56 protein-coding genes (1 of these 56 running past the window's edge) are annotated in these 57,671 nt (G+C 58.6%); 27 read left to right on the top strand and 29 right to left on the bottom strand.

Annotated elements, in window-relative coordinates:
- Positions 1–1,218: the 3' portion of a DUF2235 domain-containing protein gene (locus tag VF673_RS12355; RefSeq protein ID WP_440292177.1), read on the top strand. The gene continues 72 nt to the left of window position 1, outside the view; the window shows 1,218 of its 1,290 coding nt (coding positions 73–1,290); its start codon lies beyond the left edge, outside the window; it ends in the stop codon at positions 1,216–1,218.
- On the opposite strand, the gene VF673_RS12350 is transcribed toward VF673_RS12355, so the two are convergent.
- The 21 genes from VF673_RS12350 to VF673_RS12250 all read right to left on the bottom strand — a co-directional run bounded on the left by VF673_RS12350 (position 1,178) and on the right by VF673_RS12250 (position 24,852).
- A complete protein-coding gene (locus tag VF673_RS12350; RefSeq protein WP_440292176.1) occupies positions 1,178–1,408 on the bottom strand; it encodes a hypothetical protein in 231 nt (76 codons plus the stop codon). The genes VF673_RS12355 and VF673_RS12350 overlap by 41 nt on opposite strands.
- Before the next feature lie 165 nt (positions 1,409–1,573).
- Positions 1,574–2,839: an AAA family ATPase gene (locus tag VF673_RS12345; protein WP_440292175.1), complete on the bottom strand. Its 1,266-nt coding sequence runs from the start codon at positions 2,837–2,839 to the stop codon at positions 1,574–1,576.
- Positions 2,840–3,360: 521 nt separating this feature from the next.
- The gene (locus VF673_RS12340) at positions 3,361–5,433 is read right to left on the bottom strand and encodes a polysaccharide biosynthesis protein (RefSeq protein ID WP_440292174.1); all 2,073 of its coding nucleotides are present in this window, start codon (positions 5,431–5,433) and stop codon (positions 3,361–3,363) included.
- A 275-nt stretch (positions 5,434–5,708) separates the two neighbouring features.
- The gene (locus VF673_RS12335; protein ID WP_440292173.1) at positions 5,709–6,893 is read right to left on the bottom strand and encodes a DegT/DnrJ/EryC1/StrS family aminotransferase; all 1,185 of its coding nucleotides are present in this window, start codon (positions 6,891–6,893) and stop codon (positions 5,709–5,711) included.
- Positions 6,894–6,908: 15 nt separating this feature from the next.
- Entirely contained in the window at positions 6,909–7,565 is a 657-nt protein-coding gene (locus tag VF673_RS12330) for an acetyltransferase (protein ID WP_440292172.1), read from the bottom strand.
- Complete coding sequence (locus VF673_RS12325; RefSeq protein ID WP_440292192.1) at positions 7,558–8,169, bottom strand: sugar transferase; 612 nt, start codon at positions 8,167–8,169, stop codon at positions 7,558–7,560. The genes VF673_RS12330 and VF673_RS12325 overlap by 8 nt, the downstream gene beginning before the upstream one ends.
- Entirely contained in the window at positions 8,169–9,338 is a 1,170-nt protein-coding gene (locus tag VF673_RS12320; RefSeq protein ID WP_440292171.1) for a glycosyltransferase family 4 protein, read from the bottom strand. Before VF673_RS12320 ends, VF673_RS12325 begins: the two co-directional genes overlap by 1 nt.
- A 14-nt stretch (positions 9,339–9,352) precedes the next feature.
- Positions 9,353–10,486: a non-hydrolyzing UDP-N-acetylglucosamine 2-epimerase gene (gene wecB / locus VF673_RS12315; protein WP_440292170.1), complete on the bottom strand. Its 1,134-nt coding sequence runs from the start codon at positions 10,484–10,486 to the stop codon at positions 9,353–9,355.
- Positions 10,487–10,500: 14 nt separating this feature from the next.
- Positions 10,501–11,619, bottom strand: a complete 1,119-nt coding sequence (gene wbjC / locus VF673_RS12310) for a UDP-2-acetamido-2,6-beta-L-arabino-hexul-4-ose reductase (RefSeq protein ID WP_440292169.1) — start codon at positions 11,617–11,619, stop codon at positions 10,501–10,503.
- A gap of 2 nt (positions 11,620–11,621) precedes the next feature.
- Entirely contained in the window at positions 11,622–12,659 is a 1,038-nt protein-coding gene (locus VF673_RS12305) for a polysaccharide biosynthesis protein (RefSeq protein WP_440292168.1), read from the bottom strand.
- A 1-nt stretch (position 12,660) separates the two neighbouring features.
- Positions 12,661–13,794, bottom strand: a complete 1,134-nt coding sequence (locus VF673_RS12300; RefSeq protein WP_440292167.1) for a hypothetical protein — start codon at positions 13,792–13,794, stop codon at positions 12,661–12,663.
- Positions 13,791–14,561 carry a glycosyltransferase family 2 protein gene (locus tag VF673_RS12295; protein WP_440292166.1) on the bottom strand — a complete coding sequence of 257 codons (771 nt, stop codon included), beginning with the start codon at positions 14,559–14,561 and terminating at the stop codon, positions 13,791–13,793. The genes VF673_RS12300 and VF673_RS12295 overlap by 4 nt, the downstream gene beginning before the upstream one ends.
- A 157-nt stretch (positions 14,562–14,718) precedes the next feature.
- On the bottom strand, positions 14,719–16,002 hold the full coding sequence (locus VF673_RS12290; protein WP_440292165.1) for a lipopolysaccharide biosynthesis protein: 1,284 nt from the start codon (positions 16,000–16,002) through the stop codon (positions 14,719–14,721).
- Positions 16,003–16,139: 137 nt separating this feature from the next.
- Positions 16,140–17,402: a nucleotide sugar dehydrogenase gene (locus VF673_RS12285; protein WP_440292164.1), complete on the bottom strand. Its 1,263-nt coding sequence runs from the start codon at positions 17,400–17,402 to the stop codon at positions 16,140–16,142.
- Positions 17,403–19,208 (bottom strand): tetratricopeptide repeat protein, encoded by a 1,806-nt coding sequence (locus tag VF673_RS12280; protein WP_440292163.1) that lies wholly within the window; start codon positions 19,206–19,208, stop codon positions 17,403–17,405.
- Between the two features lie 13 nt (positions 19,209–19,221).
- A complete protein-coding gene (locus VF673_RS12275) occupies positions 19,222–19,656 on the bottom strand; it encodes a hypothetical protein (protein ID WP_440292162.1) in 435 nt (144 codons plus the stop codon).
- Positions 19,657–19,664: 8 nt separating this feature from the next.
- A complete protein-coding gene (locus VF673_RS12270) occupies positions 19,665–20,126 on the bottom strand; it encodes a helix-turn-helix domain-containing protein (RefSeq protein WP_440292161.1) in 462 nt (153 codons plus the stop codon).
- A gap of 2 nt (positions 20,127–20,128) precedes the next feature.
- A complete protein-coding gene (locus VF673_RS12265) occupies positions 20,129–20,521 on the bottom strand; it encodes a hypothetical protein (RefSeq protein ID WP_440292160.1) in 393 nt (130 codons plus the stop codon).
- A gap of 194 nt (positions 20,522–20,715) precedes the next feature.
- The gene (gene glmS, locus VF673_RS12260) at positions 20,716–22,545 is read right to left on the bottom strand and encodes a glutamine--fructose-6-phosphate transaminase (isomerizing) (protein WP_440292159.1); all 1,830 of its coding nucleotides are present in this window, start codon (positions 22,543–22,545) and stop codon (positions 20,716–20,718) included.
- Between the two features lie 244 nt (positions 22,546–22,789).
- Positions 22,790–23,296, bottom strand: coding sequence for a transcription/translation regulatory transformer protein RfaH (gene rfaH / locus VF673_RS12255; protein WP_440292158.1), 507 nt, complete (start codon positions 23,294–23,296; stop codon positions 22,790–22,792).
- A gap of 155 nt (positions 23,297–23,451) precedes the next feature.
- Positions 23,452–24,852, bottom strand: coding sequence for an MBL fold metallo-hydrolase (locus tag VF673_RS12250; protein ID WP_440292157.1), 1,401 nt, complete (start codon positions 24,850–24,852; stop codon positions 23,452–23,454).
- Positions 24,853–25,069: 217 nt separating this feature from the next.
- Here VF673_RS12250 and VF673_RS12245 point away from each other — a divergent pair, with 217 nt between their 5' ends.
- From VF673_RS12245 to VF673_RS12210, 8 genes are all read left to right on the top strand, one after another.
- Positions 25,070–25,507 (top strand): low molecular weight protein-tyrosine-phosphatase, encoded by a 438-nt coding sequence (locus VF673_RS12245; RefSeq protein WP_440292156.1) that lies wholly within the window; start codon positions 25,070–25,072, stop codon positions 25,505–25,507.
- Between the two features lie 41 nt (positions 25,508–25,548).
- Positions 25,549–27,762, top strand: coding sequence for a polysaccharide biosynthesis tyrosine autokinase (locus VF673_RS12240; RefSeq protein WP_440292155.1), 2,214 nt, complete (start codon positions 25,549–25,551; stop codon positions 27,760–27,762).
- A 109-nt stretch (positions 27,763–27,871) separates the two neighbouring features.
- The gene (locus VF673_RS12235) at positions 27,872–28,117 is read left to right on the top strand and encodes a hypothetical protein (RefSeq protein WP_440292154.1); all 246 of its coding nucleotides are present in this window, start codon (positions 27,872–27,874) and stop codon (positions 28,115–28,117) included.
- Between the two features lie 86 nt (positions 28,118–28,203).
- Positions 28,204–29,313 carry a polysaccharide biosynthesis/export family protein gene (locus tag VF673_RS12230; RefSeq protein ID WP_440292153.1) on the top strand — a complete coding sequence of 370 codons (1,110 nt, stop codon included), beginning with the start codon at positions 28,204–28,206 and terminating at the stop codon, positions 29,311–29,313.
- 10 nt (positions 29,314–29,323) lie between these two features.
- The gene (locus tag VF673_RS12225; RefSeq protein WP_440292152.1) at positions 29,324–29,977 is read left to right on the top strand and encodes a YjbF family lipoprotein; all 654 of its coding nucleotides are present in this window, start codon (positions 29,324–29,326) and stop codon (positions 29,975–29,977) included.
- Positions 29,974–30,756 carry a capsule biosynthesis GfcC family protein gene (locus VF673_RS12220; RefSeq protein WP_440292151.1) on the top strand — a complete coding sequence of 261 codons (783 nt, stop codon included), beginning with the start codon at positions 29,974–29,976 and terminating at the stop codon, positions 30,754–30,756. Before VF673_RS12225 ends, VF673_RS12220 begins: the two co-directional genes overlap by 4 nt.
- A 46-nt stretch (positions 30,757–30,802) precedes the next feature.
- Complete coding sequence (locus VF673_RS12215) at positions 30,803–32,884, top strand: YjbH domain-containing protein (protein WP_440292191.1); 2,082 nt, start codon at positions 30,803–30,805, stop codon at positions 32,882–32,884.
- A gap of 19 nt (positions 32,885–32,903) precedes the next feature.
- On the top strand, positions 32,904–33,287 hold the full coding sequence (locus tag VF673_RS12210; RefSeq protein ID WP_440292150.1) for a VanZ family protein: 384 nt from the start codon (positions 32,904–32,906) through the stop codon (positions 33,285–33,287).
- Here VF673_RS12210 and VF673_RS12205 read toward each other — a convergent pair.
- Positions 33,265–34,548, bottom strand: a complete 1,284-nt coding sequence (locus VF673_RS12205) for an exopolysaccharide biosynthesis polyprenyl glycosylphosphotransferase (RefSeq protein WP_440292149.1) — start codon at positions 34,546–34,548, stop codon at positions 33,265–33,267. The genes VF673_RS12210 and VF673_RS12205 overlap by 23 nt on opposite strands.
- A 224-nt stretch (positions 34,549–34,772) precedes the next feature.
- On the opposite strand from VF673_RS12205, the gene VF673_RS12200 reads away from it, so the two are divergent.
- Positions 34,773–35,900 carry a mechanosensitive ion channel family protein gene (locus tag VF673_RS12200; RefSeq protein ID WP_440292148.1) on the top strand — a complete coding sequence of 376 codons (1,128 nt, stop codon included), beginning with the start codon at positions 34,773–34,775 and terminating at the stop codon, positions 35,898–35,900.
- A 69-nt stretch (positions 35,901–35,969) separates the two neighbouring features.
- Positions 35,970–36,419, top strand: a complete 450-nt coding sequence (locus tag VF673_RS12195) for an META domain-containing protein (protein WP_440292147.1) — start codon at positions 35,970–35,972, stop codon at positions 36,417–36,419.
- A gap of 358 nt (positions 36,420–36,777) precedes the next feature.
- Here the strand turns inward: VF673_RS12195 and VF673_RS12190 are convergent, their stop codons facing one another.
- Positions 36,778–37,398, bottom strand: a complete 621-nt coding sequence (locus tag VF673_RS12190; protein ID WP_440292146.1) for a LysE family transporter — start codon at positions 37,396–37,398, stop codon at positions 36,778–36,780.
- A gap of 214 nt (positions 37,399–37,612) precedes the next feature.
- On the opposite strand from VF673_RS12190, the gene VF673_RS12185 reads away from it, so the two are divergent.
- Both VF673_RS12185 and VF673_RS12180 read left to right on the top strand, forming a co-directional pair.
- Positions 37,613–38,140, top strand: a complete 528-nt coding sequence (locus tag VF673_RS12185) for an anti-virulence regulator CigR family protein (protein WP_440292145.1) — start codon at positions 37,613–37,615, stop codon at positions 38,138–38,140.
- 686 nt (positions 38,141–38,826) lie between these two features.
- Positions 38,827–39,981 carry an NnrS family protein gene (locus VF673_RS12180; RefSeq protein WP_440292144.1) on the top strand — a complete coding sequence of 385 codons (1,155 nt, stop codon included), beginning with the start codon at positions 38,827–38,829 and terminating at the stop codon, positions 39,979–39,981.
- Between the two features lie 263 nt (positions 39,982–40,244).
- Here the strand turns inward: VF673_RS12180 and VF673_RS12175 are convergent, their stop codons facing one another.
- Together VF673_RS12175 and VF673_RS12170 are read right to left on the bottom strand one after the other, a co-directional pair.
- Positions 40,245–40,688 (bottom strand): DUF2147 domain-containing protein, encoded by a 444-nt coding sequence (locus tag VF673_RS12175; protein ID WP_440292143.1) that lies wholly within the window; start codon positions 40,686–40,688, stop codon positions 40,245–40,247.
- A 79-nt stretch (positions 40,689–40,767) separates the two neighbouring features.
- Positions 40,768–41,091 carry an antibiotic biosynthesis monooxygenase family protein gene (locus tag VF673_RS12170; protein WP_273125821.1) on the bottom strand — a complete coding sequence of 108 codons (324 nt, stop codon included), beginning with the start codon at positions 41,089–41,091 and terminating at the stop codon, positions 40,768–40,770.
- A 131-nt stretch (positions 41,092–41,222) separates the two neighbouring features.
- Here VF673_RS12170 and VF673_RS12165 point away from each other — a divergent pair, with 131 nt between their 5' ends.
- The 13 genes from VF673_RS12165 to VF673_RS12105 all read left to right on the top strand — a co-directional run bounded on the left by VF673_RS12165 (position 41,223) and on the right by VF673_RS12105 (position 52,404).
- On the top strand, positions 41,223–41,465 hold the full coding sequence (locus VF673_RS12165) for a GlsB/YeaQ/YmgE family stress response membrane protein (protein ID WP_320331247.1): 243 nt from the start codon (positions 41,223–41,225) through the stop codon (positions 41,463–41,465).
- A 106-nt stretch (positions 41,466–41,571) separates the two neighbouring features.
- Positions 41,572–43,620 carry a methionine--tRNA ligase gene (gene metG, locus VF673_RS12160; protein ID WP_440292142.1) on the top strand — a complete coding sequence of 683 codons (2,049 nt, stop codon included), beginning with the start codon at positions 41,572–41,574 and terminating at the stop codon, positions 43,618–43,620.
- 42 nt (positions 43,621–43,662) lie between these two features.
- Positions 43,663–44,247, top strand: coding sequence for an electron transport complex subunit RsxA (gene rsxA, locus VF673_RS12155; RefSeq protein ID WP_440292141.1), 585 nt, complete (start codon positions 43,663–43,665; stop codon positions 44,245–44,247).
- A gap of 2 nt (positions 44,248–44,249) precedes the next feature.
- Positions 44,250–44,822, top strand: a complete 573-nt coding sequence (gene rsxB, locus VF673_RS12150; RefSeq protein WP_273125815.1) for an electron transport complex subunit RsxB — start codon at positions 44,250–44,252, stop codon at positions 44,820–44,822.
- Positions 44,822–46,552, top strand: a complete 1,731-nt coding sequence (gene rsxC / locus VF673_RS12145; protein ID WP_440292140.1) for an electron transport complex subunit RsxC — start codon at positions 44,822–44,824, stop codon at positions 46,550–46,552. The genes rsxB and rsxC overlap by 1 nt, the downstream gene beginning before the upstream one ends.
- Positions 46,552–47,631, top strand: a complete 1,080-nt coding sequence (gene rsxD / locus VF673_RS12140; protein WP_440292139.1) for an electron transport complex subunit RsxD — start codon at positions 46,552–46,554, stop codon at positions 47,629–47,631. The genes rsxC and rsxD overlap by 1 nt, the downstream gene beginning before the upstream one ends.
- Before the next feature lies 1 nt (position 47,632).
- Complete coding sequence (rsxG, locus tag VF673_RS12135; protein ID WP_440292138.1) at positions 47,633–48,286, top strand: electron transport complex subunit RsxG; 654 nt, start codon at positions 47,633–47,635, stop codon at positions 48,284–48,286.
- Entirely contained in the window at positions 48,279–48,995 is a 717-nt protein-coding gene (locus VF673_RS12130; protein WP_440292137.1) for an electron transport complex subunit E, read from the top strand. The genes rsxG and VF673_RS12130 overlap by 8 nt, the downstream gene beginning before the upstream one ends.
- Before the next feature lie 2 nt (positions 48,996–48,997).
- Complete coding sequence (gene nth, locus VF673_RS12125; RefSeq protein ID WP_090537214.1) at positions 48,998–49,633, top strand: endonuclease III; 636 nt, start codon at positions 48,998–49,000, stop codon at positions 49,631–49,633.
- A 109-nt stretch (positions 49,634–49,742) separates the two neighbouring features.
- Positions 49,743–49,925, top strand: coding sequence for a PA3496 family putative envelope integrity protein (locus VF673_RS12120; protein ID WP_090537216.1), 183 nt, complete (start codon positions 49,743–49,745; stop codon positions 49,923–49,925).
- Between the two features lie 106 nt (positions 49,926–50,031).
- On the top strand, positions 50,032–50,247 hold the full coding sequence (locus VF673_RS12115) for a DUF2061 domain-containing protein (RefSeq protein ID WP_440292136.1): 216 nt from the start codon (positions 50,032–50,034) through the stop codon (positions 50,245–50,247).
- Positions 50,248–50,338: 91 nt separating this feature from the next.
- Positions 50,339–51,634: a serine/threonine protein kinase gene (locus tag VF673_RS12110; protein WP_440292135.1), complete on the top strand. Its 1,296-nt coding sequence runs from the start codon at positions 50,339–50,341 to the stop codon at positions 51,632–51,634.
- Positions 51,631–52,404 carry an MlaA family lipoprotein gene (locus VF673_RS12105; RefSeq protein ID WP_440292134.1) on the top strand — a complete coding sequence of 258 codons (774 nt, stop codon included), beginning with the start codon at positions 51,631–51,633 and terminating at the stop codon, positions 52,402–52,404. Before VF673_RS12110 ends, VF673_RS12105 begins: the two co-directional genes overlap by 4 nt.
- Positions 52,405–52,907: 503 nt before the next feature.
- Here VF673_RS12105 and VF673_RS12100 read toward each other — a convergent pair.
- Positions 52,908–53,357, bottom strand: a complete 450-nt coding sequence (locus VF673_RS12100; RefSeq protein ID WP_440292133.1) for a YcgN family cysteine cluster protein — start codon at positions 53,355–53,357, stop codon at positions 52,908–52,910.
- Position 53,358: 1 nt separating this feature from the next.
- Positions 53,359–53,616 (bottom strand): glutaredoxin family protein, encoded by a 258-nt coding sequence (locus tag VF673_RS12095; protein WP_090537226.1) that lies wholly within the window; start codon positions 53,614–53,616, stop codon positions 53,359–53,361.
- A 126-nt stretch (positions 53,617–53,742) separates the two neighbouring features.
- Here VF673_RS12095 and VF673_RS12090 point away from each other — a divergent pair, with 126 nt between their 5' ends.
- Positions 53,743–55,074 carry a deoxyguanosinetriphosphate triphosphohydrolase gene (locus VF673_RS12090; RefSeq protein WP_320331236.1) on the top strand — a complete coding sequence of 444 codons (1,332 nt, stop codon included), beginning with the start codon at positions 53,743–53,745 and terminating at the stop codon, positions 55,072–55,074.
- 436 nt (positions 55,075–55,510) lie between these two features.
- Here VF673_RS12090 and gloA read toward each other — a convergent pair whose 3' ends face one another.
- Positions 55,511–55,903 carry a lactoylglutathione lyase gene (gene gloA / locus VF673_RS12085; RefSeq protein ID WP_090537230.1) on the bottom strand — a complete coding sequence of 131 codons (393 nt, stop codon included), beginning with the start codon at positions 55,901–55,903 and terminating at the stop codon, positions 55,511–55,513.
- A 92-nt stretch (positions 55,904–55,995) separates the two neighbouring features.
- Entirely contained in the window at positions 55,996–57,213 is a 1,218-nt protein-coding gene (locus VF673_RS12080; protein WP_090537232.1) for an argininosuccinate synthase, read from the bottom strand.
- Positions 57,214–57,671: the final 458 nt, after the last annotated feature.

Here is a 57,671-nt window from a genome sequence, read left to right as displayed (position 1 = left end):
GTCGTCAAATTGCTGCGCTCCATACCCTCAGTGGACAGCCGGGGCACCAGCCAGATCCTCTACTACGGCCGAGGTGTGGGTACCGGCAATGGAGAAAAGATCCGCGGCGGCTTCAGCGGGGCAGGACTGGATACCAACATCATCGACGGCTTCCGCTTTCTCGGTAACAACTACCACCCCGGCGACGAGATCTATCTGTTCGGTTTCTCCCGCGGCGCCTACACCGCCCGTAGCCTCGCCGGCCTGATCAACCTGGCCGGCATCTTCTGCTCCGCCTGTCTGGGCCGGCCACTGGAAAAGCTGCTGGACATCTGGCGGGACCGCACACTCAGCAGAGAAGAGAAGCAGGCCGCCATCAACCGTATCCCGGATGTCCATCGTCATGAGCACGTGCAGATCAAATGTGTCGGCGTCTGGGATACCGTAGGCTCACTGGGCATACCCGGCGATCTGGCCAAACAGCTTTCACTTGCCAGCCGCTGGTACTTCCATGATGTGCACCTGGGCCCGCATATCGACGTCGCCCTGCACGCCCTGGCCATCGACGAGAAACGCGGCGCCTTTCCTCCCACGCTTTGGGAAAAGTCCATCGGCCAACCCCTGCCACCGGGGCAGGTCGTCGAACAGGTATGGTTCCCCGGCGTGCACTCCAATGTCGGCGGTTCCTATCAGGACGACCGCCTCTCGGATATCGCCCTGGACTGGATGATCAAACGTCTCCGGCGGCACACCCCGCTGGAGATAACCGGACTGGGCCTGAACCCGGCCAACCTCCCGGTGGAGAAGTGCGTACAGGGCAAAGGCATCGAAAGCCGCACCACCCTATACATGACCAGCTACCCCTACCCGTACCTGCGCACCCTGTGCAATGTGCTCACACCACCCACCGGCAAGATCGACGGCCTCATCCGCAATCTGTTCAAACCGGAGAACAGCCGCCGCAACCTGCCCGACACAAACGAAGAAACCGTCAACGAATACCTGCACATATCAGCACTGCAGCGCTGGCGCCTGCCTCAGGTGCAGCATGACCTGGCCGAGGACAGGGACAACCCCCTGCAGGCCTACCGCCCGGCCAACCTGGCAGCTGCTATTGCCAAGGCCGCGACAGATCCCGCCACAGTGCCGATTGTCGGCTGGGATGGCGAGCCAATTGAGGAGGGTATGGCGTCAGCTTTCAAAGCCTTCTCTCAGCCAGTTCTTGCAGATAGCGGATAAGGGCCGGGAGTTGCGTTGTTGGGTTATCGGTCTCGTTTTTGGTAGCCTCCCTGTTAGCTCTGTCAGCATTAGCCAACGCAACCTCCAGTTTTTCCAGAGTACACCGAAAAAGTCCCTGCTCTCCCTTGCGGTAAGCAACGTGTTCGGGAATCTGCTTCAGCTTACGCTCCACATCGGCGAAAAGAGCCATTGGTGCGGTGGTGTACTGGTAGTGCAGAAGAAGCCAGTACTCAAAGCAGGGAATATCGGCTCGGTCTTCTCACCCTCGCAGACGATCAGGACTCGATCATAGGGCTCCCGCTTCGGTCCCTGTCGTTTCAGCGAGTGACGGCTCCGGTCACGGCGCGCCATACTTTCAGATCCTCCAATCCCCAACAAAGGGCAGAGCTCCATAACGCCCCTGCAGATACCCTCGCCCGAAGTTTTCATCCTTACGAGGGCTGAAGTCTGTCAATGGGTAGCAACGGGTCTGCAGCTTGCGATCCTTTTCAACAAACCACACCTGATCCCGTCGAAAGACCTCCTTGTCCAGAATGCTGGTGTCGTGGGTCGAAAAGACCAGCTGTGCGTTGGTGCGATTGATTTCGGGGTCATGAAACATCTCCACCAATTTGCGCATCACGACCGGATGCAGGCTGGTATCCAACTCATCAATGACCAGAACCCATCCATTGCGTAACACATCCAGCCAGGGGCCCGCCAAGCCAAACAACTGCTGCGTCCCTCCCGACTCTTCTTTGATATGCAGTTGAACTGCATTGCCTGCAGGCGTTTTATGCAGGAGAAACACATCGGCTACCTGGCGATTCTTGATGTCCTTGAGAAGCGCTTTACGCAGCTCTGGCGGCATATCATCAGGCAACGGCAGGTCACCCAATTTACGGTGAACGACGTTAACCCCATCAATGCCCAGGTCCGCAGACCGCAGAAACTCTACAATCTGGTCGCGCACCCCTTCGTCTCGCTCACATTCACGGCGGCTGAAGTCGCGCGAAATTCGCGCCTGTGGGTATATCGTTCGCAAACGCAAACGAAACCAATTGAATACGGGCAGCAGCTGCTCGGAATTCAATTGAACCGCCGTTGAAAGAAACAGGGCGTTATCGCGGGTCGCCTCATGCCATAGCTTGCGTTGCCCCTTGAAGCTGGGGCTGAACCGCCAAGCCTCGTCAGCATTCTCGTCGCGCTCAAACCAGACCTGCGGGCTGCCCTTGGGGTAGGCCACCAACCATTCGGACAAGATTCGCTGCTGTGTCAGGGTAACGCCGTACTGATAGCGCACGCCCTGTTCAACAAATATCACTTCGAACTCGGAAGGCTTGGTCGCAGCCTCCCCATCATCCATCAAGAAGGGTGTTATTGGAATTTCATCCCCCTCCTGAGATCCCTGCGCAGACCCCAATACCAGCTCACGGAGGAAATGCATTGCCAGAATCAGATTGCTCTTGCCCGCCGCGTTGGGTCCATAGATAACCGACGACCGCACCACTGCAGGGGTGGCAGGTGCCTCGGGGTCCATCACATTCGTCTCCCGCAGCTCCTTTCCAGAAGCCGCCACCAGACTCAGAGTCTGGCGCTCATAGATAGAGCGGAAGTTGGAAACACTGAACTCAAGTAGCACGGCTACTCTCCTTCGAATTTTGTCAGTTTTTGCATAATATCCGCAAATATCTGAAAAAAACATCAATCCAATAAAAAACAACGTGAACACTACTCCGGCCGGCCTGTATGTCCAGGCAACAAAGGCCTACCGCCCAGCCAACCTGGCAGCACTGATCAGGGAAGACAATTCAGAAAGGTAGAAGTGGTGGCGCTGGGGCAAGATCCCATGGCCGGAATAAGTGGCTCAGCTAGAGCACATTGATCTCGGGCGCCATATCGCACCCGGGGCGGGTGCTCCTACAACCCAAGCTGGTCCTCTCCTGTAGGAGCACCGCCGGATCGCCGGACCGCCCGGTGCGAACCGAGCAGGCACCAACTACCGGGGTTGCACCCATTCGCACCCGACACGGGTGCTCCTACAACCCAAAACGCGACGCTCCCCCCGTAGGAGCACCGCCGGATCGCCGGACCGCCCCGGTGCGAACCGAGCAGGCACTGCCTACCAGGGCTAACACCCCTTCGCACCCGACACGGGTGCTCCTACAAGCGGCGGCCCCCTGTAGGAGCACCGCCGGATCGCCGGACCGCCCCGGTGCGAACGTTCCCCTGACTCTCAGCCTCTTCCTCATGTTGCTGATACAGCAAGTCAACTATCTCACCCGTGGGCGAATACCCCTGCACAGTCGACAACAACGTCTCGCGCACCAACTCATAATCATCATCACGCACCGCCTGGCGCAGCGTATCCAGAATGGGCAGCAGCGCATTCCAGTCCAGAAACACCTCATTGGCGCGGTGAATCTTCGGATGGGAAGTGGACTCCGGGTTATCCCCGATCAGCAGCTCCTCATAAAGCTTCTCACCCGGACGCAGACCACTGAAGGTGATTGCAATATCCCCATTGGGGTTGTGCTCGTCGCACACCGTCAACCCCGAGAGCATGATCATCTTGCGGGCAAGCTCCAGAATGGTCACCGGCTCGCCCATATCCAGCACAAACACATCACCACCCTGCCCCATGGCACCAGCCTGAATTACCAGCTGCGCCGCCTCGGGAATGGTCATGAAATAACGGGTGATCTTCGGGTGAGTCACCGTCACTGGCCCACCCCGGCGGATCTGCTCACGGAACCGTGGAATCACCGAGCCCGAGGACCCCAGCACGTTGCCGAAACGCACCATGGTAAAGCGGGTACGGTTCACCTGACTCACAGCCGGATCCTCATCCCACAGGCGCGGCGCCTGTTCATGGCTGAGGGCCTGCAGCACCATCTCCGCCAGACGCTTGGTAGACCCCATCACGTTGGTCGGGCGCACCGCCTTATCCGTGGAGATCAGTACAAAGTTCTCCACCTGGCACTTGATGGCTGCCTGGGCCGCATTCAGGGTGCCGAACACATTGTTCATGATGCCTTCGGCAATGTTGTGCTCCACCATGGGCACATGCTTGTAAGCCGCTGCATGATAGATGGTGTTGATATCCCAGGCGTTGATCACATCCTGCAGCCGGCCGAAGTTGCGGATCGACCCCAGAATCGGCACCAGGGTAATGGACGCCTGACGGTTGCGAATCCAGCCCTCAAGCTCGGAATGAATCTCATAAAGAGCAAATTCGCTGTGCTCATACAGCACCAGCGTGGTCGGCTCCGATTGCACAATCTGTCGGCACAGTTCACTGCCGATCGAACCGCCGGCGCCGGTCACCATCACCGCCTGTCCACGGATGCACCGCTCGAACAGCGACCGGTCCGGCGGTACCGGGTCACGCCCCAGCAAGTCAGCCACGTCCACTTCCTGCAGATCGTCCACCTTCACCTTGCCACTGGCCAGATCCATGATGCCCGGGATGGTCCGCACGTGCACGCCATGACCCTGCAGTCGCGTCAGAATCTCCTGGCGGCGGGCGCGGGTGGCGGAAGGCACAGCCAGAAAGATTTCCGCCACACCTGTGTCGATAATCATGCGACTGACCTGGTTACCGGAGTACACCTTCAGGCCGGCAATGGTACGCTCTACCAGATCCGGGTCGTCATCGACAAAGGCCACTGTCTTGTACAGCCGCCCCACTTTCAGCGACGCCAGCAGCTGCAACCCGGCAGCCCCGGCCCCGTAGATAGCCACCGGCTTACCACCTACCTCACCCTCCTTGCGGTGGTGCAACACCGGCAGCCCGGCGGTCAGCCAGTTACCCATGAAGTACTCACGGGCCATCAGGCGCAGCCCGCCGATCAGCAACAGACTCAGCGCCCAAAAGGAGAAGTAAGCGGACCGGGGAAAGAGCACTTCCCAACCCAGCTCCCTGGCCACCAGCAATGCAAAGGCGAACGCCAGAAAACCGTAGGTCACACCCTTGGCAATGCTGAACAGCGCCACGTTACCAAAGTGCCGCATCACCGCGCGGTACATGCCGGTACGCACATACAGCGGAATAGCCAGCACAGGCCCCATCAGAAACAGCCAGCCCTGGCCACCCTCAGGCCACAGCCAGCCCTGCTCGCTGAGTCGCAGAAACAGCGCCAGCCACAGGGCCAATGACAACAGAATCACATCAGCCAGGATCTGAATGGTGCGTTTTTGCCTGTTACTCAGCCGAATAAGTTTTTCTTTCAGCACTACCGGAACCTCGGAAAATGACGATCAACACAGATCATCTCAATGCGACAGCCATATGTTACGGATGTTCATGAAAAGCACAGGGTTAACGCGGGCAGGATCTTCAAATTGCGGATATGTCTTCTTCAGCTTACCTGACACCTGCCAGCCACTCTGAATCCTCTGGCCTTGAAACGCCTCATCACACCCTAAATGGCCGAAGCGAGGACGTTGCCTGAGGCAGCCTTCACCACCAAAGGGTAAATGCCCACCACTCAAACCGCCCCGATGAGAACTTACCGTACCCCAGCCAGCCCCAGAACTTCAGCAATCACCGCACAGGTCTTTTCAATCTCAGCATCAGTCAAAGTCGGGTGCACCAGGAACATCAGACTGGTCTCACCCAGTTTCTTCGCAACAGGCAAGCGCTCAGCGGGACGCCAGTCAGTTCCATCAAAGGCTTTTTCCAGATACACCTCGGAGCAGGAACCTTGGAAACAAGGCACACCACGGGCAACGATTTCATTGACAATTCTGTCCCGATTCCAACCCCCGACAAGACTCTCCGGACGCACCTGCACATAGCACTTGTAATGGGCGTGCACAGAGCCACCAGCTTCATTAAACTCCGGCACCCGCACCGCATCAAACTGCCGACAGGTCTCCCAGATACGCAGTGCATTGCGAGTCCGCGCAGCCGTCCAGTCCCCCATCCGCTTGAGCTGAATACGCCCGATAACGCCCTGCACCTCGGTCATCCGCCAGTTGGTGCCAAAGCTGTCATGCAGCCAGCGAAAGCCCGGCGGATGGTCACGCTCATATACTGCATCCCAGGATTTGCCATGATCCTTGTACGACCACATACGCTTCCACAGCTCACGATCATTAGTCGTCACCATGCCCCCTTCACCGCCTGTGGTCATGATCTTGTCCTGGCAGAACGACCAAGCACCAACATGACCAATCGAGCCAACAGAGCGCCCCTTGTAACGGGCACCATGGGCCTGGGCACAGTCCTCGATCACAAACAGATTATGCTCGCGGGCCAGTTCCATGATCGGGTCCATATCGCACGGCCAACCGGCCAGATGCACACAGATGACGGCCTTGGTGCGCTCAGTCAGCACCGCCCGCATGGTGTCGGCAGTCACGTTCTGCGAATCAGCATCCACATCAGCAAATACCGGAACAGCGCCGGCGGTCACAATGCTGGAGGCAGAAGCCAGGAAGGTACGTGAGGTAACAACAACCTCATCGCCTGCGCCAATGTTCAGCGCTTTGAGCGCCAGATCCAGCGCAACAGTACCGTTGGCCAGAGCAATGGCATATTCGGCATCCGCCCAGGCAGCAAACTCCTTCTCGAACTCCCGGCACTCCTGGCCAGTCCAGTAGTTGACCTTGTTGGAAAGCAGAACATCACGTGCAGCGTTGGCCTCTTCCTCGGTAAAGGAAGGCCAGGGGGAAAAAGGGGTGTTAAGCATAGATAACCTAAAAAATCAGGATTTAATCAACGGCCTGGCCGGGTTTCCAATCACTGTCACTCCCGGAGGTACGTCCTTGGTGACCACTGCGCCCATACCTACCACTGCGCCCTTACCTATGACCAAAGGTTTAGAAGGAGTGCCTTGCTTAATAATCGCACCAGTACCAATATAGGCATGATCCTCAATGTGAATATTACCGTTGCATCGTACCCCTGGGGCAAATGTTACATAGTCGCCAATCACACAGTCATGAGCGACATAGCTATATATGTTGGCGTGAAATTGCTTTCCAATCTTGATATTGGAGGTCAGCTGTGTGAAGTGACAAAGAATAGCGCCCTCGCCAATCTCAACCTCGTCAAGAATGACTGCATTGTCCGCAACAACTGAGAGAATACCGATCTCATCAGCCTCACACTTTTCAATCAGATTTTCTCTGACAGCGCTGTTGGCGATGGCTAGAATCACAAACTTATTTATGGCCTCAAGTGCCAGAAAATCAGAGTAGGTAAGAATAGGGTAGCCATTCAGGCTATCTTGCTCAGCCCCATCATCTACAAAAATGAAACGCACGTCTGCAAACATTGCATGATACTGGGCCTTGGCCAACGGCATTATTTCTCGCCCAAAACCGCTGGCCCCATATACAGCAACTATAGTCTCAGTCATTCTTCGCTCCAGCATCATTACCCATAAAGCGGCTCATCGTGGCCTCACCTTCCGCACTGATACCGTCACGCACTAATACCTTCTTCACTGTCAGGAACAGAATCTTGATGTCCAACCACAGCGAGCGGTTGTCCACATACCATACGTCGAGCTTGAACTTCTCATCCCAGCTGAGCGAGTTACGCCCATTCACCTGCGCCCACCCCGTCACCCCGGGCCGCACTTCATGGCGACGATACTGCTCTGGCGAATACAAAGGCAGGTACTCCATCAGCAGTGGCCGGGGTCCAACCAGACTCATATCTCCTTTGAGCACGTTCCACAGCTCCGGCAGCTCATCCAGGCTGGAAGAGCGTAGAAACTGGCCAAAAGGGGTCAGTCGCTCAGAGTCTGGTAAAGGATTACCCTCGGCATCAACCGCATCTTTCATGGTGCGAAACTTGACCATCTGGAATGGCCGGCCGTTCAGGCCGGGACGGGTTTGACGAAAAAACACCGGAGCGCCGAGATTACGGCGAACCTGCCATGCAATAACCAAGATAACCGGAGACAGCAGTAGCAACCCTAACGCCGACGCTACCACATCGAGAACTCGCTTTGAAATCACTTCCAACCTCTAAATGAATTTGGAACGGTCAAACGATAAAGCTCACTAGCAAAATAAGGAATCAACAACTTTTTTCGTGACTCCGCGTTTATCATAAAACTTTCACTACTCTTTCGTTCCAAAGAAAAAAAGGACCTTACCAGCGCTTCTTGGTCTGGAGCACAAACCACCCCAACGCCATGTTGAGTTACCCAACGCGCAACGCTGGTGTCTTCTCCACAAACTGCCAGCACTCCAGTGCCGGAAAGAGCGTAAGCAGACGACTTACTGGGAAAGGCGTACTTGGTTACTTCATCGTCGATCGGCAGCAGCGCCCATTTGTGTTGATTGACTAGCTCAGCTGCTTCGGTAGCGGGGATAACCCCCAGGTAATCGACCTGTTCGTAATCGTCAGCCAGTGCTTTCACATCCGATGCATGTACCCCTCCACCAGCAAAGGTAAAATGCAGCTTGCCACCCTGATGTAGATAATCCCGGATGGCTTTAAGCAACAGTGGAATGCGTTGCAAGCGCCCTGCATTACCGCAAAACACAATGTCTTTGGTACGCTGCGCAAAAGGCACCGGGGTTACCTCAAAGGCTGCGTTATCTAACAAATGGATGGGACTTTGCGTATCGCTGCGCTGCCGAATATACCTCTTCATATCTTCCGATAGAGTGATAATCCCATTTGAGTGACGCAAAGTGTAATTGTCTACAATCTGCAACAATTTAAATAACAACCGGTTAACTGGCACTACAATATTGGCCGCTTCCGGATGAATATCCTGCAGGTGATACACATAACGTGCGCCAAACAAGCGGCAGTAAACTGCGACAATGAAAGGCACCACAACCGGAGGGTTTGTAGACACATAAACATTCGCAGGCTTAACGCGCACCAGACTGATGAAGGTCCAAAACATGAAGAACAAAGCTTCTGCGATGCGTTTGACTACCCCACTGGCCGATGTGGTGTAAGCCTTACAGGCTCGTACTTCAACCCCTTTACCCCGGCCTTTGCTAGCCAGCAAACCAGCAAGATCACCCTCAGCCTGGGTAATCACACACACCGAGCCGCTTTGTGCTGCTTGCTCAGCGAACTGCAATAACCCTTCGCCTATCACCTGGCTTTGCGGCCAGAAGCTCCGGTTTACGATCGCCAGATCCGTTTTCTTACGCGCCATACGCCTGGGCTTCCTCAATAATACTGCTTCCAAACGTTCTGCATCACATAATCCCGATAGCTATGGATAATGCGCACCACTTTCTCTGCCACGTTCGGCATGCTGTAATCAGCAACCAGACGCATAGATCGCTCATCACCACGGCTCTGGTTTTCCAGAATCGCCAGCCCCTGCAGCACCCGTTCAGTACTTAGCCCAACCATCATGGCTGCCGTTTCTTCCATCCCCTCAGGCCGCTCGTGAGCCTCGCGCAAATTCAGCGCCGGGAAATTGAGAATGGAAGCCTCCTCGTTGATGGTACCACTGTCCGACAGCGCTGCCTTGGCGCTCAACTGCAGCTTGTTGTAATCCTTGAAGCCCAGCGGTTTGAGCAAGCGCACATTCTCGTGGAACTTCACCCCCATGGCATCCACCCTTTTCTGGGTACGCGGGTGGGTAGAGACGATTACTGGATAGCCATACTTCTCAGCGACAGCGTTCAAGGTAGTTACCAGCGCCAGAAAGTTTCTGTCCGAGTCCACGTTCTCCTCACGGTGAGCGCTGACAATAAAGAACTTGCCCTCTTCCAGGCCCAGGCGAGTCAATACATCAGAGGCCTCAATACCTTCACGGAAGTAGTTGAGCACCTCAAACATCGGGCTGCCGGTCTTGATCACACGATCCGGCGGCAGACCTTCGCGCAGCAGATAATCCCGCGCAATGGTGCTGTAGGTAAGGTTGATGTCCGCCGTATGGTCCACAATGCGGCGGTTGATTTCTTCCGGAACCCGCATATCAAAGCAGCGGTTGCCGGCTTCCATGTGGAAGGTGGGAATCTTGCGGCGCTTGGCGGGAATCACCGCCATACAACTGTTGGTGTCACCAAGCACCAGCAGTGCCTCCGGCTGCACCTCGGCCAGCACCCTGTCCACAGCAATGATCACGTTGCCAATGGTTTCCGCCCCGCTGGCTCCGGCTGCGCTCAGAAAATGGTCCGGCTTGCGGATACCCAGATCTTGGAAGAAGATTTCATTAAGCTCGAAATCATAGTTCTGGCCGGTATGCACCAGAATGTGTTCGCAGTACTCGTCCAGCTTTGCCATGACGCGGGACAGTCGAATTATCTCCGGCCGTGTACCGACCACGGTCATTACTTTCAGTTTTTTCATGATGACGGACTCAATCAGGCTTTCGTGCCAACAGGGCAGGCGAAGGTATCAGGGTTGGCTCGGTCAAAAATCTCGTTGGCCCAGAGCATACAGACCAGCTCATCCTGACCTACGTTGGTAATATCGTGAGTCCAACCCGGCACGGTTTCAACAATTTCCGGCTTGTCTCCCGAGGTATACAGCTCGTAGAACTCACCCGTCAGCATATGCCGGAAGCGGAAGCACGCCTCGCCCTTGATCACCAGAAATTTCTCGGTTTTAGAGTGATGATAATGCCCGCCTCGGGTTACACCGGGGTGGGCTGTAAAGTAAGAAAACTGCCCGGCATCCTGAGTTTTAAGCATCTCCACAAACACACCGCGCTCATCGCCATGCTGAGGTACTGTGTAGGTAAAGCGCTCCGGCGGCAGATAGCTCACATAAGTGGAATACAGAGCACGGATCAGACCTGTACCCACAGGTTCGGTAATAAGATTATCCCGAGTCGCCTTGAAGCGGTTAAGCTGCTCCGCCAGCTCCCCAACCGTAATTTGATATTCAACGGGCACATTCACAAAAGGCCCCTCAGGACGCTCTTCGCCAAGCACCCCCTTGAAGCTGGCAACCACATCGTCCACATAAACCAGACGAATCACCGCAGCGGGGTCATTGATCTGAACCGGCAAATCCCGCGCGATGTTATGACAGAAGGTCGCGACTACTGAGTTGTAGTTGGGCCGCGCCCACTTACCAAATACGTTAGGCAGCCTATAGATGTAGACCGGGTTACCGGTAGCCTCATGCAAATCCAACAGCACCTGCTCGGCTGCACGCTTGCTGTTACCGTAATCGTTATCCCGCTCTGCCTGTATGGACGACGTATAAACCACAGGGATCGACCGACCACTGGCTTTGATCGCTTCACACAGTTGCTCAGTAAGCCCTGTATTACCTGTTACGAACTCATGCGGATTCTGCGGCCGATTAATTCCCGCGAGATGAAACACCCAGTCCACTCCTTCCAGCATCGCAGGCAGGTCGGTAACTGTGTCCTCACGGGTGAAGGGTACAACTTCAATGCCGCCCATCTCTCGAAAATGCACCAGCAGGTTCTTGCCAATAAAGCCGTTAGAGCCAGTCACCAAAACACGCATCATCACTCCTCCGGTACTGCGTGCTCGCCACGTCGAATAGCCTGCATGAACTCCAGCTTGAGCAGCAGTTGTTGCATGCCTTCGATATCGAGACGCTCGGTATTGTGCGAGTTGTAATCCTCGCTTTGGGTGATGCTATCTTCACCCTGTTCGACGTACTTGGCGTAATTGAGATCACGCAGGTCTGGAGGTACCCGGTAGTACTGCCCCATATCCTCAGCACAGGCCATCTCTTCGCGGCTCAGCAATGCTTCGTACAGTTTTTCACCATGGCGAGTACCTATCACCTCGATAGGATGATCCGGCTTACCCATCAGACTTGTCAGCGCCTTGGCCAGGGTCTCTACCGTCGCAGCCGGTGCTTTCTGGACAAATATGTCCCCGTTGTTGCCATGCTCGAAGGCGTGTAACACCAGATCCACCGCATCGGACAGCGTCATCATGAAGCGGGTCATGTTCGGATCAGTCAGTGTCAGGGCCTTGCCCGCGCGGATCTGGTCGATAAACAGCGGGATCACAGAACCCCGTGACGCCATGACGTTACCGTACCGGGTACCGCAAATAACCGTCTTGTCATCCTCGGCATGACGGGATTTGGCCACCATCACCTTCTCCATCATCGCCTTAGAAATGCCCATGGCGTTGATGGGGTAAACGGCCTTGTCGGTACTTAAGCACACAACGCGCTTGACCTGGTTCTGGATGGCAGCCTCCAAAACATTCTCAGTGCCGATAACGTTGGTTTTAACTGCCTCCATCGGGTGAAACTCGCAGGAAGGTACCTGCTTCAGCGCGGCAGCATGAAAAATATAGTCCACTCCCCGCGTGGCATTTAAAACACTTTGATAGTCGCGCACGTCTCCTATGTAAAACTTCAACTTTGAACTAGCATAGTGCTTTCGCATATCGTCTTGCTTTTTTTCATCGCGACTAAAGATCCGAATTTCAGCCAAATCAGTATCAAGAAAACGCTTAAGCACAGCATTACCAAAGGAGCCAGTTCCACCTGTAATCAACAAAGTTCTTTTTTCAAACCCCATACTAAACCCCAACCCCTCTTCCTAACCCTAGTCTTTTACCATAGTTAAGAAAAATAAATATAAAAGTCACAAAGAAAAAAGCATTAGGCCCAAACAAAAGCCCTTTAGTATTAAGTACGAGGCCTGCCCCAAACCATGCAACTCCAAGCAAGCTTTTTCCAAAAGCGGCCACCGATAAGAAAAACATGAATAAGACAAACAACAGAGTAAAAAAAACACCCCCATAATTATACATATGGATCCATCCAATATCTGACGACAAACTAAACCCTCCTTGGAAAACATATACCCCCTCTCCAAACAGATGCCCCCAAACCCCATTATTCAGAAAAATAACATGATTATCAATCAAGGCCCTCACTGTTCGGGAGCCGTCTCCACCGAATTCAGAAAACAACCTGGGGAAAACCTCATCCCCAAGCTGATATACAAAAAAACAAACAACACTCACAACCAAAATCGATAAAAACCTACTAAAAAAAGAAGCCTTTGAAAGAAAGACTCCAATCAATATCGCAACAACCACTAAATTAGAGTTTACCAACTGAGTAACAGTTGAAACAAACCCAATAGCAAATCTCTTAACCAGCAAAAAGGATACCAACACCATTACAAACGGCGTTGTAAAATTTATCTCATTAGACAGGCCAAACCCTCTAACATGCAAGTTATGCTCCCTCAGGTTAACCGCATCTATCCCTCCGCCCATCAGCCCTGTGAGAAAAAACTTGATCTCCGGATCTAGAAACGTGATCAACCAGAAAGCAAACTGCACCCAAAAAGAAACAACAATTACATTCAAAACTGAATCATAGTCAAATTTAAGAAACAAAAAGACAAGTAAAAAAGCAGGGACTGCTGAAATCAAAATAATGGATAGCGACCTAATTGCAAAGCTATTTGTAAAGTTCGTCACCAGCGAGCCCGTAACTGCATCCACAGATAACGAGAAAAACAAAATAGCTAAGAATGATAAAATAGCACCAAGCCCAATGCTAAAAAAAAACACTCTATAACCTTTAAGTGCAAATATTATAAAAAAAACAGAGAAAACAAAGGTTAAATAAAAACTTGAGTGAAACAAAGATATTTTATAGAAAGTTAAAAAAAATAGAACCACTGATAAAAAACTCATCTCTTTACAAGCCTCCTCACATACGGATAAGCTATCACAAGAGAAACAATATATCTAAGCAACCTTACAGAATGAAGCCTCCTATAATTTTTAAATATAAACTGAATTTTTGCTTTCATTTGCTTTCGGGGATTAGTCGTAATCCGCTCCCCATCGTGCTGAACGACGGTAACACAAACGTCGTCAAAAACATAAGCATCTGTAAACTCAGAGGCCCGCAACAAAATATCAGTATCTTGCCCTGCGACCAACCTGCTATCCCACCCCCCAATTGCATCAAAGAGGGAAAACTCGAATATAACACATGACGTATTCACTTCATTACCATAGCGAGCAAAGCGCTTAAAGACCTCCACTCCACTAGGCTGTCGAAAACTTACAGACGCCCCATTAGTGAACTTTGCTGTCAGAAACACCATCTTATTATTATCATCTAGCTTCTTTAACCTATCGCAAACAGCACACACTCCCTCGCTGTCAATATAATCATCATCATCCAGAAACCATATCCACTTGGCCTTCGATGCTGTGGCACCCTGATTTCTGGCACCGGCCCCTCCGGTATTTTTGGACAGGAACAAAAAAATGAAATCCGGATATCTTTCAGCTATACTTTTTAGCTCTTCTCTATCACTAGGCCTACTGCAGTCATCCACTACCACGACTTCTAAATCAGTCCTCCCCGCTGCAGGGGCCAATCTTTTCAGTAACCCCTCGACAAGTGCCGCTCTATTATAGGTAGGAATAACAATACTTAAAATCTTCAAAACCCGCTCTCCCCAGCCACACCAACTAACCACCCTATACAAGCACGCCTACTTTCCATATACAATATTACGTGCAGACTTACTGACCGCCCCTTAACCCACGCCCGCGCCCCATGAAAGATCCCTATATCCCCCCATAGAAAAAAGCAAAAACCACTCATGATATAGAAACTTTTCCAGCCAACCTCTTACACACCATAAAAAATAGCAAAATATAAAACACACTACTAACAAGAGAATAAGAAGCTACAGAAAACATTACCTCATCCAAATAAACACCCAAACATAAAGAAGCAAATTTTAATGAAAGAAAGGTAACTTCATAAGTCAAAAAGAATTTCTGCATCCCCAAGACAGGTATCGTGCTGATTATAGGTCTCGCAGACAACGAGAAAGTCATCCATATAGCAATCCATCTTGCAAACTCACCTGCCTCGCGCCACTCCAAACCAAATACCAATGAAAACAACCATGGCCCAGCAACAAGAACGGGCAGAAACACCATCCCCCCAAGTGCAACCAAAGAAAAAGTGGCCTTGTACAAGATTCGCTGGAGCTCAGTAGGATTTTCGTATAACTCGGTCGCTTTAGGATAAAAAACATTACCGACAGACTGGCCTACTAGAGTAGCCGGGGCTGCAAGTACACTCCGTGTCAGCGCAAAAAAACCAGCAGCGGCAGGCCCGAAAAAAACCGCAAGCATCAGAACAGGCAACCCTTGGGTTAACGCATTCAATGCGACCTGGGGCGCCCGGTACGCGGGGAAGTCGCGGTGACGCCTGGCCAGCTCTCGGACTGTCCCAGTGGGTTGGTCAGCTTGTGGCAGTGCTTCTTTGCTGCTACGGATCCCAAACCATAGCAAAACGGCATGAAAACCTTGGGAAACGGCTGTAATGATGATCAGCGCTGCACCGGCGGGATGCACTACACCCACTCCCGCTATGACAGAGTTGCTGATCAGGGCCTTCATCACTTCGACACGTGCGGTTGTACGGAACTGTTTTTTCCTGACCAGCCATTGCAGAAAAATTTGCTGAAAGGCAGAAAATAGCATGGCAACGGGGATCAACAGCATGAAGCCAGCGACAGCTTGCATACTGAGAGCCTCTGCGATCCAATCTCCAGCCACCAGCAGTAGGACGCTGGTCATTACTGCGATCGATAGCGCGAGTATTGCGCTGAGCTTTGCTATACCTTTGGCATCCGCATCGGTTTTGGCCAGCACTATGGCGATGGGGTAGGTCAGTGCCGCGACGGGCATAAGCACCGTAATTATCGCCATGTAGATACCCAGCAGGCCGAAGGCTTCGGGGCCGTACAGGCGGGTAATTATGGGTGCAAAGGCCATGGTAATGGCCTGGGCTCCGGCGGTGCCGGTGGCAACTATGGCTACGTTGCGGACGAATTTGCTTTGACCAAGCTGTTTGATACGGATTAACAAGTGCAGAGTTCCAGAATCAAAAGAAGACGCCTTATGGATTAGCAATAACTCACAAGCCCAAACCTGTCAGCGCCAACTTTTATGGCACTGGTCGGTCAGCGGAGATAACTTTCGATGAGAACACCTGTGCCTGGCTTTCAGGCATCCGACTGAAACAGGTCTCTTGTATAGACCTTGTCCCTTACATCCAGCAATTCATTCGCCAAGCGGTTGGCTACTATAACCGCGCTCCTCTGCTTGAATGTTTGCAGATCATTGAGCACGGGTGAATGAAAAAAATGATCTTCCTTGAGAACCGGCTCGTACACCACCACTTGAATGCCCTTGGCCTTGAGGCGTTTCATGATGCCCTGTATGGCGGAGGCTCGGAAGTTATCTGACCCCTCCTTCATGACCAGACGGTAGACGCCGACGGTGGGCGGCACGTGCTGACCATTGCTGTCGGTTTGCGGCGGCTCGGCCAGAGTCTGGCGGTAGACTCGCTCGATGATATCTTCGGCAATGAAGTCCTTGCGGGTGCGGTTGGAGTCGACGATGGCTTTCATCAGGTTGCTGGGCACCTTGTCGTAGTTAGCCAGCAGTTGTTTGGTGTCTTTCGGCAGGCAGTAGCCGCCGTAGCCGAAGCTCGGGTTGTTGTAGTGGTTGCCGATGCGCGGGTCCAGGCCTACCCCTTCAATGATCTGGCGGGTATCCAGGCCGTGCATGGCGGCGTAGGTGTCCAGTTCGTTGAAGTAGGCTACGCGCATGGCCAGGTAGGTATTGGCAAACAGCTTGATGGCTTCGGCTTCGGTGCTGTTGGTAAAAAGTACCGGTACATCTTGCTTGATCGCGCCCTGCAGCAGCAGATCAGCGAAGGTCTGCGCCTGCTCGGACTGCTCGCCGACAATGATACGGCTAGGGTAGAGGTTGTCGTGCAGGGCCTTACCTTCGCGCAGAAACTCGGGGCTGAACATGATGTGCAGGTCGGGGTGCTGCTGCCTGAGCTTTTCCGTATAACCCACCGGCACCGTGGATTTGATGACCAGCGAGGCGCTCGGGTTGATCTGCCCAACGGTTTCCACCACCGCTTCGATGCTGCGGGTGTTGAAGTAATTACTTCTGGAGTCGTAGTCGGTCGGGGTGGCGATGATGACCCAGTCGGCGTTGGCATAGGCCTGCTGCGGGTCAGTGGTCGCGGTGAGGCCGGTCGGACTGCGGCTGTTGATGCGGCCCTCGGCCTGATACTGGTTGAGCAGTTGCTGAATGTCGGCGTCTTCGATGGGGGAGATACCATCGTTGAGCTGATCTACCTTGGCCTGGACGATGTCCATAGCGGTGACTTTGTGGTGCTGTGCCATGAGTACGGCCAGGGAGAGGCCGACATAGCCGGTGCCGGCTACGGTGATGTTGAGGGGGGTCATTTAACTTGCTTCCATGGTCTGGCCTAACTCGCGACAAACATACGTATGGTAGTCACGAAGCCAGGCAGCGTAATGCTCAATCGCTGGTTTGTAGCTGTGCGCTATGTTAATCCAACGCTCTGCGGCCAGCTTATCGGCACGCAGTCGCAGGCTGAAATAGGCCAATCCAATCAGTTGATCAACCTGTTGCCGGTGGTGTTTCTGCTCTTCCATCTGTTTTGTGGCTTGCTCTAGCGCATGCACTGCAAGCACTCCATACTCTCGCCGCCAGCCTGGCTGTGCCGTTGGTGCCAGCTGATCATGATAGGCGAGCACCTCATCACAAATGATCAACCAGGCTTCTATGGCCTGCTGCGAGGTGCCTTGTTCCGTGAGCCATTCGGCTTTTTCACGCAGGTGATCGAACAGCCGGATGAATGCGGTCTGTAACGCTTCTGGCGTGTCGGCTTGCTCCACCCTGGCCTTGTCGATATCTGTCCGGTAGCGATGCCATTGCGTCAATGGGGCAATCATCTTGGGCGATAAGCTGGTCAGGTAGGTGTCGATGGCCGTACTGTGCTCCAGCAGTTGTGTGGCGGCACGCTGCAGCAGGGCAAATAGTTGTTCGATATCGACGCCATTCTGCTGCTGTGCAGTTCGTATTTCCTGCTTCAGGTCATGGCGCACTTCCACAAGCCCAGCCACACGATCACTTATCGGTATTGCTGGTGAAGAGCCGGCAAGATTATCCAGCAAGCGCTGGAGCAATCCGGGGTAATCCTCAGTGCTATGCGGCACTGCATCATTGCGCAGCATGCGCAGCTGTGAAATATCCAGGGCAAGCTGTTCACGTGGCGTACGTGGCTTTAATCGCTTGAGTTGACGGTCAAACTCGGCATAGACATCGCTTATCCAGCCGGGGTCACCGGCTTCACGTGCAGCATGCAGTTGGTTATTAAGTACGGACAGTACATGCGGTAAGTCGTTGGGGTCACCGACTGCGAACGCTTCGCGTAACACCGCTTTGGCTTCTTCCGTCTGGCCATCACGTACCAGCGCGATGGCCAGGTTGTGGTGAACTATGTCAGTCAAGTCCGCACGGGCTGCGTTGTTGAACTCCGTCCGTGCGGCCCGCAAATGCCGAAGCTGCGTATCCTTACGACCCTGTAAGCCTTCAATCCGAGCCAGGTTATTGTGCAGTAGGACGCGTTCTGCTGAGTCCTTGCAGCGATCCAGGCCGGTCTCGAGTAGCGCACGTGCCTGTGCATAGTGCTCGCCTTGTAATTGCAGTTCTGCCTTAACTAAGAGGCACTTAAGGCTTGCCTCGCACTCCGGCTCTGGAACCTTTTCCAGCCGGCGCTGCGCTTCAACAGGGTTGTCGGCATCAAGGTACAGCAGCGCCCACGCTATTTGAAGAGACAGGTGCTCATCCGTTCGCAGATGCCGCTGGTCGAATTCGCTCAATGCCTCATGCGCCTTGTTGAGTTCTCCCTGTTGGGAATATGCCTGCGCCAATATAGCGGCACGCTTTACCCGGTAATGCGTACCTGAAAAACGCAGCGGTTTTTGCAGGACGCTGGCGGCGCGGTCTGGTTGTGCTGCATGCAGTGCTGTTTCAGCCTGGGTCAGCCGTGCTCGTTCATGGGGCAGCAATTTGAACCATACCAGGCGCGCAAAGCCGAGCACGGCGATTGCAAACAATGCTAGAGCAAGTGGACCTTGACCTACAGCGCCGCCGGCACTGGCCAGCAACGTCGGAATAGTAATCACGGCGTAGCGGGGCTCGGTGAGCAGGTGGCGTGTGTCAGAGCGGAGGAACTGAATCAAGGTAGATATTTCATCAAAGACCAATTTGACGAAAATCTAACGTCGGCAGCATCATCGGACCATAAATATGCCTACTACTTAACATCATCAGTTGTTCACGTGCTGCTGAATAGAGTATAGATGCGCCGTTAACCACAACAGTTCTTTTACAGTCGCTGAACTCTGCCTCTTCTGCCAGTCCAAAAACGCCTTCGATCACGACCTCGAAGCTGTATGGTAATTCGCCGGCCTCTGGTTCATAACCCAGGGCCAGACGCAGAAGAAATGGGCCGCGTTCGCCCGCTTCGTCGTTGCTGAAAAGGCTCACTTCAGGCTGCAGTAGTATCCCATCAAAATCAGGATAGGGGCCTTCGCTATCAGCAAAACTTGCAGGATCGTATGAGTCCTGAGCTGCCAGCGCCAAGGTGACAAAGTGGTAGTGCTTTAACTGTAAAGGTGAGCGATTCATGTCAAGACCTAAGCCACAAGCTTCAAGTGGCATTCCTCACGAGTGTAATGGCGGGTCGCCAACGCACGCTGTGAAACCTTACGATGGAGCTCGTTAACTGCATCCAGAAGTTGTCTCGAACGCTCGAGGTTGCTGACTGCCTCCTGATGAATGGATCGCTGCTTTTCCAAATCTACAACGTCAACCTGCTCACAAGGCTTGCGCAATACAACATCAAACTCCAAGCCAATAGCTCGGCATACCTCAAATATGGTCTTCAAGGTCAGATTTGTACTGCCTGTCAGCACCTTCGTTACCCGGCTCGGCTTCCATTTAAGCTTTTTCGCCAGCTCGGCACGACTAAGCCCAGCCTGGTGTACAGCGCTTGCCAGTGCGATGGCGACGTCTTGAGCTTTGGCTTCGAACTGGATTTCTTCATCTTCCCAAAGAGCTTCAAACAGCCCTGAAAAGTCGTGATCAAGTGTGCTCATGGTTATCTCCGTGATGACGGTGCGTCTTGAGGGATGGCTGGCTCCAAAAGAAGCTCACTCTCTGCTTCCGCATCGATGTAGTGCTTTACTTGCCTCTCAAGTGCCAGCTTTTCAGCCTTGGACAACGAGTCTTTACGCTTTGACATGACGCCGGCCAGGAAAATCAGCTTTCTATGACCGTAGTAAAAGGGCAGCCGCACATTTCCGTTTCGGATCCGCCAGATTACCCTCACTTTCCCTTTGTAAGTAAATTCGTGCAGCTCATGGCATTGCTTGGAATCGTAGTGGACGGTTAGCGGCTGCCCAATCGCTGCCACCTGGATCAGTTTCTTCAGCCCCTGCAGCGCTGACCTTTGGTCTTCGCGGCTTTCAAGAGCCGCGAGCTGGGCGAACAATATGCAGCTGCTGTAATCGTCACTCCCGCAAGGAGCGCAAACCAGCCAGCTGCCTTCGAGCGGTCTGGGCTCTGCTTGGTTAGGCACCCGAAGGCTTTGCAGTGTGATTCGCTTTAGGTGGAGGGCCATGTTAACTTTTAAGTGAATTCCTTTCAAGCGCCTAAGGTGTTCAACTGTGTTTTGTCAGCCGTTTGTTATTCTACGGTCACGGATTTAGCCAGATTCCTCGGCTTATCCACATCCGTCCCCTTTACCAAGGCCACATGATAGCTGAGAAGTTGCAGCGGTACGGTATACACAATCGGCGATACGCCTTCATATACCCACGGCAAGATCAGATGGGTGACGCCCTGCCCTTCATCCATCTCCACCCGCTCACAGGCAAAAGTAATCAGTTGGCCGCCGCGTGCGCTGACTTCCTGCAGGTTGGATTTGAGCTTTTCCAGCAGGCTGTCGCTGGGGGCCACGCTGACTACAGGCATGTTTTCATCTACCAGCGCCAGTGGGCCGTGTTTCAGCTCGCCGGCGGCATATGCTTCTGCGTGGATGTAGGAGATTTCTTTAAGCTTGAGCGCGCCTTCCATCGCGATGGGGTAATGGGGGCCGCGGCCCAGAAACAGCGCATGGTGCTTGTTGGCAAAGGTGGTAGCCAGCTCTTCGATGTGCTGATCCAGGTGCAGCACTTTCTCGAGCAGACGGGGCAAGCCTTTGAGTGCTCGGACATTGGCGCAAATCATTTCCGGTGCTCTGTCGTTTACCTGAGCCAAGGCGGTCGTCAGCCATAGCAGCGCTACCAGCTGCGTTGTAAAGGCCTTGGTTGAAGCTACTCCGATTTCCGGGCCTGCCTTGGTCAGCAGACGCCAGTCGGCTTCACGGACCAGGGAGCTGCCGGCGACGTTGCAGATGGCAAGGCTGGCCAGATAGCCCTGCTGTTTGGCGTAACGCAGCGCTGCAAGGGTATCTGCAGTCTCGCCGGACTGGGAGATGGCAATGAGAAGGGTATTGGCTGGTACCGCCACCTGGCGGTAACGATACTCACTGGCGACTTCTACCTGACACGGCAGCCCTGCCTGCTCTTCTATCCAGTACCGAGCCACAAGACCGGCGTGGTAGCTGGTGCCGCAGGCGACGATGTGAATGTTCTGGATGTCTTTCAGCCGGGTTTCTGCCTCAGGACCGAGGATGGCAGTGAGTACGTGATCCTCGCCCAGTGTGCCTTCCAGCGTATTGGCTATGGCGACGGGCTGTTCGTGGATTTCCTTGAGCATGAAGTGGCGGTACTCGCCCTTCTCCAAGCTGTGAGCGGCGTGCTCGTAGCGCAGTACCGGGTATTCCATCAACTCGTTCTGCCGGTTCCAGACTTCTCTGGACTCCAGCGTCAAACGGGCGTGGTCGCCCTCCTCCAGATAGATGAACTGGTCGGTTACCTGTAGCAGGGCCAACGGGTCTGAGGCGATAAAACGCTCTTCACTGCCCTCACCTATGACCAGGGGACTGCCCATGCGGGCGCAGTACAGTGTATTGGGCTCGTCCTGATGGATTAAGCCCAGGGCGTAGGCACCGTGGAGTTCGGCCAGGGTGGCGCGGAAGGCGCAGAGCAGGTTCTGTTTCTGGCTGTAGTGATGGGCCAGCAGGTGGGCGACTACTTCGGTGTCGGTTTCCGAGGTGAAGCTGTAGCCCAGTTCCTGGAGTCTTTTGCGCAGTTGGTTGTGGTTTTCGATGATGCCGTTGTGGACTATGGCCAGCCGTTCGGACATATGGGGGTGGGCGTTGTGTTCGGCGGGTTTGCCGTGGGTCGCCCATCGGGTGTGGGCTATGCCCAGGTGGCCGTAAACGGGCGCAGCTTCCAGGGCATTTTCCAGCTCGATGACCTTGCCGACTGCGCGGGTGCGTTTGATGCCGTTGCCGGTGGCCAGAACGGCGACGCCGGCGGAGTCATAGCCGCGGTATTCGAGGCGGCGCAGGCCTTCTATGAGGATGGGGGTGATGTTGCGTTTGGCGATGGCGCCTACTATTCCGCACATGGGTGAATCCTGGGTTGATGCATTGTTGTTAGCTTGCCTCGTTTCTTTCGCCCCGAGGGCGGGGCTCCCACAGGGGAGTGGAGATATCCTGCGGGGGCTATTGGCATCCTTTGTGTGGTGCTTCGGGCACGCTACCGCCCCAGGATTTGATGTCGGCTTCCTGAGGACATTTGGCAATAAGTTGTCATGGGCGCAGGTTTCAGTCTGCTCCCGGCGGGTTATGACCGCGGCGCTCTGGTTTCGTTCAGCCTGACGCTTTGAGTGCTTTCAGCGGCACTCTCAATTCCTGTTGGCGATGCAACAGATTCAGCAGAACTATGGCCCGCTCTTCACCGTCGGCCTTGCAGAAGACGGCGTCCAGATCCTTGAAAGGGCCTTGAATGATGGTGACCGGCTCGCCTTTCTGGAACAGGGGTTTGCCTTCGACTGTTGCCAGCCTGGCGCGCAGGTCTTCGATGATACCATCGGGTACCGCAAGGGGTTGATCGGCGAAGGTGACCATGCGCAGCACGCCGCGGGTGGAGCGGATGCTGTGCCAGCTGTCGTTGATCCTGCACAGATTGATGAACAGGTAACCGGGGAATAATGGCTGTTGTATGACAGTCCGCTTCCCCTGGCGGATCTTCTCGACCGTGTGCTGCGGGCAGTAGCAGGGGAAAAGCTGGTTGCGGAGGTTCTGCTCGGCCCGGACCTCCTGTCGTGGCTTGCACTGAACAAGATACCAACGTGCTGTGGCAGAGCTCTCCGTCACTGTAATCCCTGATCATCGCTCGGCAGAGGCGGCGATATTACTTGGCCATCAAATTGCTTTGCAAGCCTGAACAGGTCACAGGCCCACCGTGAAGGTGCAGACCTTACCGCCAGATGAGCGTTGTGACAATTCGCATTTGGTATTAAGCCTGTGGGTTATGGAATAAGCACTTCCAGACTCCGCCCATAACGGCGCGCCTTTTCCCTCAGTGCATCAGCCAGTTGCTGCTTCGCATACAGCTCGCCGTGCACCAGACGGACCTGTTGCGGCCAGTGCCGCATGCCGGTGACGAACTTGACCAGCCCTGCCTGGTCAGCATGGGCAGAGTAGCCGCCCAGGGTGGTGATGCCGGCGCGAATATCAAACCGCTCGCCCTCCAGCTCCACATACCCGCCCTGCGACCCGTATTTCTGGATGGCCCGGCCTGGCGTTCCCTGGGCCTGGAAGCCGGTAAAGATCACGTTATGCCGGGGGTCGCCAAGCATGGCTTTGAGGTAGTTGACCACCCGCCCTGCACTGCACATGCCGTTGCCGGTGATGACTATGGCCGGTTGCCGGGTCTGGGCCAATCGGTTGACCATGGCCAGGTGCTGGCCATGGGTATTGACCGTAAGCAACTGCTCGAACCCCAGAGGTTTGTGCCCGGCCGCCACCCGCCGCAGCGCCTCCTTATCCCAGTACGGCTTCAGTTGTCGGTACAACTGAGTAAAGCGTGTGGCCAGCGGGGCATCCAGGATGACCGGCATCTGCAGCCAATCACCTTTCTGGCCACTGATGATCGCTTCCAGTTCGTAGAGCAGCTCCTGGGTGCGACCGATGCTGAACGCGGGAATAAGCACAGTGCCACCGTCCGACAGAGCCTGCTCCAGCGCGCACTGAAAACGTTGCCTCCGGGTGCGCCTGTCCTCATGCAGCCGGTCGCCATAGGTACTCTCGAGGACGACGACGTCGGCGTTGTACGGGATATCCGGTGCGGGCAGGATAGGCGCGTGTGGCGCTCCCAGATCGCCCGAGAATATGATTCTTCTCCGACGCTTTTCTTGCGGGTAGTTGACGTCACACTCAACCCAGGCTGAGCCGAGTATATGCCCGGCCCGCTGAAAGCGTATGCGCAGCACCAGGTCATCTCGGTTGATGACGGTCATCCACTGACGGTAGGCCGCCGGCTGCAACATGGGCTCGACCTGTTTTATGAAGCGCTCGGCCAGTTGGGCATCCCGTCGAATGCCGAGCAGAAAGGCATCTTCCAGCACTGTTGGCAGCAGCATGGCGGAGGGCTCGGTGCAGTACACCGGCCCCTTGAACCCGGCGGCGATAAGCCAGGGCAGCCGCCCGACATGGTCGATATGCACATGGGTCGCAATCAGCGCCTGGATGCCCGCAAGGGGAAACTCTATGGCCATATTCCCTGCCTGGGTGCCGCTCCGGGAGATCTCGGCGCCCTGGAAAAGCCCGCAGTCGATCAGGACGCTGGTATTGGGAGTCAGATGCAGCTGATGGCAGCTGCCCGTTACGCCGTTCACGGCACCGTGGTGTTCTATTCTGGGGTAGGTCATGGCGAGTCCTTGCCTGGCTTTTAGCCGATTGTGCTATGAAACCATCCCGGGCTGAAGTGACGGAGTTTGCAATTTGACTGCAGGGTCCCTCCGGGAGCCGAGCCGTGGTCCCCATGGTGGATCTGAGGGATGGCGGCGACTCGTTTTCTTGACCTTGTAACCTGTTCTAACTACAGTTGCGCCCTTGGTCCGCTGGGTTACAGATGTGACGAATGGCATGTTCAAATCGATTCTGGTCGTTTGTGTAGGTAATATCTGCCGCTCCCCCACCGGTGAGGCATTGCTCAAGAGCAAGCTCCAGGGCCGGGGTATTGAAGTAACTTCAGCCGGCCTCGGTGCGCTGGTCGGCAAGCCGGTGGACAGCACTGCAGCTGAGGTGATGGCCACAGCGGGTTATTCTTTGCCGGATCATCAGGCGCGGCAACTGACTCAGAATATGCTGCGCAGTGCCGATTTGATTCTTGTTATGGAACAAAAACACCTCCAGTCGATCCATAGCATGGCACCCGAGGCGAGGGGCAAGACCTTTCTGTTCGGCAAGTGGTTGGATAGTTGTGAGGTTCCTGACCCTTACCGCCAGCAGTTACCCGCCTTCGAGCACGTGTTCAGAATTCTGGATAAGGCCGCCGACGCCTGGCTGCCTTATCTTAAATAGTGGTTTCTTCCAGCAAGTCAGTACAAATAGAGAGCAAGTGAATGCAGAACCCCCCTGCGGCGGCGCCCACCAACCAGAACGATGAAATTGACCTGCTGGCGCTGCTTGGTGCCTTGATTGATAACAAGGGCATCATTATCGCCTGCACTGTTTTCTTCGCCGTTGTCGGTGTTGCTTACGCATTGCTGGCCACGCCTATCTATTCGGCCAATACCGTAATTCAGGTCGAAGAGAAGTCCGCCGGGGTTGGCAGCCTGCTTGGCGACAGTGAGTTGTTCGCTACCACTTCTGCTGCGGTCACCGAGATCGAGTTGCTGAAATCCCGCCAGGTCATCGGCCAGGCAGTGGACAACCTCAAACTGACCATCGTGGCCGAACCCAAGCTGTTCCCGGTGATCGGCTCCTTCATGCACCGGCGCTTCCAGCCCAGTGCTGAACAGCCCATAGCCAGCCCTTTTCTGGGCTTTGACAGCTACGCTTGGGGGGGAGAGTGGCTGAATATTTTTCAGCTTGAGGTGCCGGACAGTTATCTCGGTAAGCCCCTGACACTGACTGCGGGCGAGAACGGTGATTTCACGCTGTATAACGAGGATGGCGATGCACTGGTTTCTGGCAAGGTTGGCGATGCTATTGACCAGGATGGATTCAAGATTCAAATAGCAGAGTTTGTAGCGCGCCCAGGGACTGACTTTGAAGTTGTCAAACGCAGCCGACTGAGTACTATTCTCGGTCTGCAGCGCGAAATCAGTGCCAGTGAAAAGGGCAAGGACTCGGGCATTCTGAATGTCACGCTGGAGCATAGCGATCCGTCCTTCGCCATGGGTGTGCTGAATGAAGTCAGCCGCCTGTATGTGCGCCAGAATGTGGAGCGCAAATCCGCTGAAGCCCAGCAGAGCCTTGAGTTTCTGACTGACCAGCTGCCCAAGGTACGCCGGGACCTTGAGCAGGCGGAAGACGCACTCAACGCCTACCAGGCCAGCGCTGGCTCGGTCGATATCACCATCGAGACCCAGTCCATTCTGAACCAGGTGGTGGAGATCGAAGCGGCCATCTCGGAGCTGGCCCTCAAGCGCGAAGAATTGCAGCGGCGCTTTACCCGTGACCACCCCAGCTATCAGGCGCTGATGAGTCAGCTGGGCCAGCTGGAAAGCCGCCGCAACCGTATGCTCCAGGACGTAGGCAGCCTTCCCGAGACCCAGCAGGAGCTGCTGCGGTTGACCCGTGATGTGCAGGTGAGTACCGAGATCTACACCCAGATGCTGAACAAGTCCCAGGAGCTGGATGTCATGCGCGCCGGCACCGTGGGTAACGTAAGGGTGATTGACGAGGCTGTTGTTGATACGAGCCAGCCGGTCAAACCGAAGAAAGCATTGATCGTAGTCCTCGCCACCCTGCTGGGCGGCATGCTGGGTGTAGCCATCGCTCTGCTGCGCCATGCCCTGAACCGCGGTGTCGAGAACCCGGAGTTGATTGAGCAGATCGGCCTGCCCGTATACGCGTCCATCCCCTTCAGCAAGGACCAGGAAGTGCTGGAGCGCAAGGGCAAGGGTGTACAGGGGTCCAGCTTGCTGGCTACCACCAACCCGGCGGACCTGTCCATTGAAGCCCTGCGCAGCCTGCGTACCAGCCTGCATTTCGCCATGATGGAAGCGAAGAACAATATCCTGATGATCTCCGGCCCCAGCCCGGGGGTGGGCAAGTCCTTCGTTTCTGCCAACCTGGCCGCCATCATTGCCCAGGCCGGGCAGAAGGTTGTGCTGCTTGATGGGGATATGCGCAAGGGCTACCTGCACAAGCTGGTGGACCATAATGCCGAGCCAGGCCTGTCTGACCTGCTGGCCCATACCCATACCCTGGCGGATGTTATCCACAGGACAAACGTCGAAGGGCTGCACTTTATCGGTCGTGGGCAGATTCCGCCGAACCCTTCAGAGCTGCTGATGCATGCCAACTTCCAGAATCTGCTCAACCAGTTGAGCCAGATGTATGACATGGTCATTATCGATACGCCGCCTGTTCTGGCCGTGACCGATGCGGCGCTGGTTGGCCGCCTGGCAGGCACCAGCCTCATCGTTACCCGCTTCGGCCTCAACCCGGTCAAGGAGATCGAACTGACACTGCAGCGGTTCCGCCATAATGGAATTGAGATCAAGGGCGCCATTTTCAACGCAGTGCAGAAGAAGGCCTCCGCCTATGGCTATGGCAACTATGCTTATTACCAGTACGAGTACAAATCGGATGTAAAGTCGTCCTGATAACAGCATGTAACCTGATTGCAACGTGGGAACTTGTAGCATCCAGTGGGTTCCCATCTGCTGTGAACTGGGTATAATCCCCAATAACCCCATCTTGAGGAGTCGAGATATGAAAAAACAAACAATTGCCCTGCTGGCCAGTGGACTTCTGCTCGCCTCCGGCATGAGCTTCGCTCAGGACAACAACGCAGCTGCCGGTACCAGCGGTAGCGCAGCTGCCGGCGCAGCCGGTGGTCTGAGCGCTCCCGTCGGTATCGGTCTGGTTGTCGCCGTCGGTGGTCTGGCATACGGTGCCTCCAGCGATGGCAGTGGCAGCGGTAGCAGCACCAGCACTGCGACCCAGCCTGGCAACTGATTTCCATCAACGGCTGATCAAAGCCACCTGAAACCATGTCTTCAGGTGGCTTTTTTTATGATAACCAGAACAGAAGAATGCCACCCATGACCCGATTCCCGCTTGTCGCCCTGGGCGCTACTACCCTCCTCCTACAGGCCTGTGTGCTCGCACCGGGCATGCATATGGATACTGATCGTCTGGTCAGCCAGGACTCCGCCGAAAACAGCATGGTGGAGATGGTGCAGATCACACCCAAGCTGATTGCCCAGGATCTGGCCGTTAAATCCCAGGCTGAGGTGCCCCCGGAGCTGTTGGATTATGTGCCCGAGAACTACCGCATCGGGCCAAACGACGCACTGTTTATCACTGTGTGGGATCACCCGGAACTGACTATCCCCGGTGGCCAGCAGCAACCCTCCAGCGCCAACGCTCGGGTGGTACGGGACGATGGGACTCTGTTCTACCCCTTTATCGGTAATGTGCATGTAGCCGGCAAGACCCTGGAAGAACTGCGTGAGATCATCGCTACGCGCCTTGCCCGCTATATCGAGCAACCCCAGGTTGACGTTAACGTTATCGAGTACAACAGCCAGAAGATCTACTTCAGTGGCGCCTTCGAGAATACCGGCATTCTTCCCGTCAACGCCCAGCGCCTGACCCTGTTGCAGGCCATCGGCCAGGCGGGAATTGCCCCCGAGCGTGCTGATCTGTCCAACCTGACCATCACCCGGGATGGCCAGACCTATCGCCTGGATTACGACCGGCTGACCACATCGCCAAGCCGTATCGGTGAGGTGTACCTCAAGCCGGGTGACAAGGTACACATGGGACTGAACGACTCCCGCAAGGTGCTGGTCATGGGTGAAATACCCCGGCCGGGCGCGCTGCCGTATCGCACCAGCCGGATGACCCTGAGCGAGGTGCTCGGTACTGTTGGCGGGCCATCTCCCCTGAGCGCCAGCGGCAAGGAGGTGTATGTCATTCGCGGAGTCGAGAATATCGAGACCGACACCGCCACCATCTTCCAGCTCAATGCCAAATCGCCTTCGGCCTTCCTGCTGGCCAATCAGTTCGAGATGCAGCCCCAGGACGTGGTATTCGTCGGTGCTGCCGGCATCACCCGCTGGAACCGCGTGATCAGTCAGCTGCTGCCGACCGCCACCCTTCTCTATACCGGTGCCCGTACAGAAGACGAAGTAAGAAGCAACAACTGAGGAGCTCCCAGTGAAGACCTTTTTGCAACGGGTCGCACTGGGCGTGGCCTTTGTCGGGCTGGCCGGGTGTAACTCCTTGACCGGCGATGCGCTGGATACTCTGAACGTCGCCGTCTTCGGGCCGGAGTCCCAGATCAGCATCGCTCAGGTCGCAGCAATAGATGCCCCTGTGCTGCTGGCCAACCTGGGCGTGGCCGAGGCACTGCTGGTAAGCCCCGGCCGCGGCGTCGGCTTGAGTGAGTGGCATGGCCGGACCGAGATGTTGCTGACCCACCACGGCCGGTTGGTACAGACTGCGGGCCTGCCCGTGGACGTTATTGCTCCGCTGGCGGCGGATGACCCCTTCATGACCGGTTTGCATGCTGTTGCCGATGGCCATGAAATCACCCGCCTGGTGGACTACCCTGCCCAGTACCGCACTGGACTGCCCCAGCATGCCCGTTACAAGCGCGGCAAGGTCGAGTCCATCAATTTTATGGGGCGCGACCACCAGTTGCTGCGCGTTGATGAGTACATTCGCATGCCGGAGCTGAATTTCCGGGCACGCAACCAGTATTGGGTCGAGCCTGACACTGGCCTGGTGCGTCGCAGCGTCCAGCATTTCTCTCCCGAGCTGCCACCGCTGATATTGACGCTGGCCAAGGTTGAGGGGGGCGCGCCATGAATATTCTGCGCTCTCTTTCTCATGTGGTTTCCGCCGCTCTGCTGCTGGGCAGTGCCCAGATCGCCGCTGCTGAGACCGTCAGCATCAGCGGTGCGGTGCTCAAGCCGGGCACCTACCAGTGGCACGCGAATGCCCGTTTGCACGACGCTACCGTTGCCGGCCAGGTGCGGGCTGATGCGTGGTTTCTTGGAGCCGCTTTGTTGCGCCAAAGCGCGCTGGAACCCCAGCAGCGGCTGAAGGCGGGCGTGCTGTTCGAGCTGCGGCTCAACCGCCTGCATGCGCGCACCGAGAACAACTCCGCACTTTATACCCTGCTGGAGGATTTCACCCAGCAGGTGCAGGACATGCCGGTCACTGGCCGCGTGCCCGCCGAGCTCAACCCGCTGCAGCTGATGATTCCGAGCCGTAATCCTTTGCTGGAGCCCGGTGACCAGTTGGTCTACCCCACCCGTCCCGATCATGTGCGCGTGCTGGGGGCTGTGCAGGCGCCCTGTGTGCTGGCCTTTGACGTGCAGGCGCAACTGCGCGATTACCTGGGTCAGTGCCCCGCCCATGCAGCGGCGGACAAGGATCAGGTATTTGTCATTCAGCCGAACGGTCGCGTTCAGGAAGTGGGCATTGCCGCCTGGAATGCGCAGCCGGCGAACATCGCCGTGGGGGCCATGATCTATCGTCCGGTCAGCTCTGCTGTGCTGTCGCCGGAAACGCCCGACCTCAACAAGGACCTGGCAGAGCTGCTGGCTACACAATATCGTCTTGGGGGCCGCTTCAGTGAGTAAAGCCGTGTTTCGACATGCCGCCCTGTTTGCCCCTGCTCTGCTGGCTGTGGCTGTTGCCGCTCCCCAGGCTGTGGCAGACCGCTATCGTACTACCCAGACCGATTACGGCGGCGTGGGCCTGCTGCAGACCCCGACTGCGCGTTTTGCCGAGGAAGGCGCCTTCCGCTTCAACGCTACGCGGGTTTCACCCTACAGCCGTTACAGTATTTCGGTCACGCCAGTGCCGTGGCTTGAAGGGACGCTGCGTTATACCGCGATGACCAACCTCACCTATGGTGGCGAGGACAGCGATTTCGGCGGCGACCAGAGCAACAAGGACAAGGCGGTAGACGCCAAGCTGCGCCTGTATCAGGAATCCCGCTGGCTGCCGCAGATTGCGCTGGGCTTTGTGGACGTGGGTGGTACCGGTCTGTTCTCCAGCGAATACCTGGTAGCCAGCAAGCGCTTCCATGATCTGGACTTCAGCCTGGGTATCGGCTGGGGTTATCTGGGTAACCGGGCAGACCTGAGCAACCCCTTCGGCGGGCTGCGCGATGAGGACCGGGCTGGCCGCGAAGCCGGTGACCGGGGCGGCAACTTCAACACTTCGACCTATTTCAGCGGGCCGGCGGCCATCTTCGGCGGTGTGGAATATCAGACCCCTTGGGATCGCCTGCGGTTGAAGCTGGAACTGGACGGCAACGACTATCGCTCTGAACCCGGTGATCCGGACTTCGAGGCGGCGGATTCGCGGATCAATCTCGGCGCGGTGTTCCGCGTCAGCAACGGCGTCGATATCACAGCCGGCTGGGAGCGTGGCAACACGGCCATGATCGGCATCACCTTCAGTACCAATCTGACGAACCCCTTTCCGCGTAAGTTCCTGGACCCCGAGCCTGAGGCCCGTCGCGCGCTGCCGCCGGGCGTCAGCGGCGAGCAGGTGGACTGGGCTGATGTCAGCAGTCGCTTGAAGGATAATGCCGGGTTCGCGGTTGAAGATATCGCCGTCCGCGACCGGGAAGTGATAGTAACCGGTGAGCAGACCACCTACCGCAACGAAGCGGAGGGGGTTACCCGGGCCGCGCGCATTCTGGATAACAGCCTGGGTGAGGGTTCTTACGACTGGTACACCCTGGTGAACAAACCGCGCGGCATGACCGTCAGCGAGACCAGTATCCGGGCTCAGACGCTGCGCGACTACGAGGATAATCGTGTTGATCAGCAGGATCTGCGCCGCGGCATCGTCAACGCAACACCGAGCGTCGTGAACAAGGATGTGCTGCATGCCGCCGAGCTGAACAAGTTCGACTGGGGCCTGAACCTGGGGTACAAGCAGAACATGGGCGGCCCGGATGGCTTCATCCTCTATCAGTTCCTGGCTCGGGTGAACGCCGAGTACCGTTTTACCCGCAACAGCTGGATTCGCGGCAACCTGGGCGTCAACCTCCTGAACAACTGGGACAAGTTCGAACTCGAAGGCGAGAGTCAGCTGCCCCAGGTGCGTACTCATATCCGTGAGTATCTGACCACCTCGGATGTGATGCTGGAAAACCTGCAGTACACCTGGACCCGCCAGCTGGACCGCGACGTCTACGCCATGGCCTACGGCGGTCTGCTGGAGAACATGTTCGGTGGTGTTGGCGGTGAAGTGCTCTATCGTCCCTTCGATTCCAGCTGGGCCATCGGTGTGGATGCCAACTGGGTCAAGCAGCGCGGTTTCCGTCAGGACTTCAGCTTCCGCGACTACTCCACCTGGACCGGGCACGTTACCACCTACAACCAGACGCCATTCTGGGATGTTCTGGTACGCGCCAGCGCCGGGCGGTATCTGGCAGGCGACTATGGCGGCACCCTGGATCTGTCGCGCCGCTTCGCCAATGGGGTGACCGTGGGCGCCTGGGCTACCCGCACCGACGTATCGGCGGAAGAGTTCGGTGAGGGCAGCTTCGACAAGGGTATCTATTTCACGATTCCCTTCGATGCCTTCTTCGCCCGCTCGACCAACTCCGCGGGTACCATCGCCTGGGCCCCGGTTACCCGGGACGGCGGTGCACGACTGGTGCGCCAGTACCAACTGTATGACCTGACGCAGGCCAGGGATATCAAGCGCTTCAATGACGGGTTCGGCATGATGATGGAGCAGCAGTGACCCCTGTGCGTCCAATTTCATGCTGATTGCCATCAGTCGCCATTGGGCCCGATACCGCCTGGCTTATCGGGTCCTGTTCTTCTCCGTGCTCCTGCTGGGCATCTATCTGGGTATGCGCCCGGCGCCGCCGCCGGTGCCCTTCAAGTTCAGCATGATTGACGCCGTCTACCATGCCGGCGGCCTGTTCGTCTGCACCCTGCTCAGCTATCCGGCCTTCCCGCGCTGGGGACGCTGGTGGCGGGCGGGTTTCATGTTCGCCGTGGGGCTGGCGGTGGAGTACGTGCAGTCCTTCCACCCTACCCGCTCGCCGGACATCCACGATATCTACGCCAACACTGCAGGTGTCGCCGCAGGCATGCTGATAGCCACTGCGGTGGCGTTCAGCGCGCGCCGAAACCAGTGAGCATGGTGCGGATCGTCTTGACGATGATCAGCACGTCCAGCCATAACGAGAAGTGCTTGATGTAATAGAAGTCATGCTCGATCTTGACCGACGTGTCTTCTGCCCCCGCGTACCCTTGCATGACCTGTGCCCAGCCGGTAATACCGGGTTTGACAACGTGCCGGTAGGAGTAGAACGGGATTTCCTGCTCGAAGTGATCCACGAACACCCGCTGCTCCGGCCGCGGCCCTATGATGCTCATGTCCCCTTTCAGTACGTTGAGAAACTGGGGGATCTCGTCCAGCCTCGATCTTCGCAGAAACCGTCCCATACCGGTGACCCGATCATCATCCTCTTCGGTAAAGCGTGCGCCATCGTTCTCCGCTTCCATGCGCATTGTGCGCAACTTGTAAAGACGGAAGTTGGCGTTACCTTCACCTACCCTTTCCTGGACGAAGAACATGGGTCCCTTGCTGTCCAATCTGATCAGCAACCCCAGCACCAGCATCAATGGCAGCCACAGCGGAGCGGCCACCACCACCATGCTGATATCCATCAGTCGTTTCAACGCGGAATATGGCGGTGAAGGCAGAAGCGCACCAAAGATATTCTCGGACAGGTGATCCACTTTGACCCTGCCGGTCATCGCCTCAATGATTTGCTGAGTGTGGAAGACCGGTATGCGGGCCAGAGCGCACTTCGCCAGAAACCGGGACCATTCATCGGGCATCGAAGCAGAATGCAGATCGGCGACAACACCGTCATACCGCCGCCCTTCGAGGTCCGGGGTTTTCAACACCGTGATAATGGCAAACGGTGTATCTATCAGCTCCCGGGTACGACCAAAGGGCACCAGCGCCAGCTTCGGGCGTCGATATCTGCGAGCCAGAAAATAGCCGGCAAAGGCCCACGCATTGGCCAGAAGGAATGAATAGGTCAGGACCTGCCTGGCGTAATACTCCTCACGCAGGAACAGAATGACTGCAAACACGGCCAGCCAGGACGTGACAAGCGTGGGAATTATGAAGGGCAGCGAGCTGGTTCCCGGGAAGCGCTTGAATTTGAGCAATACCAGAAACGACACGCTGTAAGCGATGGAGTTCGCAATCAACGTGTTGCGGTGAATTTCATGGATCGGCCAGCTGAGCAGCTCGTGGCCCCACCGGAAAAAGTTGGGCAGCATCACAACCACAGCAAAGCCCAATAGAAACTGGAAAGCCAGGCTGAATATCAGCCGCTCATACCAGCGAGAATGGCGACGTTCAAATGGACGATTCTGCAATCCTGACTCCCTGTGATTCATTAAACGGCCACACGCCACTCAGACGCCATGCTTCTTTGCCATTGCAGCGGCACATTCTACCCGATTCACAGTAATGCAATAGGGGGGTCTCCTGGACTTCTGCGACACGGCTTCATTCTTGCGGAACTAATCAGCCCACCCAACGACAGAAATAGAGATACCCCGCCACGGACAGGCCGTTTTTCACCTGACTGGAGTCCGTAATGCCGTACTGGGATCTCTTTACCGACCGCGCACTCTGGATGCAGCTGAGTATTCTGGTGGTCGTCACCCTCGGAACCTATCTGCTGCTGAGAGTTGCCCTCCGGGTGCTCAGTCGCCAGCTGATGCAGCGCAACGAGAAGCCTCACTCCCGTGTGTTCTATTTCGGTTCCGCACTGCTGCTCAAGACCAGCAAGCTGCTGCTGTTCGCCTTTGCCCTGATGATCGGCCTCAAGACCGTGGAGCTGTCGCCCCGTTGGGAGGCGGCCATGGCCCACGGCTGGTTCATCGCGCTGGCCTTCCAGATCGCGCTCTGGGCCGACCATGCAGTGCAGTTGTGGACCACCAGCCTGCATCGCGATGGCAAGGCCCGCAACCCGGTGACCACCACCCTGATCGGTATCATGGTGCGATTGGTGATCTGGACCGTGATGCTGCTGTCGATCCTGTCCAATCTGGGCGTCGATATCACCGCGATGATCGCCAGTCTCGGGGTGGGCGGCATTGCCATTGCCCTGGCGGTACAGACCCTGCTGAGCGACATGTTCGCGTCCATGTCGATCGGTATCGACAAGCCCTTCGAGATCGGTGATTTCGTGGTGTTCGGCGAGGTGGCCGGCACCATTGAGCATATCGGTCTCAAGACCACCCGCATCCGCGCCCTGAGTGGCGAGCAGATTGTGGTGGCCAACGCCGATCTGCTGTCGCAGATAGTGCATAACTACAAGCGCATGAACACCCGGCGGATCGTGTTCACCTTCGGTATCAGCCCCAATACGCCGGTGGAAAAGGTACGCCAGGTCAGCGGCGAGGTGCGCCGCATCATCGAGGGCATGGACGAAACCAACTTCGACCGGGCCCACTTCTTCGCCTTCAACGAGAGCCAGCTGACCTTCGAGGTGGTCCACATCGTGCAGACGGCGGATTACAACAGGTACATGGACATCCAGCAGGAGATCAATCTGCAGCTGCTGCAGGCCCTGCGTGACATCGAGGTGAAGCTGGCCTTCCCGATCCGCAAGCTGGAATTCATTGGCGGCGATCTGCCGCAGGTACAGGTGGCCGGCGTGCCGCAGGACAAGGGTTCAGCCAATGATGCGCCCTACCGCGGGCGACCCGATGGCGCTTGAACACTCGACGAAGCGCCCATAGTGCGGCAGCATAGGCGTTCGATTGACGGCTCGATTTTGGGAGAACCCATGAGCAACAGCTTTTTCCGCCGGCTGCTGCCGGCATCCCTGATGCTGGCCATGATGGCTGGCTGCAGCAGTACCCCCGATATCTCCCCCAGCCTGCTTACCCAGCACGACTGGACACTGGTAGACGCTACCGATGCCGACGGGCATCAGGATGCGTCCCTTCAGGGTGGTGACGAACCGCCGGTGTTGCTGACATTTCAGGAACAGCGACTGGGCGTGCGCAATGCCTGTAACCACATCGGCGGTAATTACAAGCTCTCCGCCGACAAGCTGAAAGTGGGTAATCTGATGCAGACCTTGATGGCGTGCGAATCCGAACTGATGGCGCGGGAATCGGCCATCAAGACCCGGCTGCAGAAGCCCCTGCGGGTGCAGTACGACGCAGCCACCTCGCGGCTGACGCTGATCAATGACGCCGGCGTCATGGTGTTCGAGCCGGTGGACAAGTAGCCCTGCCCCCTGTAGGAGCACCGCCTCGGTGCGACCCGACCTAGCCCGCATTCGCACCCGGGGCGGGTGCTCCTACGATACGGGGGGGGGGTAGACTTGGTGTAGGAGCACCGCCGGATCGCCGGACCGCTCGGTGCGAACCGGTCCGGCACATATTCGCACCCGGCGCGGGTGCTCCTACAACTACGGCACGACCTCCCCCTGTAGGAGCACCGCCGGATCGCCGGACCGCTCGGTGCGAACCGACCTAGCCCGCATTCGCACCCGGCGCGGGTGCTCCTACAACTACGGCACGCCCTCTCCTGTAGGAGCACCGCCTCGGTGCGAACGGCGCCGCGCCGGGATCCGCCGATCAACTTCAAGCCCGACGGACCGTTGCCAGCAACCCTGCCGCGAGCACGAACATGGCGGCGAAGCTGCGATTGACCAGGCGCTGCTGCCGTGGCGAGTCGAGCAGTCGTATGACTCGGGAGGCCAATCCGGTGTACCCGGCCATGACGATAAGATCCACGGTCACCATGGTCAGCGCCATCACCACATACTGAGGAACCAGCGGCCGCGCCGGATCGAGAAATTGCGGCAACACCGCAAGGATGAATACGATGGCCTTAGGGTTGCTGGCGTTGACGATGAAGCCGCGCAGGACCAGACTCAGCGGCCGGCCAATCGGGCGGTGCTGCAGGCGCATCTCCTGCACCGGTGCGTGCCACTGGCGGTAACCGAGATACAGCAGGTAACCGACACCGAACCACTTGATCAGCGCAAAGCCCAGGGCCGAGGCGGCCAGCAGCGCCCCGACCCCTGCAGCGACGATGGCAATCTGCATCAGCAGGGCCAGCTGCAGCCCAATGGCGTTCCAGTAACCCCGGGCAAAACCGTAGTTCAGCCCACTGGCCATGGAGGCGACGGCGCCCGCACCGGGGCTAAGGCTGATGATCCAGCAGGCCAGCAGAAATGCCAGCCAGGTGTCGAGACTCATGGTGTCCTCCGGCACAATGCCGTAAAGCAGGAAACGCAATGATACCAGCCCCGTCGGCCCGCGACTGACCTGTATTTCAGGGCTGGGTAAAGGCAGGTAAAGTCGTCTTTACAAACGCCCCTCCCCCCACCGACTGGCATATCCTGTGATCAGGGTCGACAGGGAATTTTGCCCCAGCGGGTCGGTCCAAACGGGAAAGTACGAGGGTACCACCATGAAATTCACACGCCTGACCACAGCGCTTTTTGCAGCTGTGGCTCTATTCGCTACCGCCGCATCGGCTGGCCCTGCCGCCCCCGGCAAGCCGCATGATCATCGCAAGTTTCACCCCCATCAGCAGCACCGGCCGATGCACCATGCACCGCCGCAACACCGCGCTCCGCCGCGCCAGCAAAGCCAGTGGTTGTGGGAGCGTCAGCGCGATGATCGTATCTACAACAGCCAGCCCCGTCGGCCGCCGCAGCACAACCAGCATCACCGCCCGCCGCACCGTGACCAGCTGCGCCGGGAGATCCACCGTCACAGCCACTACCTGCGGCCGGCACCGCCGCTGCCGCGGCATGTGCACCTGGTAGTAGGCCACCCCCTGCCCCATGGCTGGAGTCACAAGGTCCCGCCGGGCCATGTACGCCACCTGCCGCATTACCCCGGCTATGAGTGGCACAGCGCAGGCCGCGACCTGGTGCTGGTAGCCGCCGCCACCGGTGTGATCTACACGATATTGGATAATGTGTTGAATTGAGGTCCACGGCTCTTGTGCCGCCCTCACTTGTAGGAGCACCCGCGCCGGGTGCGAATGTGTGCCTGCCCGGTTCGCACCGGGGGCGGTGCTCCTACAAACACACCTGCCTCCACCTCGCGCCGTAGGAACACCCGCGCCGGGTGCGAATATGTGCTTGACCGGTTCGCACCGGGGGCGGTGCTCCTACAAACACACCTGCCTCCACCTCGTATCGTAGGAGCACCCGCCTCGGGTGCGAATATGTGCTTGACCGGTTCGCACCGGGGCGGTCCGGCGATCCGGCGGTGCTCCTACAAACACACCTGCCTCCACCTCGTATCGTAGGAGCACCCGCCTCGGGTGCGAATATGTGCCCGCCCCGTTCGCACCGGGGGCGGTGCTCCTACAAACACACCTGCCACCACCTCGCGCCGTAGGAGCACCCGCGCCGGGTGCGAATATGTGCTTGACCGGTTCGCACCGGGGGCGGTGCTCCTACAAATGAACCTGCCTCCACCCCGTATCGTAGGAGCACCCGCGCCGGGTGCGAATATGTGCTTGACCGGTTCGCACCGGGGGCGGTGCTCCTACAAATGAACCTGCCAGCACCTCGTATCGTAGGAGCACCCGCGCCGGGTGCGAATGAACTGTTCCCCTGCGACGGGCTGCGCTAGCATTCGGCTTTCCATGGCGTTTCTGGATGGCCCATGAGCAAACCGCGCACTCGCCCTGCTTTTACCCTGTTCTTTCCCCTGGCGGCGCTGCTGGCCGCTTTGGCAGTGCCCCTGTCCATGTTCGCCATGCTGTCCGGCACCGGCTGGCCTGCGGGTCTGGTGGGCAGCGGTCATGGTTTTGAACTGATCTTCGGTTTTGCCCTGGCGCTGATCGCCGGTTACACCCTGGGGCCGCAGCCGGCGCGGGTGCTCTATCCGCTGATTGCCCTGTGGCTGGCGGCACGGCTGCTGCGTATCCCCTTCCCGGATCACCCATTGGCCCTGCCGCTGGCGGCGGCTTTTGCTCTGTTGCTGGCCTGGCATGTGGTACCGCGATTTCGCGCTGCCCGGCAGTGGCGTAACAAATCCACCGGTCCACTGATCCTGACCCTGTGCCTGCTGCCGCTCTGCTGGTTGCTGTTGATGCTGATCTGGCATCGTTGGCCGGGGCTGGCAGCATCCATTGATCTGAACCTCAGTCGTCTGATGCACGCCGGGGTGCTCTGTCTGCTGTTGCTGATGAGCTTTATCGGGGGGCGGCTGATCGCGCCTGCGGCGGCCATCACGCTTGAACAACAAGGTGTCGAGCCCCGGGCACGGCTGCAGCCGCGACTGGAAGGAGCGCTGATCATTCTGCTGGGTCTGGCCATTGTGGCATTGTTGGTGCCGATTCTGTCCGACGGCCAGAGCTATCCCCTGGCAGGAGGCGCGCTGCTGGCTGCCGGCATGGTCCTGCTGGTAAGGAATATTCGCTGGCAGCTGTGGCGTTGCGGCAGCCGGCCGGATCTGCTGGGCTTCGGGATGGGGTATCTGTGGCTGGCATTGGGCAGCCTGGCCACGGGGCTGGCCTTTGTCGGGCAACGGCCTGCGGTCTCGGCGCTGCACCTGATTACCGTGGGCGGTCTGGGGACGCTGTCCACCAGTGTGATGCTGCGGCTGTACTTCCAGCGCGGCTTCAAGACACCGCCGGTGACTGGGTGGGTGCTGTGGACAGTTGGGTTGATTGCCGTGGCGGTGGTGTGCCGATTCATGGCGGGAGATACGCCGTTGGCCAGGCCGGTGTTGTTGAGTTTGTCGGCGGGGAGTTGGGCGGTGGCGTATTTGAGTTTGGCGGTGTTGTTGGTGCGGTTGGGGTGGCGGTTGAAGTAGCGTTTGCCGCGGGGGAGGTTTGTGCTTGCCCGTTCGCACCGGGGGCGGTGCTCCTACAAATGAAGCTGGCACCACCCCGTACGGTAGGAGCACCCGCCCCGGGTGCGAATGCGTGCCCGCCCGGTTCGCACCGGGGGCGGTGCTCCTACAGATGAACCTGGCACCACCCCGTACTGTAGGAGCACCCGCCGCGGGTGCGAATGTGTGCCGGACCGGTTCGCACCGGGGGCGGTGCTCCTACAAACAAACCGTGCCGTAGGGGTTTATTCGGCGCGGGTCCAGGTGGAGGTGCGGCCGAACATGGGGGTGCCGACGAAGCCGCGGAGTTTGAGTACGTTGTCTCCTTCCAGGGTAATGCGGCCCTGGTAGGTTTTGCCGCTTTCCGGGTCGTAGACGCGGCCGTCCTGCCAGGTTTTGCCATCGCCGCTGGGCTGCATGTCCCAGAGGATGCGCAGGCCTTCCAGCGGGCGGTCGCGCAGAGATTCGTCCGGATTTTTTTCGTCGCGCTTGGGCTGGCCTTCAGCATCCAGGGCGTCGGCGATCCACACCAGGTCGCCGCAGAGCTTGTCGCCGCAGGGGCTTATCTGAACACGGCCCTCCTTGTCTTCGGTGTCCCACAGTCCTGTCGGATCGGCCAGTGCATTGCCGGCCTGCAGCAGGCCAAAGGTGAGTATCGACAGGCTGGTCAGGCGAAGGAGTCTGCTCATGTGTTGTTATTCCTCGTTGTGGCGGATTCTGTTGCGCATATTACGGCAGCCATGGCGCCGTTTCGGTATGGGTTGTGTATCACTCGGATGACCGGCCGGTCGGCTTGACCACCCATTCCGGGTCTTCGAATTCACCCAGCGGTCGGATCTCGCAGAAGGGCGCGGCGCTGCGGATGATGGCGGCGACATCCGGGTTGTGCTGGCCCTCCATGGCATCACGCTGCTCCTTGCTGTCCCAGCTGGCGATGGCAATCAGGGTGCGCGGGTCGCCGATCTTGCGGTGCAGCTCGGTACCGCGAGCGCCCGGTGCACGCTGGATGATCTCGCTGGCCCGAACCCAGGCGTCAGCGTATTCCTCGGCGGTGTGGCCGTCCTTGATGTGGACTTCGAATATGTACTTCATTGCACCTTTCGCTTTGTCTGCCCATGGAATTGACCAGTATAGGAAGTCCTTCACAGGCAGACTGGCGGATCTGCTGCTTTACTGGTCAGTACATTTTCGTCACAACGTGAGGTAGGACCATGGGTTGGATAATGACTCTGATCATCGGCGGTATTGTCGGCTGGCTGGCCAGCATCATCATGAAGACCAATGAGCAGATGGGGCTGATTGCCAACATCATCGTCGGCATCATCGGCTCGGTACTCGGCTTCTGGATTGCCGGGCTGCTGGGCTTTGAGGAAGGTGGCGCCATCATCCGCTTCATCATCGCCATCGGCGGTGCCGTATTGCTGATCTTCATCCTGCGGGCGATCGGGGTGTTCAAGAAGGCCTGAGGCTCTGAGTAGAGGGGGGTGTTCCCCCCTCTACAGATGACCCGCACTCCCCAAAAGGGTACAATTGCCGGCTTTGATCCGTTTATCCAACTGAAGCCGAGTGCCCATGTCCAGCAACCAGCCCAAACGTCAGATTCTCGTTACCAGCGCCCTGCCCTATGCCAACGGTTCGATCCATCTGGGGCATATGCTGGAATACATCCAGACCGACATCTGGGTCCGCTTCCAGAAACTGCGCGGCCATCAGTGCATCTACGTCTGCGCCGATGACGCCCATGGCTCGGCCATCATGCTGCGCGCGGAGAAGGAAGGCATCACGCCCGAGCAGCTGATCGACGCGGTCAAGGCCGAGCACACCGCCGACTTTGCCGACTTTCTGGTGGATTTCGACAACTACTACTCCACCCATTCCGAAGAGAACCGCCAGCTGTCCGAGCTGATCTACGAGAAGCTCAAGGCCAACGGTCACATCAGCACCCGTTCGGTGACGCAGTACTTCGACCCGGAAAAGGGCATGTTCCTGGCCGACCGCTTCATCAAGGGCACCTGCCCGCGGTGCGCCGCCGAGGACCAGTACGGTGACAACTGCGAGAAGTGCGGTGCCACCTACGAGCCGACCGAACTGAAAGACCCGCGCTCGGCCATCTCCGGCGCGACCCCGGTGCTGAAGGATTCCAAGCACTTCTTCTTCACCCTGCCCGACTTCCAGGACATACTGAAGGAATGGACCCGCAGCGGCACCCTGCAGGATGCCGTGGCCAACAAGATCGCCGAATGGCTGGATTCCGGGCTGCAGGAGTGGGATATCAGTCGTGATGCGCCCTACTTCGGCTTCGAAATCCCCGGCGAGCCGGGCAAGTATTTCTACGTCTGGCTGGACGCGCCGGTCGGCTACATGGCCAGCTTCAAGAATCTCTGCGCCCGTCGCCCGGAGCTGGACTTCGATACCTTCTGGAGCAAGGACTCCACCGCCGAGCTGTACCACTTCATCGGCAAGGACATCATCAACTTCCACACCCTGTTCTGGCCGGCCATGCTGGAAGGCGCCGGCTTCCGCAAGCCCACCGGGGTGAACGTGCACGGCTACCTGACCGTCAACGGGCAGAAGATGTCCAAGTCCCGCGGCACCTTCATCAAGGCCCGCACCTATCTGGAACACCTGGCACCGGAATACCTGCGCTACTACTACGCCTGCAAGCTGGGCCGTGGCGTGGATGATCTGGACCTGAACCTGGAAGACTTCATCCAGAAGGTCAACTCCGACCTGGTGGGCAAGGTGGTGAACATCGCCAGCCGCTGCGCCGGATTCATCCACAAGGGCAACGGCGGCGTGCTGACTGACGCCAACCCGGCACCGGAGCTGAGCGACGCCTTTACCGCCGCCTTCCCGTCGATTGCCGACGCCTACGAAAAACGCGATTTCTCCCGCGCCATGCGCGAGATCATGGCCCTGGCCGACAAGGCCAACGCCTGGATCGCCGACAAGGCTCCCTGGGCACTGAACAAGCAGGAAGGCAAGCAGGACGAAGTGCAGGCCATCTGTTCGCTGGGCATCAACCTGTTCCGTCAGCTGATCATCCTGCTCAAGCCGGTCCTGCCGACCCTGGCCGCCGACGCCGAGGCTTTCCTCAACCTGCCGTCGCAGCAGTGGAGCGACCTGGACAGCCACCTGGGCACCCACCAGCTCAATGCCTTCAAACCGCTGCTGACCCGTATCGAGCCGGCCAGGGTTGAAGCCATGGTCGAGGCCTCCAAGGAAGACCTGGAAGCCACCAGCACCAGCGCTCCGGCGGGCAACGGCGAGCTGGTCAGGGAGCCCCTGGCCCCGCAGATCGACTTCAATGCCTTTGCCGCGGTGGATCTGCGTATTGCCCTGATCGAGAAAGCCGAGTTCGTGGAGGGTGCGGACAAGCTGCTGCGCCTGACGCTGAACATCGGCGATGAGACGCGTAACGTGTTCTCCGGCATCAAGAGCGCCTATCCCGACCCGAGCAAGCTGGAAGGCCGGCTGACGCTCTATGTGGCCAACCTGGCTCCGCGCAAGATGAAGTTTGGTGTGTCCGAGGGGATGGTGCTGGCGGCCGGGCCTGGTGGTGAGGAGATTTATCTGCTGAGCCCGGATCAGGGGGCCAAGCCGGGGCAGCGGGTGATGTGATTCGGCTGTGTGTCCTCCCGGCCAAAGCAATGGACAACACAAATGACTGAATTCGTTCTCATACTGCTCAGCACCATCCTGGTGAACAACTTCGTGTTGGTTCAGTTCCTCGGGCTTTGCCCGTTCATGGGGGTGTCCGGGAAGCTGGAGACGGCGCTGGGCATGTCCATGGCGACAACCTTTGTGCTGACCCTGGCCTCGATCCTCAGCTATTTGACCTACCAGTACATCCTGCTGCCGCTGGACCTGGAGTTTCTGCGGACCATTTCCTTCATTCTGGTGATTGCCGTGGTGGTGCAGTTCACCGAGATGGTGGTGCACAAGACCAGTCCCCTGCTGTACCGGGTGCTGGGGATTTTTCTGCCGCTGATTACCACCAACTGCGCGGTGCTGGGGGTGGCTTTGCTGATCACCAACCGCGAGGGGCAGACCTTCATGACGGCGGCGACCTACGGTTTCGGTGCAGCGCTGGGCTTTTCCATGGTGCTGGTACTCTTTGCCGGGCTGCGTGAGCGGATTGCCATTGCCGATGTGCCTATGCCCTTCCGAGGCGCGGCGATCGGCATGATCACCGCCGGGCTGATGTCGCTGGCGTTCATGGGCTTTACCGGACTGATCAGGATCTGAGCATGGGCATGGTAATCACCGCCGTTGCGGTCCTTCTGCTGCTGGCATTGGTATTCGGTGCGCTGCTCGGCTATGCCGCGGTGCGGTTCCGCGTTGAAGGTGATCCCATTGTCGATCAGATCAACGCACTGCTGCCGCAGACCCAGTGCGGTCAGTGTGGCTTTCCCGGGTGCAAGCCCTATGCCGAGGCGATTGCCAATGGCGAGGCGATCAACAAGTGCCCGCCCGGTGGCGAGACGACCATTCAGGCGCTGGCTGATCTGCTGGATGTGGAGGCGTTGCCGCTGGATGGGGAGCATGGTGAGGAGAAGCCGCCGATGGTGGCCTATATCCGTGAGGCCGAGTGCATCGGCTGCACCAAGTGCATCCAGGCCTGCCCGGTGGATGCCATTCTGGGGGCGGCCAAGCAGATGCATACGGTGATCGTGGATGAATGCACCGGATGCGACCTGTGTGTGGAGCCCTGCCCGGTCGATTGCATCGACATGGTGCCGCTGCCGGTAACCACCCGCAACTGGCGCTGGGATATGCCACCGGCACCACCCCTGGCCGCTGCCGAGCGGGGAGCTGCCTGATGACCGCGCAGATCCGTCTCCATGACATTCCCGGCGGCATTCACCCGCCGGAAAACAAGGCTCAGTCCACGGGCCGTGGTGTGGAACAGCCGCCACTGCCTGCGCGCCTGATCCTGCCCCTGCTGCAACATATCGGGGTGCCGGCGGAACCCGTGGTCAAGGTCGGTGATCATGTCCTCAAGGGGCAGCTGCTGGCCACGGCCCAGGGCCGCTTCAGCTGCGCGTTACATGCTCCGACCTCCGGCACCATAGCCGAGATCGGACCGGCACCCTACCCCCATGTGTCGGGGCTGCACGAGCCGGCCATTGTGCTGGACAGCGACGGTGAAGACCGCTGGATCGAGCTGGAGCCGATTGCCGACTATCGCGCTCTGGATCATGTGACCCTGGTGGAGAAACTGGCTGCGGCGGGCATCAGCGGCATGGGTGGTGCGGGTTTTCCGACTGCAACCAAACTGCTGTCGCGTCCCGACCACCGCATCGAGACGCTGATCATCAACGGTGCCGAGTGCGAGCCCTACATCACCGCCGATGACATGACCATGCGCCATTACCCGGCGCAGGTGGTGACGGGCATTGAAATCCTCATGCATGTGCTGACCCCGGAGCAGGTACTGATCGGCATCGAGGACAACAAGCCCGAGGCCATCGCGGCGATGCGCGAGGCGGCGCAGCACAATCCGACCATCCGCGTGGTGCCGATACCGACCAAATACCCCTCCGGCGGCGAGAAGCAGCTGATCCAGATTCTTACCGGCAGGGAAGTACCCAGTGGCGGGCTGCCGGCGGATATCGGTGTGCTCTGTCAGAACACAGGTACCGCACTGGCGGTACACGATGCGGTGATGCTGGGCCGCCCGCTGATCAGCCGCGTGGTGACCCTCACCGGAGGCGCACTGGAGCGGCAGACCAACGTGCAGGCGCTGATCGGCACCCCCATCAGCGAGCTGCTGGCCTTTGCCGGATTGCAGCCCGAGCGTTTGCATCGACTGGTGCTCGGCGGGCCCATGATGGGCTTCACCGTGGACCCGCAGGCACCCATCATCAAGACCAGCAACTGCCTGCTGGCGGCGACCGAACAGGAACTGCCCACGCCGCCCCCGGCACTGCCCTGCATCCGCTGCGGCCTGTGCGCCGAGGCCTGCCCGGCCCAGCTGCTGCCCCAGCAGCTGCACTGGTTCGCCCTGGGCAAGGATTATCCGCAACTGCAGCGCTACAACCTGTTCGACTGCATCGAGTGCGGTGCCTGCGCCTATGTGTGCCCGAGCAGCATTCCGCTGGTGCAGTACTTCCGTGCAGGCAAAGGCGAGATCCGCGCCATAGAGCAGCAGCACACCAAGGCCGAGCAGTCCCGCGTGCGTTACGAGCAGCGCCTGGAGCGCCTGCAGCGCGAGGCCGAACAGCGTGAGCGCGATCGTCTGGCTCGCGCCGAGAAGGCAGCTCGGGCCAAGGCTGCCCGGGAAGCGCGGGAGGCGCAGGAGCAGCAGACCGGCGCAGCGACGGAACCGGATCTGGCTCGGGTCAAGGCCAGGATTCCGACCCTGAGTCCGGAGCAGAAGCAGCTCAAAATCGCCGCCGCCACCGCCCGCATGGCGTTGCAGAAGGCACAGAAACAGTTGAACGCGAACCCGGACAACAGCGACCTGCAGGCGCAGGTGGTCCAGCTGGAACAGGCCCACGCCGAGGCCCAGCGGGCGTTCGATCAGGCAACCAGTCAGGAGGACACCTGATGGCCATGGCTCCCATCAGCCCGCCCCATGCCATGGGCAGCAACCGTACCCGCACCATCATGCTGCAGGTGCTGGGAGCGACCCTGCCGGGGGTGGCGTTGCTCACCTGGTTCTTCGGCTGGGGCACGCTGATCAACATCCTCCTGGCAAGCTGCTTTGCCCTGGTCATCGAGGCGCTGATCCTGCATCTGCGCAAGCGCCCGGTGATGTTCTTCCTCAACGATGGCAGCGCCCTGGTGACCGCCTGGCTGCTGGCTCTGGCCTTGCCGCCCTACTCGCCCTGGTGGCTGGTGCTGGTAGCTACGGGCTTTGCCATGGTCTTCGGCAAGCATCTGTACGGCGGCCTGGGGCAGAACCCCTTCAACCCGGCGATGCTCGGCTATGCGGTGGTGCTGGTGTCCTTCCCGGTGGAGATGACCAGCTGGCCGGTATGGCGCGGCATTGAACAGTTGCAACCGGTGCTGACGCCCACTCTGGGGCTGCTGGAGGGTCTGCAGCGGGTGTTCATCCCGGGCAGCCTGCCCGCCGATGGCTGGGCTACGGCCACCGCACTGGACGTAGTGCGCAACAACAGCGCTTTGACAATGGCCGAGCTGCGTGCCACCGAGCCTGCGCTGGGCGGGATGGCCGGCCGTGCCTGGGAATGGGTCTCGCTCGCCTGGCTCGCCGGCGGGCTTTTTCTGCTCTACAAGCGTATCTACAGCTGGCATGCGCCCGTGGGCATGCTCGGGGCACTGGCACTGGTGAGCCTGTTGTTCTGGAATGGCGATGGTTCGGCCAGCAACGGCTCGCCGCTGTTTCATTTGCTCGGTGGTGCGACCATGCTGGGCGCATTCTTCATCGTCACCGACCCCGTCAGCTCCGCTACCAGCCCCCGTGGGCGTCTGGTGTTCGGCGCTGGCGTGGGCGTGCTGGTGTATGTGATTCGGGTCTGGGGCAACTATCCGGATGCCGTGGCCTTTGCCGTGCTGCTGATGAACCTGTGCGCGCCGACCATCGATTACTACACCGCGCCACGGACCTACGGCCATGCCCGGGCCAACCGTGGTATGGGCAAGAGCCAGAGCGAGAGACAGTGATATGGAAAAGACTCTGACTCCCGGCCGCTCGGTGCTGCGCAATAGCCTGATCCTCGGCGTGTTCGCCATCTTTACCGTGGGTGTTATCGCCTTTATCCAGCAGGCCACCAGCGAACGTATCGCCAGCGAACAGCAGCGCATGCAGATGCGCGCGCTGAACGAGATCATCCCCGATGATCAGCACGACAACGACCTGCTGGAGGATGGCTTCAGCATTGCCGATCGCAGCCTGCTGCGCCTGCCGGAGCCGGCGACCGCCTGGCGCGCTCGCCGGCAGGGGGAGGTGGTCGCCGTCATACTGCCGGCAGTGACCATGGATGGCTACAGCGGGCGTATCGATCTGCTGGTCGGCATCCGTGCCAATGGCGAGCTGGCCGGCGTGCGCATCACCAACCACCGGGAAACCCCGGGCCTGGGCGACAAGCTCGAGGCCGACAAGAGCCAGTGGATCTTCAGTTTCGAGGGCAAGAGCCTGAGCATGCCGGCCCCTGAAGGCTGGGCGGTGCGCAAGGACGGCGGCGAATTCGACCAGTTTGTCGGCGCCACCATTACCCCCCGGGCGGTGGTGCGGGCCGTGCGCAATGCCCTGCTGTACTTCCAGCAGCACCGTGACGAGCTGCTGCAACTGAGCGGACAGGAGGCCAGCCATGGCTGACAAGCGCTATTCCGAACTGGCGGCCGATGGTCTCTGGCACAACAACGCCGGCCTGGTGCAGCTGCTGGGACTCTGCCCGCTGCTGGGTGTCAGCAGCAGCACGGTGAACGCCCTGGGGCTCGGCATCGCTACCATTCTGGTGCTGGTGTGCTCGAACGTATCCGTGTCGCTGATCCGCAGTGCGGTAACCGACGCTGTACGCCTGCCCGCCTTCGTCATGATCATCGCCTCCATGACCACCTGCATAGAGCTGCTGATGCAGGCCTATACCTATGAGCTGTTCCTGATCCTGGGCATCTTCATCCCGCTGATCGTGACCAACTGCATCATCCTCGGTCGGGCCGATGCCTTTGCCGCGAAGAACCCGGTCCTGCCCTCGGCGGTAGACGGCTTCATGATGGGCGCAGGCTTTGCCCTGGTGCTGCTGGTTCTGGGCATGCTGCGTGAGCTGGTCGGCCAGGGCACCCTGTTCGCCAACATGCACCTGCTGCTCGGCCCCATCGCGGCGAACTGGACCTGGGTGGTATTTCCCGATTACAAGGAAGTGCTGTTCGTCATTCTGCCGCCCGGCGCCTTCCTGTTCATGGGCCTGCTGATTGCGTTGAAGAATGTAATCGACAATCAGATCAAGGCCCGCCAGGCCCAGCGCCTGGAAGCCCCCGCTGCCGCTGGCAGCAAGCGAGTACGCGTGACCGGAACCATCAGCTGATAATGAACAAAGCCAAGCGTTACGAGATCTTCAGCCGGCTGCGGGATGACAACCCGCACCCGACCACCGAGCTGAACTACAGCACCCCCTTCGAACTGCTGATCGCGGTAATCCTTTCCGCCCAGGCTACCGACGTGGGGGTCAACAAGGCCACCGACAAGCTGTTCCCGGTGGCCAACACCCCCGAGGCCATCCATGCCCTGGGCGTTGAGGGGCTGTCCGAGTACATCAAGACCATCGGCCTGTTCAACAGCAAGGCGAAGAACGTCATCGAAACCTGCCGCATCCTCATCGAGAAGCACGGCAGCCAGGTGCCGGAGACCCGCGAAGAACTGGAAGCCCTGCCCGGCGTGGGCCGCAAGACCGCCAACGTGGTACTCAACACCGCTTTCGGCCATCCGGTGATGGCAGTGGACACCCACATCTTCCGGGTCAGCAACCGTACCGGTATCGCCCCGGGCAAGACGGTGCTGGAGGTCGAGAAGAAACTCATGCGCCATGTGCCGCGGGAATTCCTGCAGGATGCGCATCACTGGCTGATCCTCCATGGGCGTTATGTATGCAAGGCGAGGACACCGCAGTGCGGCAGTTGCCGGATCGAAGATCTGTGCGAATACAAGCACAAGACTTCGGACTGAAACAGTATCGGTAAAATCTGGATTTTCGATACAAAAAATCTATTTCCGCTTCCATTCGACTCCCGTTATAAGGTGCGCAAACGCCAACCTTCAATAGTGGAGTGGAGATATGGCCAACGCTGAAACCGATATCGAACTGGATGATGAGGATTTCCTGGAAGAGGAAGAAGCGCCCGAGACCGAGGCGCTGACCACCAAGTCCAGCCTGACTCGTCGGCGTCAGATCGACGATTATCTGGAGCAACGGCGCCTGGAGAAGGAACTCGCCGATTACGACTTCGACCTGGATTGAGGGCGCCGATAGCGCTCATTGAGAAATACTCTTTCCCGTTCCGGGAGCGGGCCCCCAGAATAGCCGAAACAGGAATTATTCCTATCTACGCTTTCTGGGGAACCCGATGCTCAAGACCATTACCTTTGCAATAATGCATTTCACCATCGCCTTCGGTGTGGTCTACGCCATGACCGGAAGCGTTCTTCTGGGCGGCGCAGTAGCCCTGATCGAGCCATCGCTCAATACCGTGGCCTTCTATTTTCATGAGCGGGTCTGGCGCCGGCTGGAGCGGCGCCAAAACCCGTCCCCGGGCCTCGGACTTCCGGTATTTAGGGCCTGAAACCCCGTCATCAGTGGCGTGAAGCCGTTGCGCTTAACGGAACTAATCTCATAATTGCGGGTATAGTTCATGAAGCCAAACGGAAATCTCGATGAACCGATACCTACAGTACCTGGGCCTGTGCCTGGCAGGCCTGCTGTGCCTTCCCGCGCTTGCCGACGAGCCGGGCTACCCGGTCACCAATCCCTTCCTGGCGACCATAGTCGGCACGCCACCGCAGCTGGTATGGCCTGTGCCGGAAGAGCCGGAAGTGCGCCAGACCGACCTGTCGGTACGGGTGCTGCCGGAACGGTATCTGCCCCCGGTACTGTCACAGTACCGTGACCTGCATTACCGGCTGGCCTGGCACAACAAGCCGGCGCCCCTGGTGTTTCTCATTGCCGGTACCGGCTCGGGCTATGACAGCCCGCGGCTGGACTATCTGAAGCGGGCATTCTGGAATGCCGGCATGCACGTGATCGTCATGTCGTCACCCACCAACCATGACTTCATCGCCGCAGCATCACGCAGCGGCCTGCCGGGCCTCGGCAAGGATGATGCGCGGGATCTGCACAGTGCGATGTCGCTGGCGGTGGAACATGCGCGCATTGAGAAGGAGCTGGAGATCACCGATTACCGCCTGGCTGGCTTCAGTCTCGGTGCGCTGAACGCGGCCTTTGTCGCCCATCTGGATGAGGACCTGCGACAGTTCAACTTCTCGCGCACCCTGCTGCTCAACCCGCCAGTGGATCTGTACGACTCCATCCACCGCCTGGATGCCCTGGCGCGGACCCAGATCGATGGTGTCAGCAGCGCTGACAGTTTCTACGAGCATATCTTCCAGAAGCTGGCGAGGTACTTCGAGGCCAGCGGGGGAACCGATATCGAGTCCGGCCTGTTCTATGGCATCCAGAGTTCCGACGAAGCCCTGACTGATGCCGAAATGGCGACCCTGATCGGCGCGGTGTTCCGCTTTGCCGCCGCGGATCTGAATTTCATGGCGGACCTGATCACCGAGGGCGGACGCTACGCCCCGGCAGGTGAAACGCTGAAGGTCAGCACCTCGCTCACCCCCTACCTGCGCCGGGCGCTGTTCTGCGACTTCAGCTGTTATCTGGAAACCCAGCTGTGGCCGAACTGGAGCAGCCGCAACGTCGGCAAGAGCATGGAGGACATGGCCTGGGAGACAAGCCTGCAGAGCATAGAGTCCTTCCTGCGTAACAATCCGGATATCGCAGCCCTGACCAACGCGGACGACTTCATTCTCACCGCCGACAACTACCGCTTCATCGCCGAGACCTTCGGTGAACGCGCCTTCCTCTACCCCCACGGCGGGCACGGCGGCAATCTCCAGTATCTGGACGTGATGAAGCAGATTCTGGCCTTCATGGAAGGAGAACAGCCATGATCAGCAAGATGTTCAAGGGCATGGCGGTGGTTTGTGTGCTGCTGGCGAGTACCGCTGCCCTGGCGCTGGATCAGATCCCCGAATACCGGGACCCGCTGGCGGAGCTGACCATCGACTCCGAGGGCAACAACTACCAGTTCGAGCATTCCAGCCTCAGGGCGCTGAAGATCCATGATCCCATCGAAGGCTTCAACCGACGCATGTACCGGTTCAACGGGCAGTTCGATCGGTATGTATACCTGCCGGCAGTCAACGCCTATGTGAAGGTGACACCCAAGTTCGTGCGCTCGGGGGTATCCAACGTTTTTGCCAACCTGGCCGATGTGCCCAACCTGGCCAACAGCCTGGCCCAGGGCAAGATGCAGAAGAGCGGCCGGACCACGGCGCGCTTGCTGCTGAACACCACCATAGGGGTGCTGGGGATCTTCGACGTGGCCAAGGCCTTCGGGCTGCCCCAGGAGTCCGAGGACTTCGGCCAGACCCTGGGCTTCTACGGCGTACCCGAAGGCCCCTACCTGGTCCTGCCCCTGCTCGGCCCTTCCACCCTGCGAGACACCACCGGCCGCGCCGTGGACTGGTCAATCGAAGACGCCGCCGCCTTCCTCGACAATCGCAGCTACATGAACGATAACCCATGGACCTACGGGCTCTATGCACTGGACCTGCGCTACATCAACGGCTTCCGCTACGGCTCCCTCGACAGCCCCTTTGAGTACGATCAGGTGCGGTATCTGTATATCAAGCTGAGAGAGCTGCAGATCAAACGGTAACCGGGATGTAGCGCACCCACGCCAGGCCAACCCGAGCCGGAGCAATCCCGGGAAGGACGAGCACCAGCTCGTCCGCGGTGCAGCAGGAGGACTCGCCCCTCGAGCCAGCAGGCGCGCTACGCTGTTCGCACCCGGGGCGGGTGCTCCTACAAAGACTATAACGCCCGGGAGAGGCGAGCTTAAGCCGGTGCCGCCTGGGAGGGACGAGCACCAGCTCGTCCGCAGTGCAGCAGGAGAACTCGCCCATCGAGCCAGCAGCGCGCTACGCTGTTCGCACCCGGGGCGGGTGCTCCTACAAAGACTATAACGCCCGGGAGAGGCGAGCTTAAGCCGGTGCCGCCTGGGAAGGACGAGCACCAGCTCGTCCGCAGTGCAGCAGGAGGACTCGCCCCTCGAGCCAGCAGGCGCGCTACGCTGTTCGCACCCGGGGCGGGTGCTCCTACAAGGCTACGATGCCCAGAAGGAAGGCTACGATGCCCAGAAGGGGCGAGCTTATCGCCACCCTACACCCGAAAGATGATGTGATCTTCCCAATCCTCATCCGCCACGCTGCCTTCCGCCAGCATCCGCCCGGCCTGGGAGATGCCGGTCTTGTGCACGGCCTGGGAGTCGCCGCAGATCAGGTGGTGCCACGGCGGCAGATCTTCCCCTTCGGCCACCAGGCGGTAGGCGCAGGTCGGGGGAAGCCAGGCGAACTCCGCGGCGCTGGCCGGGGTCAGCTGCACGCAGTCGGGCACATGCTTGCGCCGGTTGGGATAGTCACTGCAGCGGCAGGTCTTGAGGTCCAGCAGCTTGCAGGCGATGCGCGTGTAGTAGACAGTGTTGGGGTCATCCTCGTCCTCGAGCTTCTGCAGGCAGCACAGACCGCAGCCGTCGCACAGGGACTCCCACTCCTGGCGGTCCATCTGTTCCAGGGTCTTGCGCTTCCAGAAGGCGGTCACTACCTGTGCCATATCAAGCCTCCTCCCTCAGCCGGTCTGCAAGCCACTCAAGCAGCTCGCCCAGCCCGAAGGGCCAGTCCAACTCTGCTCCGGTATCGTCCCGCCGCAGGACCGGAATGCGCAGTTCGTACTGCGCCATGAGCGCCGGGTCCTCGGTGATATCCACCTGTCTGACCACAACGCCGTTGCCTTCCAGCGGACGGGTGAGCTGCAGGCATTCCTCGCACAAATGGCAGGCGGTGGTTCCGAACAGGGTAAGGGATATGGTCATGCAATGTTCCAGTACAGGCAGAATCAGATGGATCGGCGACCATTCTACCCTGTTGCCCCCGGGGCCACACCCTTGGCAGCCCGACGGCATTGCCACATACTCGATGGCTTCTGATCGGAGGACATAATGGATTGGGAAACACTGCTGTGCCGTGAGCGTCTCGGCAAACCCGTCGCCAGTTCCGAGGAGCTGGGCCGCACACCCTTCCACAAGGATCATGACCGCGTCATCTTCTCCGGCGCGTTCCGCCGCCTCGGCAAGAAGACCCAGGTTCACCCCGTTTCCAGCAACGACCATATCCACACCCGCCTGACCCACAGCCTGGAAGTGAGCTGCGTTGGCCGCTCGCTGGGCATGCGGGTGGGCGAGATGCTGCGCGGGGTACTGCCGAGCTGGTGCGAGCCGGCGGACCTGGGGGTGATCATCCAGGCGGCCTGTCTGGCCCACGACATCGGCAACCCGCCCTATGGCCATTCCGGCGAGGATGCCATTCGCCACTGGTTCCACAAGGCCGATGCCCAAGGCTGGCTGGAGGACATGACCGAGGCGCAGCGGCTTGATTTCCTGAACTTCGAGGGCAATGCCCAGGGTTTTCGCGTGCTGACCCAGCTGGAGTATCACCAGTTCGACGGCGGCATGCGCCTGACCTACGCAACCCTGGGCGCCTATCTGAAATACCCCTGGACCTCCGGGCACGCGGACATCGCAGGCTACAAGAAGCACAAGTTCGGCTGCTACCAGGCAGAGTATCCGGCGCTGTTGCAGATCACCGAGAAGCTAGGCCTGCCGCCGCTGGGGGACCAGTGCTGGGCGCGCAGTCCTCTGGTCTATCTGGTCGAGGCTGCCGATGACATCTGCTATGCGCTGATCGATCTGGAAGATGGTCTGGAAATGGAGCTGCTGCGCTACAGCGAAGTGGAGGACCTGCTGCTGGGCCTGGTGGGTGATGACCTGCCGGAAACCTATCGCCTGCTCGGCCCGCAGGACTCCACTCGGCGCAAGCTGGCGATTCTGCGTGGCAAGGCCATCGAACATCTGGTCAATGCGGCGGCGGAAACCTTCATTGCCCAGCAGCAGCCTCTGCTGGCCGGGACCTTGGAGGGTGATCTGGTCAGCCATATGCCCGAAGCCGCCCGCCGCTGCGTGCAGGACGCCAAGCGCATGGCCCGGGAGCGGATCTTTCAGGACAAGCGCAAGACGCTGCACGAGATCGGCGCCTACAGCACCCTGGAGACGCTGTTGGAAGCCTTCTGCGGCGCGGTGAATGAGCAGCAATCGGGGCACAGCCTGAGCTTCAAGCACCGCCGTATTCTCGACCTGCTGGGCAACAATGCCCCCAAACCGGATTGGGACAGGTACTCAAGCTATATGCGGGTGATTGATTTCATTGCCGGGATGACGGATCTGTATGCCGCGGATATGGCGGCGCAGATACGGGGCATACATCCGGCGAGGTGATTCGGTGGGTGGTTGAGGGTGGCGCAGCGCGGGTGCGCTACACCCCGGGGGAACGCTGAGAGTCAGCTCGATGCGTTCGCCCTCCCGGGCGTCGTGGCCTTGTAGGAGCACCCGCCCCGGGTGCGAACAGCCTGGTACCCCTGCTGGCTCGATGAACGAGTGCTCCTGCTGCACCGCGGACGAGCTGGTGCTCGTCCCTCCCGGGGGTGCCGGCTCGGGGGAGCGCTCCTGGCCGTCGTGCCCCTGTAGGAGCACCCGCCCCGGGTGCGAACAGCCTGGTACCCCTGCTGGCTCGATGAACGCGGTCTCCTGCCGCACCGCGGACGAGCTGGTGCTCGTCCCTTCCGGGGGTGCGCCGGGTCGGGTGGCGAGCACCGCTCGCCGACGTATGCGCGCAGACAATGCAGGCGTAGCGCGGCTGCGCTACACCCCGGAATCAGTCTCCCCGGCTGGGGGACAGCAGTTCGATCTTGTAGCCGTCGGGGTCTTCGACGAAGGCGAGGATGCTGGAGCCGTGCATCATGGGACCGGCTTCGCGCACGACCTTGCCGCCGGCGGCCTTGATCTGTTCGCAGGCCTTGTAGACATCATTCACTTCGATGGCGATGTGACCGTAGCCGGTACCCAGGTCGTAGCTGGGAGTGTCCCAGTTGTGGGTCAGCTCCAGCACGGAGTTCTCGGCTTCGTTACCGTAGCCGACGAAGGCCAGGGTAAAACGCCCTTCGGGGTAATCCTTGCGGCGCAGCAGGGTCATGCCCAGTACTTCGGTATAGAAGGCGATGGATTTTTCCAGGTCGCCCACGCGGAGCATGGTGTGCAGAATGCGCATGGTGTTTCTCCTCAGGTTGGTTCTCGACAGCAGATCGCCCGGCACTCCTTCCAGAGTAGACCGGGCGATCTCAATGGTGCCGGTTCAGCTGATCAGATCAGCTTGCGGCCCTTGTTGGCGGCGATGCGCAGGCGCAGCGCGTTCAGCTTGATGAAGCCCGCTGCGTCGGCCTGATCGTAGGCACCGGCGTCGTCTTCGAAAGTGGCGATGTTCTGGTCGAACAGCGAGTCGTCGGACTTGCGGCCCACGACGATGACGTTGCCCTTGTACAGCTTCAGGCGTACCACGCCGTTCACGTTGACCTGGGAGGCGTCGATCATCTGCTGCAGCATGACGCGCTCGGGGCTCCACCAGAAGCCGTTGTAGATCAGCTCGGCATACTTGGGCATGAGGCTGTCCTTCAGGTGCGCCACTTCACGGTCCAGGGTGATGGACTCGATGGCACGGTGCGCCTTGAGCATGATGGTGCCGCCGGGGGTTTCGTAGCAGCCGCGGGACTTCATGCCGACGAAGCGGTTCTCGACGATGTCGGTACGGCCGATGCCGTTTTCGCCGCCGACCTTGTTCAGGTAGGTCAGCACTTCGGCGGGGGTCATTTCCTTGCCGTCGATGGCGACGATGTCACCGTTGCGGTAGCTCAGCTCGATATAGGTGGGCTTGTCCGGAGCGGCTTCGGGGGACTTGGTCCAGCGCCACATGTCTTCTTCGTGCTCGGTCCAGGTGTCTTCCAGCACGCCGCCCTCGTAGGAGATGTGCAGCAGGTTGGCGTCCATGGAGTAAGGGGACTTCTTCTTGCCGTGGCGCTCGATCGGAATACCGTGCTTCTCGGCGTAGTCCATCAGCTTCTCGCGGGACAGCAGGTCCCACTCGCGCCAGGGAGCAATCACCTTCACGCCCGGCTTGAGTGCGTAGGCACCCAGCTCGAAGCGCACCTGGTCGTTGCCCTTGCCGGTGGCACCGTGGGAGATGGCGTCAGCACCGGTTTCGTTGGCGATCTCGATCAGACGCTTGGCGATCAGCGGACGGGCGATGGAGGTGCCCAGCAGGTATTCGCCTTCGTAGACGGTGTTGGCGCGGAACATCGGGAACACGAAGTCGCGGACGAATTCTTCACGCAGGTCGTCGATGTAGATTTCCTTTACGCCCATGGCCTGCGCCTTGGCACGTGCGGGCTCAACCTCTTCGCCCTGCCCCAGATCCGCAGTGAAGGTGACCACCTCGCAACCGTAGGTGTCTTCCAGCCACTTGAGGATTACCGAGGTATCCAGACCGCCGGAATAGGCCAGGACGACTTTCTTAACATCAGTCATTACGTGCTCCCTAGGATGAGTGTTACCGGCGCAGCGAGAGGCACCAGCCAAAGTGCCTATTCTACCGCCGCGGGGCAAGCATTTACAGGGGGCTCGGCGGGCTTGAGGCAGTTTGTTCGCACCCGGGGCGGGTGCTCCTACAGGTGGGGTGACGCGTTCGATTGTAGGAGCACCGCCTCGGTGCGAAGCGAAGGCAAACCAAAACACCGAGCCTGCCCCGTTCGCACCCGGGGCGGGTGCTCCTACGGTTGGAGGTGTATCCTGGTTCCGGTGCAGGAACACCGCCCCCGGTGCGAAAGCGGAGTCAAACCACAGCACCGGGCCCGCCCGTTCGCACCCGGGGCGGGTGCTCCTACAAGGTGGGGTGGCGCGTTCGATTGTAGGAGCACCGCCTCGGTGCGAAGCGAGTCAAACCAATACACCGAGCCCGTCCGTTCGCACCCGGGGCGGGTGCTCCT

It is taken from the genome of Halopseudomonas sp. Lyrl_26 (genome assembly GCF_051948695.1).
In the GTDB taxonomy this organism is placed as follows: domain Bacteria; phylum Pseudomonadota; class Gammaproteobacteria; order Pseudomonadales; family Pseudomonadaceae; genus Halopseudomonas; species Halopseudomonas formosensis.
The sequence above is the reverse complement of the archived record's forward strand: the minus strand, read 5'-3'. Positions and strand labels throughout refer to the sequence as shown.

Excerpts from the sequence above, each read along its gene's own strand:
- VF673_RS12350 (WP_440292176.1), bottom strand. The coding sequence starts at position 1,408 with ATGGCTCTTTTCGCCGATGTGGAGCGTAAGCTGAAGCAGATTCCCGAA.
- VF673_RS12335 (WP_440292173.1), bottom strand. The coding sequence starts at position 6,893 with ATGCTTAACACCCCTTTTTCCCCCTGGCCTTCCTTTACCGAGGAAGAG.
- VF673_RS12330 (WP_440292172.1), bottom strand. The coding sequence starts at position 7,565 with ATGACTGAGACTATAGTTGCTGTATATGGGGCCAGCGGTTTTGGGCGA.
- VF673_RS12320 (WP_440292171.1), bottom strand. The coding sequence starts at position 9,338 with ATGGCGCGTAAGAAAACGGATCTGGCGATCGTAAACCGGAGCTTCTGG.
- wecB (WP_440292170.1), bottom strand. The coding sequence starts at position 10,486 with ATGAAAAAACTGAAAGTAATGACCGTGGTCGGTACACGGCCGGAGATA.
- wbjC (WP_440292169.1), bottom strand. The coding sequence starts at position 11,619 with ATGCGTGTTTTGGTGACTGGCTCTAACGGCTTTATTGGCAAGAACCTG.
- VF673_RS12305 (WP_440292168.1), bottom strand. The coding sequence starts at position 12,659 with ATGGGGTTTGAAAAAAGAACTTTGTTGATTACAGGTGGAACTGGCTCC.
- VF673_RS12300 (WP_440292167.1), bottom strand. The coding sequence starts at position 13,794 with ATGAGTTTTTTATCAGTGGTTCTATTTTTTTTAACTTTCTATAAAATA.
- VF673_RS12285 (WP_440292164.1), bottom strand. The coding sequence starts at position 17,402 with ATGACCCCCCTCAACATCACCGTAGCCGGCACCGGCTATGTCGGCCTC.
- VF673_RS12275 (WP_440292162.1), bottom strand. The coding sequence starts at position 19,656 with ATGAATCGCTCACCTTTACAGTTAAAGCACTACCACTTTGTCACCTTG.
- VF673_RS12270 (WP_440292161.1), bottom strand. The coding sequence starts at position 20,126 with ATGAGCACACTTGATCACGACTTTTCAGGGCTGTTTGAAGCTCTTTGG.
- glmS (WP_440292159.1), bottom strand. The coding sequence starts at position 22,545 with ATGTGCGGAATAGTAGGCGCCATCGCCAAACGCAACATCACCCCCATC.
- VF673_RS12250 (WP_440292157.1), bottom strand. The coding sequence starts at position 24,852 with ATGACCTACCCCAGAATAGAACACCACGGTGCCGTGAACGGCGTAACG.
- VF673_RS12245 (WP_440292156.1), top strand. The coding sequence starts at position 25,070 with ATGTTCAAATCGATTCTGGTCGTTTGTGTAGGTAATATCTGCCGCTCC.
- VF673_RS12240 (WP_440292155.1), top strand. The coding sequence starts at position 25,549 with ATGCAGAACCCCCCTGCGGCGGCGCCCACCAACCAGAACGATGAAATT.
- VF673_RS12235 (WP_440292154.1), top strand. The coding sequence starts at position 27,872 with ATGAAAAAACAAACAATTGCCCTGCTGGCCAGTGGACTTCTGCTCGCC.
- VF673_RS12230 (WP_440292153.1), top strand. The coding sequence starts at position 28,204 with ATGACCCGATTCCCGCTTGTCGCCCTGGGCGCTACTACCCTCCTCCTA.
- VF673_RS12220 (WP_440292151.1), top strand. The coding sequence starts at position 29,974 with ATGAATATTCTGCGCTCTCTTTCTCATGTGGTTTCCGCCGCTCTGCTG.
- VF673_RS12210 (WP_440292150.1), top strand. The coding sequence starts at position 32,904 with ATGCTGATTGCCATCAGTCGCCATTGGGCCCGATACCGCCTGGCTTAT.
- VF673_RS12200 (WP_440292148.1), top strand. The coding sequence starts at position 34,773 with ATGCCGTACTGGGATCTCTTTACCGACCGCGCACTCTGGATGCAGCTG.
- VF673_RS12195 (WP_440292147.1), top strand. The coding sequence starts at position 35,970 with ATGAGCAACAGCTTTTTCCGCCGGCTGCTGCCGGCATCCCTGATGCTG.
- VF673_RS12190 (WP_440292146.1), bottom strand. The coding sequence starts at position 37,398 with ATGAGTCTCGACACCTGGCTGGCATTTCTGCTGGCCTGCTGGATCATC.
- VF673_RS12185 (WP_440292145.1), top strand. The coding sequence starts at position 37,613 with ATGAAATTCACACGCCTGACCACAGCGCTTTTTGCAGCTGTGGCTCTA.
- VF673_RS12180 (WP_440292144.1), top strand. The coding sequence starts at position 38,827 with ATGAGCAAACCGCGCACTCGCCCTGCTTTTACCCTGTTCTTTCCCCTG.
- VF673_RS12175 (WP_440292143.1), bottom strand. The coding sequence starts at position 40,688 with ATGAGCAGACTCCTTCGCCTGACCAGCCTGTCGATACTCACCTTTGGC.
- VF673_RS12170 (WP_273125821.1), bottom strand. The coding sequence starts at position 41,091 with ATGAAGTACATATTCGAAGTCCACATCAAGGACGGCCACACCGCCGAG.
- VF673_RS12165 (WP_320331247.1), top strand. The coding sequence starts at position 41,223 with ATGACTCTGATCATCGGCGGTATTGTCGGCTGGCTGGCCAGCATCATC.
- metG (WP_440292142.1), top strand. The coding sequence starts at position 41,572 with ATGTCCAGCAACCAGCCCAAACGTCAGATTCTCGTTACCAGCGCCCTG.
- rsxA (WP_440292141.1), top strand. The coding sequence starts at position 43,663 with ATGACTGAATTCGTTCTCATACTGCTCAGCACCATCCTGGTGAACAAC.
- rsxB (WP_273125815.1), top strand. The coding sequence starts at position 44,250 with ATGGGCATGGTAATCACCGCCGTTGCGGTCCTTCTGCTGCTGGCATTG.
- rsxC (WP_440292140.1), top strand. The coding sequence starts at position 44,822 with ATGACCGCGCAGATCCGTCTCCATGACATTCCCGGCGGCATTCACCCG.
- rsxD (WP_440292139.1), top strand. The coding sequence starts at position 46,552 with ATGGCCATGGCTCCCATCAGCCCGCCCCATGCCATGGGCAGCAACCGT.
- rsxG (WP_440292138.1), top strand. The coding sequence starts at position 47,633 with ATGGAAAAGACTCTGACTCCCGGCCGCTCGGTGCTGCGCAATAGCCTG.
- VF673_RS12130 (WP_440292137.1), top strand. The coding sequence starts at position 48,279 with ATGGCTGACAAGCGCTATTCCGAACTGGCGGCCGATGGTCTCTGGCAC.
- nth (WP_090537214.1), top strand. The coding sequence starts at position 48,998 with ATGAACAAAGCCAAGCGTTACGAGATCTTCAGCCGGCTGCGGGATGAC.
- VF673_RS12120 (WP_090537216.1), top strand. The coding sequence starts at position 49,743 with ATGGCCAACGCTGAAACCGATATCGAACTGGATGATGAGGATTTCCTG.
- VF673_RS12115 (WP_440292136.1), top strand. The coding sequence starts at position 50,032 with ATGCTCAAGACCATTACCTTTGCAATAATGCATTTCACCATCGCCTTC.
- VF673_RS12110 (WP_440292135.1), top strand. The coding sequence starts at position 50,339 with ATGAACCGATACCTACAGTACCTGGGCCTGTGCCTGGCAGGCCTGCTG.
- VF673_RS12105 (WP_440292134.1), top strand. The coding sequence starts at position 51,631 with ATGATCAGCAAGATGTTCAAGGGCATGGCGGTGGTTTGTGTGCTGCTG.
- VF673_RS12100 (WP_440292133.1), bottom strand. The coding sequence starts at position 53,357 with ATGGCACAGGTAGTGACCGCCTTCTGGAAGCGCAAGACCCTGGAACAG.
- VF673_RS12095 (WP_090537226.1), bottom strand. The coding sequence starts at position 53,616 with ATGACCATATCCCTTACCCTGTTCGGAACCACCGCCTGCCATTTGTGC.
- VF673_RS12090 (WP_320331236.1), top strand. The coding sequence starts at position 53,743 with ATGGATTGGGAAACACTGCTGTGCCGTGAGCGTCTCGGCAAACCCGTC.
- gloA (WP_090537230.1), bottom strand. The coding sequence starts at position 55,903 with ATGCGCATTCTGCACACCATGCTCCGCGTGGGCGACCTGGAAAAATCC.
- VF673_RS12080 (WP_090537232.1), bottom strand. The coding sequence starts at position 57,213 with ATGACTGATGTTAAGAAAGTCGTCCTGGCCTATTCCGGCGGTCTGGAT.